Consider the following 53,777-nt stretch of genomic DNA (forward strand, 5'->3'; position numbering starts at 1 on the left):
GCCCATCGCCATCACGGTGTAGGCCAGGTTCTTGTCGATGACCTTCTCGGGCTTGTCGTTGCTGCCGGTGACCAGGCCATTGATGCCCGAGGCCATGGTGTCGGTGAAGAAGGTCTGGATGCTGGAGCCACCCAGGGCCATGGTGGAGGCGGCGATCAGGATGAGGGTGGTGCGGCTCGCACTGACCACCAGCCCCATCATCGGCTCGCGCGACTGGCCCGTAAGGATGCGAAAGCCCTGCACCATGATCCAGGCTGTGAACAGCACCAAGACGATCGCGGCGACCGCTGACATCGTGTTGTGCATGAAGTCGTCGCGAAAGGTGTTGATCTTGTCGTCGACCCAAACGTAGATCAGGGCGAAATAGGCCATTTCCATGATGAGGCGCCTTTACTTGATGGCCAGCGCTGCTGCCAGGGCGCCTGTCTGGATGAGCTGGCCTGTACTGGGAAGGCTGCCGCTAATGGCGGTCTGGGTGAGGGCGTTTTGCTGACCCTCGTGGAACCTGATGGCGGACTCGTAGGCCGCCAAACGAGTACGCCAGAAGCCCATTTCGGCTTGCAGCTTTCCGATGGTGCGCAACGCCTCGTTGGTGTTGGCCCACAGGTCGCCCTGGTTCGAGATGGATCTGYGGTTGTCGTCGATCTTCGTGAGATGTTCGCTGTATTGCTGGAAGCGGTTCGCCATCTCGATGCTGTCGTTGAAGGCCTGGACGCGCAACTGGATGAGCTGCTGGCAGATTTGCTGCTTGACCGAAGAAGAGTTGCCCGCGCTGACGGTCGCGATCGTGGTCACGTTCTGGCTGGCGCCGCCAGCTCCTGCGGCAGCGCCCAATGCGCCACCCTTGCTGGGACAGGCCTGCTGCACGTAGCCGGAGGTGTCCGAGATTTTCTGGAGCTGGTTGTTGGGGGTCAGTGTGGCCAAAAAACCCAGATTGGGGACACTGGTCTGGATCTCCTTGAGGAGCTTGGAGGTCGTCTTGTCGACGTTGGCGGCCGTCTCGTTCAGGTCGCCTTCGCCGAGACGGCTTTTGATGTCGTCGAGTTTGTCTTGGGCCTTTGAGTCGCTGACATCGACGTCCGCATGGGCGATCCCGACGAGGACGGTGGCCGCGACGACAAGGAAAGCTGCGCGAACTGCACGTGCTGCACCTCGCAAGGTCTTGCGCGACGGGATTTGAACAGGCTCGGCGCGAGCGGGGGTAGGGCGGCGGATCATGGCGGCTTCCTGGGTGGGTGCTGTTGTTGTGATGCTTACTCGACGCGGCCCCATTGGTTCATGATGGTGTCGGAAATATTGCTGTTGTTTGAGGTGTTGGTGGCGCCCGAGCAGCTGTTCATGTATTGCTTGCGGTACTCGTAGGACTGGTCCGGCCAGAACTTGATAACGGGGTAGTAGGTCCAGATGGCAAGGCCACCGGGGGCCGGTATGTGCCAGTAGGCAATGGCGGAGGAGCAGTTGCCGGGAGGTGTGCCTTGACCGGAGATGCTCGCCATGCAGAGGTACAGGGTGCAGGCGTCTGGAACCTGGGCTTGTGCGGATGTGCTGAGGCTGGCGACCCCGAGCGCGAGGGAAAAGCCGGCCAAATGGATGCGTAGCCTCATTGAAAACCTCCGAAATATTGAAGCGATCGTCGAAAGGGTGTGGGGCCGGCCGGTCATGCAATGAGACGCGGACGCGCCGCGCGCTGGCCGGGCTGTTCGATGGACGCGGAGACACGCTTGCCGCTGCCCTTGCGCTGGTCGTAGAAGTCCTGCAGCCATTGCTCGGGCCGCAGGTCATTCACGGAGATGCCTTCGGCTCTGGTGCTTGCGTCCAGCACGCCATGCAGGATTTCGATGTTGTCGGTGGAGGCGGAAATCACGGCCAGCGCATCGTCCATGCCGCGCAGGTCGAGCTGGCACACCGAAGACATGTGGCCCTGCTTGACGAGAAAGCGGCGCGAGCGCTCGTCGAGGCTGACCACCACCTGGTACTCGGACTCGGTGAGCTTCAGGCCCTCGATGTAGTCCTTGCGGCTGGCGTTGGGGTTGGGCAGCAGGATCATGGTGGCGGTCTGCTCGATGAGCGCGGCCGAAATGTCGCTGCCCAGCGCGTCTTCGGGGCTCTGGGTGGCGAAGATGCCCATGCCGTTCTGTTTGCGGATGGTCTTCTGCTTGTTCTTGGCAAAGTCCTTGAGGGCGCCGCCGCCATCGAGAATTTTCCAGAATTCGTCCATCACGTAGATGAGGCGGCGGCCATCGATCAGGGCATCGAGCCGGTGCAACAGGTAGTTGATGACCGGGACGCGTACCTCGGGGTTGTCGATGACATCGGTGTAATCGAAGCCGATGATGTTGGCTTTTTGCAGGTCGATGGTGTCTTTGGGGTTGTCGAACACCCAGCCCAGCGAGTTGCCCGCGGTCCACTTGCGCATGCGAATGAAGAGGCCGTCGTCGCCCATGTTGGGCAGGCTCTTCTGGAAGTTGGTCATGTTGCGCAGGTGCTCGGGGGTGTCGAGCATGGCTTCGACGGCGCGGAAGATGTCGTCTTCCTCGCGGGAGGTATAGACCGGCTTGGCGGCCAGCACCTTGACGAGGTCGCTCAGGAACTGGACGTTGGCCTCGGTGCGCTCGCAGTGGAAGGGATTGAAGCCGGTAGGCTGGCCGTTTTCCAGCGAGAGGTAGTTGCCGCCGCAGGCGCGCACGAAGATCTCGGCGCCGCGATCCTTGTCGAAGAAGAAGATGGTGGGCGACGGGTCGAGCTTCTGGATCTGGCTGAGCAGGAAGTTGATGAGCGCGGTCTTGCCGGTGCCAGACTTGCCGATGACCATGGTGTTGGCAATGGCCTTTTCGCCCAGGGAGTTCTCGCCCGGCAGCGTGGCGTGAAAGTTGAAGAAGTAAGGCTGGCCGTTGACGGTCTGCAGCGTGGTGACGCACGGGCCCCAGGGGTTGTTGTCGCGCTTGCCACTGGCAAAGTTGTGCAGTGGCGACATGCCCAAAAAGTTGAGCGAGCTGACGTTCGCCAACCGGGTGCGGTATTTCCAGTTGCCGGGAAATTGCGCGTAGAACGCCGCGGTGACGGCCAGGTCTTCCTTGATCGACACGAAGCCCGCGTTGGAGAGCTCGGCACGCGTAGTGGCGATGTGCTGGGAAAGCGTCGCCTGGTCGGGCGCGTAGACGGCGATGGTGAAGTGATACTGGCCCAGCACAAAGTTGCCGGACGAAATCTGGTCCATGGCCTGATCGAGCTCGACGATCTGGCTGACGGCTTTGTCGCCGGACGAAATCATCATGCCCTTGGTGCGCTCGAGCGCCTTGAGCGCGTCGTGCCGCCCCATGGGGCTGAAGGAATGGGTGACGACGTATTCGAAGTCGAGGTACTTGAGCCCGTTGAGGATGCCGGGATGGGTACCGTCGGGGTATTCCTTGACATTGAGGATGGCGCCAAAGTGGTTGACGCCGTTGGGTGTGGTCAGCACGAAGTCACCGGTCTTGGCCGAGAAGCGCTGACGGCTGACGGCCAGGTAGCGGTAGACGGGCGCCTTCAGCACCGGCACGGGCTCGTCGACGCGGTTGAGCAGGTAGCCGAAGAATTCGAGGGTTTCCGAAAAAACGATGCCGTTGGTGGCTTCGTACATGCGAAGGCGCGTGGGCGCGTAGTCCTTGAGCACGGCCTCCATGTTGCCGGCCAGTTCCAGTACCTTGTCGATGGCTTGCTGCTGTTCGGAGGCCAGCCTAGAGACATTGGCGGACTTTTCGACGAAGCGTTTGCCCGAGACCACGGGGCGGTACAGCATCGTCACGTAGAGCTCGTTCTGCATGAGCTTTTGCGCCGAGAGCCCTTTGAAGTAGGCGTCGGACAGCGCTTGGTTGAAGGCTTCCTTGAACCGGCTGCTGTCCTTGACGTGCCGGCGGCGGCGCAGGTCGTGCACCCAGAAGGCCACATTGGTGAAGTCCGGCGCGCGCAGCGTTTGCAGCATGCGATTGAAGGTGTTGTGCCGGTGCTCGAGTTCCCATTCTTCGCGGCCGACGAAGGGCAACCCTTCCAGTCGCCAGGTCAGGAAGTAGTCGCCACCCGTGGTCTTGAGCACGGTAGGAGACACGTGCGTGGACAGCGGGATGAATTCGCTGATGGGCGTGTCAGGGCTGAAGGGGGGCGTGGACATGGCTGTGAAATCCTGGCTTCTTCTAGACGTTGTCCTTGGACTGCCCGCGATATACGTTGGGCGTGAACACCCACATGCCCTCATGCTGTCCGATGTTGCGCGTGCGGACACGGAACTGCAGGCGCAACCCGAGCAACCGAAAAATCATCTCGTCGCGCTTGGCCATCATGCGCATGACGAAAATGACCGGCGGGATCAGCAGCAAATAGAACAGGTTGAAGTACATGGCCAGCAACATGCATCCGCCCGCGCCCACGAAAAAGGGCACGTAGGGCACGCCCATGAACATGGGCGGGCGGGTGCAGCCGCGGAACATCGCGTTTTTATGCATGGTGGGCCAGCGACTGCACAACGCTGGCGAGTTGGGTCAAGGGATCGACCGCGATGCTGGCCGAGCAGCTGGTGCCGCCGCCGACGGTGGAGCTGCCGCCAAGAAACAGTTTGGCGATCTGGGTGGCCGCGCCGATCAGCAGGGCACCAATGAAGACTGGAGCAACGTCGCTGATGCGCTTGTGGGCGAACGCAATCTGGTAGCCCGAGAAGATGATGGCGACGGTGACAACCACGATGGACACGGCGTTGAGCACGCCGACGATGGTTTTGACAAAACCGCAGGCGGTTTCCCCGAGCCCCCCGTCTGCCGACCCCTGAGCCATGGCTAGGCAAGGCAGGACGATCAGCGCGGCAATGGCGAGATTGCGAAGCGTGCGCGCGTGCGTGCTGCTAGCGAACGATGGAGCGGCGGTGTTGTTGTGTGGGCGGTGCATGGTGAGTTCCTCTCTGGTTGATAAAAGTGAAGGGCCGGGTCAGAAAACGAACGCGCCGTCGCCGGCAGGGCGGTCGGTCGGAGCGGCCTGTGCTGCTGCGGCTGGCACGTTGCCCGCGGCTGGATAGCGAACCTGGGGCACGAAGACATCAGGGGCGGCGCCCGCCGCCGCAGCAACTGGCGGGACAACGGGCGCGGCAGTGATTGCAGGCGCGGTAACTGGTTGCGTGGAAGCACCCAGCGGAACCACGCGCATCGAGATGCGCGATGCCGCGTTTGTGGATTGCACTGCCGCGGCGGATGGGGCCCCGGCCGGTGCTTGTGCGAGGGTGACGCCGCGACCGATCGAGTCGTAGATTTTCTGCACGTAGCCGCTGCGAAACCCGCTCACAAAGTTGCCGGAGTAGTAGCAGCTGAAGGCCTTGCCCCAGTCGCCGCCGCCGCGGGCATAACAGTTGGCCAGGATGCTGGCACCGGCGGCCAGATTGGCGCAAAGATCGAAGGCTTTTTCGTGGGTGTCAAACCCGTACTTGCGAAAGTTGACCTGATTGACTTGCGCTGCGCCAAGCGAATAGTTGTAGCCCTTGGACTTGAGCATTTGCGCCGTGGCCACCGCTTCTTCAAGCGTTTTGGGCTGCCGCACGAGCTGGCCTCCGACGACGCCGATGGCGAACGGATTGGCGCCGGACTCGACGTGCACGACGTGTCGCATGACCTGCGCCGGAACGGCGAGGTTGGGGCAAGCGATGGCTTCCATTCCCGGGAACACGGTGTTTGCTCCTTCGGCCTCAGGAGGCGCCTGACGGCGCCAGGCGACCGGGGTCGAAGTCGATGCCCGTGATGTACCGCCGCCCCGCATGGGCCTTGATGTGCACGATGATGTCGATGGTCATCGTGAGCAGGCGCTTGATGGTGGCAAATTCGAGCCCGGCGCCTTCGCTTGAGGCCTTGACCATGAGCGCCAGTTGGTCCCAGGTTTGCTCGGTGCTGCCCGAGTGGCAGCTCGTGATGGAGCCTGGGTGGCCCGAGGCGCAGTTGCGGATGAAATAGAACGCCTCGTCGCCGCGCAATTCGGCCAGGATGATCCGGTCGGGCTTCATGCGCAGGCATGCTTCCATGCAATTCTTGGCGCTGATGTTGGCGGTGCTCTGGCCTCCCTTGGAGTAGAGCAGGTGCACCACGTTGGGCTGCTCGATGAAGAGTTCGCGCGCGTCTTCGATGGTGACGAGGCGCTCATCGGGCGGGATGTGGTGGACGAGCGACTTCATGAAGGTGGTCTTGCCGCTGCCGGTAGCACCCGAGACCACGATGTTTTTCTTGTGGAGGACGGCTTGCTTGAAAAAGTCCGCGTAGCGCCCTGCGGCGCGCAATTCGAGCAGTTCCCTGTCGTGCGCGTTAAGGCCTGATGTTTCCTCGAGCAGCTTGTCGAAAAATCCGTCCTCGTGGTACTGGCCCAGGGTGCGGGTTTGCCTGGACGGGAGCCGGATGGTGATGGACACCTGGCTCGCTTCGACGGCCGGGGGAATAACGAACTGGGCGCGCTGGCCGGTGGGAAAAGTCAGCGAGACGACCGGGTTGACGTCGGTGATGCGCTGGCCCGTGTTGCTTTCGTTGACCACGGTGGTGCAGAACTGCAGCGCACGCGCGGCGGTGAGGCCTGGCACCTCGACGCGCTGCCAGCCGGAACGGTTTTCGAGGTAAATCTCGCCGGGCCGGTTGATGCAAATTTCGGTGACATCGGGCGCGTGCATGAAGTCCCGGATGCCCAGCACCTGGTACTGGTAATCCAGAAAATCGTTCGAGACGGCGGCAACGAGTTCTTCGGTCATGTCAAGCTATGCCGTGTCAGAAGTTCGCCACCACAGCGCTGAAGTCGACATCCTTTGCGACGTAGACGTTGACGACGGTGCCCTGGTTGATGGTGACCGTGTCGGGCCGGTTGGCGTTGCGGCGCACGGCCTGGCCGGCCAAGCTCTGCAACGTCTGCGCCGTGGTGCTCTCATAAGGCGACTGGACGGCGAGCCCGCCCGCTGCAACGGTGGTCGACTGCGGGCCGTGCTTTGCCAGTTCATATTTGAAGGCGTCGGCGAACATGCTGATCAGCAGGGCCGAGGTGATGCGCTGGGCCCAGTGCTGATCGAGGTAGCCCGGATGACCCGATCCACCGAGGTTGTCGACGCCGGGACTGGCCATGTTCACATCGATCCCGTTCGGGGTGACGATGCGATCCCAGATGACGGCGATGCGATCACCATTGGGTTCGGTGTCGTACTTTCCAAGTACCTTGGAGCCCTTCGGCAGCAACAGGCGCTTGCCGGTGACGGAGTAGACCGGCTCGGTCACGACGCAGGACGTGAAGCCCGGAATGTCGCTGACGATATGCGTCTCCAGCACGCAGCGGATGTAGGTGCCGCGCAGCATCAGCACATTCGGATGGATAAGGGCTTGTGCGCTCGACACGGCCGACAGTGGCTTCATGCGGTAGGCGCTGTTCGGCGCGATGCCCTGGTCGCCGCCCGCGCCGGGCAGGCCGGGGATGCCGCCCATGCCGCCCGTCATGCCGGGATATTGACTTTGCCCAGGCTGGCCACCATCAGCGGGACCCACTGCAATCGTCCCCGCGCTCGATGCCATGCGGCGCTCCATGAGCGTCGGACCCTTCGGACCTTGCGGGCCTTGCGGTGCGGGCGGAATCGGCGGCAGCGATGGCTGGGCCAGAGGGATGGGTGGGGTTGGCGGCGTGGCAACCCGTGGCGGGGGCGGCGGTGCCGGCAGTTGGGGGGCCGCGGGGACCGTAACCACTTCTTCCTTGGCCTTTTGTGGCTTGTCGGGGCGCAGTACGTTGCCGATCAGCCAGATGGCAGCCAACCCGAGCAGAAGCACGATACCCGCCAGGAAGCTCAGCGCGCGGCGATTCATGCGTTGCATCTCGCTGGATTTGAGCTCAGGCGCGTGCGCGTCGAGATTGGGTGCAGCAGGCGCTCCCATGCCCTCGAATTGCCTCGAATAGGGATTGGCTTGTGCAGGCTGGCTATTGCCGTCCGTGGGATCTCGCCGGTCATGATCGGGCACGGCGTCTCCTGTTTGGGAAGGAGGATGTTGGTTCACTGGACGGTGTTCCTGCGAAGACCCACGACGTTGTCGCCGTGGCGGATGACCAGGTAGGGATAGGTCCCGTGGACAATGAGGGTGCTGCCTTCGACGGTGGTGTTCACCACGGAGTCCTCGTCGCGCTCCTTCTGGCGCATGTAGACGGTCGGGAAGTTGCCCGTGGGGAACTGCTTGAGGTCGCTCATCTTGATGTAGGTGAAGCGGCTGTCGTCGTAGACATTGATCGGAACCAGCCAGGCTGCGGCGGCGCTGCTGGTGGCAAAGTCGTACTCGAAGTTGTAGCTCCGGTCCTTGAGCAGCGCCGTGTTGAGCGCGGGCGCCTCGGCGACGCTTTTGGCTTGCTTGCCGAAAGTCATGTCGGCGGGGTAGGTGAACTTGATCCGGTATTGGACGCCCGCATTGCGCGCCTGCTCCAGGGTTCGCCAGTCCGTGGCCACGACCTTGAGTTCGAAGATGTACGAATTGATCGCGGTGCGGATCATCATGTTCGTGTCCACATCGACGTTCTTCGGCTTCAGGTAGAAGACGTTGTCGCGACGACTGAGGTCCCAGCCACTGCTGAAGCCGGTGCTGTAGTCGAGGATCTTTTCTTCGGGACTCAACTCGATCTGGGTGCTGATGCCCAAGCCGACACGCACCGGGTAGATGCGATCGGGCTGGTACTCGTACATCTGGACAGTTTGCGCAAAGGCGCAAGGCATGGCGCTGACGACGACTGCGCACGCTGCGGCCATCAGCGCCCGTCGGCGGCGGTTGGACTGTTGTGTTTTCATCGGCGGCGCGTTCCCTGATTGGCACCTGTCGGCGCGACGGTGGCAGCTGGCGCGGGGGCGCCTGGTACCCCAAAACTGGGTGGAGGAGGAGTGGTTGGCATCACGGGTTGCGCAGGCGGAGCCACCGCTTGGGCACTGCCTACCGCGCCAGCACGGGCATCGGTGCCCGGCGGGAGCGCCGCGCCTTGCATCGCGGGCATGCTTTCGGCGGGCTTGAGATTGCTTGGGACTTCTTCGGGCGGTGATGAGGCGTAGTCGGTATCCACGCGATAGTCGGTAACCTGGAAGCCGAGTGGATTTTCGATCCGCTGCTGCTCGTCCATCGTGAGGTTCGACTTGTAGGTGAACGCCATCGTCACGATCTTGCTGTCCAGAGGCGCCGAGGAGCCGTTCTGCTTGTTGTAGATGCTGCGCTGGAAGCGCACTGTCGCGCCCTTGGGAATTTCGCCGCCTCCGCCACCGATCAGGGTGATGCTCAGGATGCGGACCCGGATGGCTTTGTCCTTGCCGTAAATGGTGTACGGGTTGATGGGATTTCCCGACGAATACAAGTTGGTGTAGCCGCCGGAGACGTTGCCCGACGACATGGTCAGTACCGTGGTCCAGTCGCGCAAATTGGTAATCGCCAGGTCGTAGGATTCGCGGGCCAGCACGAAGTGGGCAACGTTGCTGCGATTGATCGCTTCGCTCGTGGTGATGCGCTGCAAGGCCGCGTCGTCGGTCAGGCGTGCGGCGGTGCTGGTGCCCGTGTACGCATCTGCGATGACCAGATACGGCACTTTCTCCTTGAGCGGCAGCACGTAGAAGTAGCCACCCAGCAGCACCAGCGACATGACCACGGCAGAGCTCGCAACCCACCAGGCGCGCCGCTCGCTGCGTCGCGCGATGTCCGCAACAGTGAGCTCGAAGTTGATCGATTGAGCGATGGCTTCGTCGATCTTCGACGACGACGCGTTGTTCTTGAACATCAGCGCGGCCCGGGTGTGGCTGGCGCAGCGGCGCTTGTGGCCTGAACCAGGATTTGCTTGCCGTCCGCCGAAATGGACACACCCTGCGGCGAGTAGATGGCGCTCAGCTCACCCATGGCGGACTGGAGGTCGTTGGTGCGAACCTTCGCTACAGGTTGGTGGAGGGTGAAGTCGGAACCTATTTGATAGGACAACTGCAGTCCGTTGTCCGACGCCCAGCGCTTCAGCATGGTCCTGAGCGTCGCGTCCATGGGCGAAGCGTAGAACGTATAGGCGGGCGAGAGCGGGATCTCGGTAGGCGCACTCTGGAACCGGTTCACCGGCGCCCAGGAGCCACCATACTCTTTGGGTGCAGGCGCACCGCACCCGATGAGCGTGACGGCCAGAATGGACAAGGCCGTACCCGCCGAAAGGCGGCTTGTAGCGCGCACACGAGCGCCCCACGCAATAGCTTGCGTTTGGTGAAACACTGCGACTCCCTGAAGTCTTTTTTATGTCCGGCTATCTTAGGTAGATGAGGCGGCCGTGACAGCACAGCGCCGTGCAGGAGTGCACGGATCGGCGGGTTTTAGTGCCACATATCGTTGAGGCGGCGAAACGCTGGCTTGTCCGCGGAGAGGGGGGTCCTCGTCCTCGTGGATTCGGCCGGGTTGAGACCTTGGAGCAGGGGCGCAAATCGTCGACGTCTGGCGGGCAGTGATGGCCCACTGAGACCAGGGATGAGTCCGTTTCAATGATAATAGTTCTCATTGCTGAGATGAACGAGTTCCAACCCGCATGACCATCCCTCTTTCCGTGGCCGCTACCCCTGTCTCTATCCGTCTGGACGAATTACCCAACCATCAGTGGGCGACGGTATTGGACGTCGTGCGGTCGGCCGACGCCGAGGGGCAAGAGTTGGCACTGCGCCTGACCGAGATCGGCTTCGTGCCGGGCGAAGCCGTGCGCATCGTGGCCAGCGGCCTGCCGGGGCGCGAGCCCCTGGCGGTGCGGCTGGGCCACACCACTTTTGCATTGCGCCGCCACGAGGCCGCGCTGATTCACGTGGCACCGGGCGTGCCGGAAGGCGCACGCCATGGTTGAAACCGTCATCCAGGGGCCGGGGCGCCTCGCGGCGACCGCACAGCCGGGGCGCATTGCGCTGCTGGGCAATCCCAACTGCGGCAAGACGGCGCTCTTCAACCTGCTCACCGGCAGCCGCCAGAAGGTGGCCAACTACGCCGGCGTGACGGTCGAGCGCAAGGAAGGCCTGCTGCGCACCGCATCGGGCCGCCGCGTGTTCGTGCTCGACCTGCCGGGCGCTTACAGCCTCAACGCGCTCAGCGCGGACGAAGCCGTGACGCGCGACGTGGTCACGGGCAAGAGCAGCGAGCCGTTGCCCGACCTGCTGGTGTGCGTGACCGACGCCACCAATCTGCGGCTCAACCTGCGGCTCGTGCTCGAGGCCAAGCGCCTCGGCCTGCCGATGGTGGTGGCGCTCAACATGACCGACATGGCAAAGAAGCAGGGCATCGCGGTCGACACCGCCGTGCTCTCGCGCGAGCTGGGCGTGCCGGTGATCGAAACCGTCGGCGTCCACACCGGTGGCGCGAAGGGTTTGCTCGAGGCGCTCGACACGCCCGTGGCCTCGGCCGCGCCGCAGCCCTGGCAGGCGCCCGGCCTCGACGACGTGCTCGCCACGCAGCGTGAAGTGCGCCGCATCCTCGGCATCGCCGTGCGCGAGCCGGTCGGCAGCCTGGTCACCAGCGACCGCATCGACCGCGTGGTGATGCACCCGGTGTGGGGCATGCTGGTGCTCGCGGTCACGATGTTCCTGATGTTCCAGGCGGTGTTCAGCTGGGCCAACGTGCCGATGGACGCCATCAAGGCCGGCACCGAGGGCCTCGGCACCCTGCTCAAGGCCCACATGCCCGAAGGCATGCTGCAGAGCCTGCTGGTCGACGGCGTCATTGCCGGCGTGGGCGGTGTGATCGTGTTCCTGCCGCAGATCCTGATCCTGTTCCTGTTCATCCTCGCGCTCGAAGATTCGGGCTACCTGCCGCGCGCCGCATTCCTGCTCGACCGCGTGATGGGCACCGTGGGGCTTTCGGGCCGCTCCTTCATTCCGCTGCTGTCGAGCTTTGCCTGCGCCATTCCCGGCGTGATGGCCACGCGCACCATCAGCAACTGGCGCGACCGCATCACCACCATCATGATCGCGCCGCTGATGACCTGCTCGGCGCGCCTGCCGGTCTACGCGCTGCTGATTGCGGCCTTCATTCCGGCGCGCACCGTGGGCGGCGTGTTCAACCTGCAGGGGGTGGTGCTGTTCGCTCTGTACGTCTTCGGCATCGTCTCGGCGATGGCGGTGGCCTGGGTGATGAAGCGCTTCCGCGACAACCAGCAGCATTCGCCGCTGATGATGGAGCTGCCGGCGTACCGCTGGCCCAGTCTTCGCAACCTTGCTGTGGGTTTGTATGAACGAGCCTGGATCTTCCTCCAGCGCGTGGGCACGATCATCCTCACGCTCACCATCCTGTTGTGGTTCCTGTCGACCTTTCCGTCGCCGCCCGAAGGCGCCACGGGGCCGGCCATCCAGTACAGCCTGGCCGGCATGATCGGTCGCGGGCTCGAGCACATCTTCGCGCCCATCGGCTTCAACTGGCAGATTTCGATCGCGCTGGTGCCGGGCATGGCGGCGCGCGAGGTGGCGGTGGGTGCGCTGGGCACGGTCTACGCGCTTTCGGCCACCGGCGACGACGTGGCGGGCGCGCTCGAACCGCTGATCGCCGGCACCTGGTCGCTGGCCACGGCGCTGTCGCTGCTGGTCTGGTACGTGTTTGCGCCGCAATGCATCTCGACGCTCGCAGCCGTCAAGCGCGAAACCGGGTCGTGGAAGTATGTGTGGATCATGGCGGGCTACCTGTTCGCGCTCGCTTATGCGGCATGCTTCATCACCTACCGCGTTGCAGTAGCGCTCGGAGCAGGTTAAAACCTGCAATGAAAGGTTCGAAGAAGAAATGGCACAGCAACTGATCGTCGGATTGATCGTCGCGGCGGCCGCGTTCTACGCGGTCTGGCGCTGGATGCCCGCGGGCTGGCGGCGCAGCGCGGCGCACAAGCTCGCAGCCGGCACGCAGCGTGCCGGCCTGGTCGACCAGGAACGCGCCGACCAGCTGGCGGCCTCGCTCGCCAAGACTTCGGGCTGCGGCTCCTGCGACACCTGCGGCAGCTGCGCGCCCAAGACCCCCGCCACCACGGACGCCGGCAAGGCCTTCTCGAACAGCCACTGAGACCGATGCCCACGCACATCCTCGTCGCCGGGGGCGGCATCGGGGGGCTGGCCACGGCGCTGGCGCTTTCGCGAGGCCGGCACCGGGCCGATGTCTTCGAGCGGGCGGCCGTCTTCGGCGAGATCGGTGCCGGTGTGCAACTCGGCCCCAACGTCACGCGGCGCCTCCAGCAGCTGGACCTGGGCCGGGGCCTGGCAGCCATCGCGGCGCGCCCCGATGCGCTGGTGGTCCAGAGCGCCGGCAACGGTGCCGTGCTGGCCCGCCTGCCATTGGGCGACGCCATGCAGCAGCGCTACGGCGCGCCTTATTTCTGCGTGCATCGCGCCGACCTGCACACGTTGCTGCTCGACGCGGTGCGCGCCCGCGGCACCGGCGCGCTGGTCACCGCCGCCCACATCGAACAGGTCGAGACCAGCGACGACCTCGTGTGCGTGTCGAGCACCGACGCGCGCGCCTGGGAGGGCGATGCGCTCGTGGGGGCCGATGGTCTCTGGAGCATGGTGCGGCAGCAGCTGGATTGCGCGTCCGCCGACCAGCCGCCGCGCATCACCGGCCACACGGCCTGGCGTGCGTTGGTGCAGCAATCGGCACTGCCCGCGGCATTGCGGCGCAGGCAGGTCGATGTCTGGCTCGGCCCGCGCCTGCACGCGGTGGCCTACCCGGTGCGCGGCGGCGACTGGCTCAACGTGGTGGTGATCGCCGAGTCCGCTCCGGCCGGCGACGCGCGCGACTGGGACCAGGCCAGCAGCATTGCCGCGCTGAAGCAGGCCATGGGACGCAGCTGTGCCGGCCTGCAGGCGCTGCTCGACGCCATGCCCGGCTGGCGCGCCTGGACGCTCAGCGACCGCGCACCGCTGACCTCCGCGGCCGACATGGCCCATGAACGCGTTGCGCTCGTGGGCGACGCGGCGCACCCGATGGTGCCGTATCTCGCCCAAGGCGCGGGCATGGCCATCGAAGATGCGGTGGCGCTGGCCGACGCGCTGGGCGATGGCAGTGCCGTCGATGTGCCCGCTGCCTTTGCCCGCTACGCCGAGGCACGCTGGGCGCGCAACGCGCAGGTGCAGGCACGGGCGAGGCGCAACGGCGAGATCTTCCACGCAACCGGTGCCGTGCGCCTCGGCCGGGACATGGCGATGCGCATGCTGGGCACGCGGCTGCTCGATCAGCCCTGGCTGTACGGCGGTTGAGCGGGGGGCGGCGGCCCCTCAGAGCCGGAAGGCCTGCAGGTGCTCGATGCGCTCGGCCAGCCCTTCCTGCCCCAGATAGTGACCGTGCTTGCCGTCGCGCATCTTCGCGAGCGTGGTCTCGAGTTCGAGCAGCATGGCATCGCGATCCGCGACGAAGGCGGGCGGTACGTCGATGCCGGCCTGCGTGCATGCATCGGCGATCAGGTGCGCGCTCGCAGGGGCGCCGCAGGCCGCGCACTTGACGATGGCCGCCACGTTGGGCTCGGCGCCGTTGGCCAGCAGTGCGCTGGTGAGTTCGGGCGAGATCTGTCCGTCGATGTTGCGCAGGACATCAGTCGCCACCGGCGCGCCTGCGCGCACCAGCGCCGCAGCCGCCGCGAAAGCATCGTGGCCCACCGCGACGTCGGTTGCAAGGGCGCTGCCTTGCTGCGGCCCGTCGAAGCTCACGCCAGCAGCGGCGAGTTCGACGACGAGCGCCGCGTCGTCGGTCGCGATCGCATGGCGCAGCGCCGCGCGCGCGAGCGCCGGCTGGTGGCGCAGCGTGCCGTCGGCCAGCGGCGTGCGCCAGTCGACCACGGCGCGGCCATAGAAAGCGACCAGCTTGTCCATCAGGTCGAGGTCCAGCCCGTGGTCCTGGTGCCGGTTGTCGAGGTATTCGAGCAGCGTCTGCCCCGAGAAATAGTCGCTCGTCGGTGCCAGCGGGTCTTCTTCGAGGTGCAGCGCGGCAAAGGCGCCATACAGGTCGGGCGCGATGGTGCTCAGGCCGTCTTCGTGCAGGGCGTGGGTCCATGCAGGCGGCAGGCCCTGCTTCCATGCGACGATCTGGCCGTGCGCCGGACCGGGCTCGACCACGGCGTAGATGCGGTCGCGGTACTCGAAGCCGCCGAAGGGCAGGTGCGAAAGCTTGCCGCTCCAGGGCGCGCCGCCCTCGGCGGCGGCCTCCTCGGCCTGTTCCTGCTCGTGCTCGATCCAGCCTTTCAGGTCGCGGTAGCCGTCGCTGCCGTCCCAGAACAGTTCGGACCAGCTGATGCCTTCGATGTTGCCGTTCATCTCGAGCGTCAGGTCGTAGTCGAGGCGGCCGCCCGCCGTCTGCTGCCACAGCGCGACCAGCGCCTCGGGCAGGGGGCCCTCGCACAGCGCCTGCACGGCGGCGATCTGCTGCACGGGCATCGGCGGCTGCGCGTCGAAGATCACGCGGTTGGCGAACAGCACGACGCCATGTTCGCGCAGGGTGGAGAGGTCGTCGGCAGTGAACCGGATGTCATTCATGGCAGGGTCTCCGTTGTTCTCAAAAATGTAGCGCTTTGTGCAGGCAGGGCAATCCGTGCCACCCCAGCTTCATGAGGGCGTTTGCGCGGGGCCCGGCCACTCGATCCGATCGAAGAGGCGCAGGAGCCTCGCCTTGCGCGCCGGATTGAACTGACCCATCCAGGCGATGCGGCCCAGCAGGTGCCCGCGGAAGTCGGCAACCTTCTCGCGGTTTTGGCCTGCAGGGCCCAGTGTCGCGCAGCGATGCAGCACGGCCTTCAGCCGGTCGAAGTCCTCGCGCGGCGCGTTCGCCTTCTCATTGACCACCACGCCGGTCACGCGCTGCTGACGGTGCTGCGGCATGCAGCGCACCTTGCGCGGGTGCAGTTCGAAGCCCTCGTCGGCCGCGATGCCATCGACCCAGGCGCGCAGCGCGGTGAACCGGGTGCGCAGCGAGGCCGGTCCGGAGAACACCAGGTCGTCGGCGTAGCGCGTACAGGTGGCGCCGAAGACCCACGCCAGCCCCTCGAGCCGCAGGTCGAGCCGGAACGCGCAAAGGTTGGCCAGCGCGGGGGAGCAGGGCGAGCCCTGCGGCAGATGCGGCGCGGCCAGGCGCTTGGCGCCCATCCAGTCGAGCCCGCCGTCGTCGCGCAGGCGCTCGATCACGGCCGGGCTGGTGCGATGCGTGCACAACGCGGTGAGCGCGCGCGCCACGCCTTCGGGATAGCCCAGCGTGCGCCACAGCGCATGCACGCGGGATGCGCGAACGCTGGGAAAGAAGTCGCGCAGGTCGAAGCCGATCACCACCGCCTTGCCGGCATGCGCGGCCGCATGGCTCGCGACCGAGCGGTCTTGCACGAAGCCATGGGCAGCCTCGTGCACGGGCACGTGCTGCAGCAGGCCGTCGAGGATGCGGCGCTGCACGCGCTTCAGGTCGGCCTTGGGAATCTCGAGCAGGCGCAGGCCGCCGAGGCGCTTGGGCTGCAGCTGATAGCGGTAGTGCGATGCGGGGCGTGCGCCCGATGCATCGGGTTCGCGAAAGCCCTGCGATGCGGCGGTAAGCCAGGCCAGGCGGTCCGGCTCGAGTTCCAGCCATTGCGCGAGGTCGGCCTGCGTGGGCAGGTCCGGCAACGCGCAGTCGTCGAGGCCCATCGGGCGCGGCAGCATGTCGGCCGGCCGCAGGATGAGCCGTCGCACACGGGGCGGCTCGTCCTGCTCGAAGGCGAGGTCCAGCGCGGGCATGTCGTGAATCGCCTTCGCCAGCGCGGGCAGGTCGGTGCGCTGCCATGTGGCGAGCGACCGCTTGCCGAGCGCTTCCGAAAGAAGCGTCAGCCACGGCGGATTGGCACCCAGCGCCGCTTCGGCCCGTGCACGCAGGGCGCGCGGCGCAGTGCCGCGGGGCTGCCTCGCATCGGCCAGCAGGGCGCGCGCGAGGCTGCGTGCAATCCATTCCCTGTAGCTCGGTTCGCGCATCCTGAAGGTGATGAAGTGGAACGCAGGTGGCAACCGGCCCTTCAACCAGCCGGTGATGCGCCAGCAGTGCTGCGCGACAGCGCAGTCCCGCTCACGCGCCGGAACGGGTAGCCATCCATCCGCCGCGGGGTTACCCCGCAGCACAAGGCGGAACGACGAATCGCCTGCCTTGTCGAGTCTTGAAGAGCCGGTGCCGCGGCGATTGTTGCACGCGGCGTGCCGGTCAGAGGTCGGTGCGCAGCTTCCAGATCTCGGGGAACAGCACCACGTCGAGCATCTTGCGCAGGTAGCTCACGCCGCCCGTGCCGCCGGTGCCGCGCTTGAAGCCGATCACGCGCTCGACCGTGGTCACATGGCGGAAGCGCCAGAGACGGAAGGCGTCTTCGAGGTCGGTGAGCTTCTCGCCGAGCTGGTACAGGTCCCAGTGATCGTGCGGGTTGCGGTAGACGGTGAGCCACGCCGCCTCGACGCCGTCGCTGGATTCGTAGGGCTGCGTCCAGTCGCGCTCCAGCCGGTCGGCGGGCACCGGCAGGCCGTGGCGCGCCAGCAGGCGCAGCGATTCGTCGTACAGCGAGGGCGCGCGGTACGCCGCCTCGACCTGCGCGAGCAGGTCGGCCCGGTGCGCATGGGGCTTGAGCATCGCGGCGTTCTTGTTGCCGAGCGCGAACTCGATGCAGCGGTACTGCGCGCTCTGGAAGCCGCTGGAGTTGGCGAGGTAGGGGCGCATCGCCGTGTACTCGGGCGGCGTCATGGTCGAGAGCACGGTCCATGCGCTCACCAGCTGCTCCATGATGCGGCTCACGCGCGCCAGCATCTTGAAGGCGTCGGCCAGCTTCTCGCCGGCGATGCAGGTGGTGGCGGCACGCAGTTCGTGCAGCATGAGCTTCATCCAGAGTTCGCTGGTCTGGTGCTGCACGATGAACAGCATCTCGTCGTGCGCGGGCGACAGCGGATGCTGGGCATTGAGGATCTCGTCGAGATGCAGGTAGTCGCCGTAGCTCATCGACGCGCTGAAATCCAGCTGCGCCTTTTCTTCGTGGACGATTTTTTCGGTGGTCATGTGACTGCGTTCTTGCGGTTGAACTCGGCGCGTCGCCACTCGCCCGTTTCGAGCACCTGCACGAGGTGTTCGACGGAATTCCACACGTCCTCGAAACCGAGGTACAGCGGCGTGAAGCCGAAGCGCAGGATGTCGGGCATCTGCGAGTCGCCGGCACGGTAGTCGCCGATCACGCCGCGCGCGATCAGCGCCTGCACGATGGCGTAGGCGCCTTCGTCCCGACTCAGGCACACCTGCGAGCCGCGCTGCGCGTGCTCGCGCGGTGTGACCAGCGACAGGCCCTGGCCTGCGCAGCGCTCTTCAACGAGCTTGACGAAGAGGTCGGTGAGCGCGAGCGATTTGGTGCGCAGCGCGGCCATGGCGCCCTGTTCGCGGTTGAAGGACTCGGCTGCGAGCACGGTGTCGAGGCCGCATTCCAGCCCCGCCAGCGCGATGATCGGTTGCGTGCCGCAGAGATAGCGGCCCACGCCCGGCGCGGGCCGGTAGTGCGGCGTGAACTCGAAGGGCGCCGCGTGGCCCCACCAGCCCGACAGCGGCTGCTCGAACTGGCCCGCATGCCTGGTGTTCACCCATGCGAAGGCGGGCGCGCCCGGGCCGCCGTTCAGGTACTTGTAGCCGCAGCCGATCGCGTAGTCGGCATTGCTGTCGTTGAGCGCGACCGGAACGGCGCCCGCGCTGTGCGCGAGGTCCCACACCGCAAGTGCGCCGGCGGCATGCGCGGCGGCGGTGATGGCCTTCATGTCGTGCATGGCACCGGTGCGGTAGTTGACGTGGGTGAGCATCAGCACGGCCACTTCGTCGGTCAGCACCGAATCCGGACCTTGCAGCTCGCTCGCATCGATCAGCTTGAGCGTGAAGCCGCGCTCGCGGCACAGCGATTCGGCGATGTAGAGGTCGGTCGGGAAGTTGCTGCGCTCGCTGACCACCAGCTTGCGCCCGCTGTCCTTTTGCTGCGAGAGCGCCGCGAACAGCACCTTGTAGAGGTTGACCGAGGTGCTGTCGGTGCACACCACTTCGCCGGGCGCCGCGCCGATCAGCCGGGCCACCTTGTCGCCCAGGCGCTGCGGCAGGTCGAACCAGCTCGCGGTGTTCCACGAGCGGATCAGGCCTTCGCCCCATTCCTTCGCCACCACTTCGGCGATGCGCGCGGGGGCCGTCTTGGGCAGCACGCCGAGCGAGTTGCCGTCGAGGTAGATCACGCCCTCGGGCAGGGTGAATTGGTCGCGCAAGGGGCGCAGCGGGTCCAGCACGTCGAGCGCGCGGCAATCGGCAAGGGTCGTCATGGTTTCAGGTCTTCAGCGGGGGAAGTTCGCGCAGCACGGCGCGAACGGGGGAGGCATCGGCGCTGACCAGCTTGAGCGGCAGGGCGATGAGTTCGTAGTCGCCCTCGGGCACGTCGTCGAGCACGAGGTTCTCGAGCACGCGCAGGTCGAGGCGGCGGATGCGTTGGTGGCTTTCCAGCGTCTTGCTGTCGGCCGGGTCGATGCTGGCGGTGTCGATGCCGATCAACTTCACGCCCATGGCCGCGAGCCGCTCGACGGTGGCGGGCGCGTAGGCCGCGAGCTGCGGGTCCCAGTGGCCGACGGGCATGGTGGTGTAGGTGCGCACCAGCACGCGCGGCGGCAGCTGGCTGTCGACGGCGTGGGCGATGTGCTCCCACTCGATCAGCGGCCCCTTGGCGATGGCGTGGATCACCCGGCAGGGGCCGAGGAAGGGCGTGAGGTCCACGAGGCCGATGGTCTGGCCTTCGGGGTCGTAGTGCAGGGGCGCATCGGCATGCGCGCCGACGTGCGGCGAGAGCTTGATCTCGCTGACGTTGACCGGGCACTCCGGCGAAATGGTCGCGGCCCAGCGCTGCTGGTAGGGCGTGTCGCCGGGGAACACCGGCGCGCCTTCATGCACCGGGGGCGAGATGTCCCAGATGCGGAGTTGAGATTGCAGAGAATGCATGGCGCGAAGTTAGCGCCGGGCGAGGGGTCGTGGTGTCGGTTATTTCCAACACGCAGCGTGACGAGATGATGCGGTTCAGGAAGAAGACAGCGCGGGCAGCCCGTGCCGGGCGCGTGCCCGCTCGCAGGCGTCGCTGCCCGATTGCAGGTCGTGGCAGGGGTTCGGCCGCCATTCGTAGATGCCGCAGGCCACCGACTGGCCGATCTTGCCGGTGAGCGCTGCGCAGCGCATGGGCGTGTGGTCGGTGCCGCGCATGCGGCAGAGGGCGTCGTTCACGTCCACCGCGAGGCCGGACGGCACCCTGCCGCCGTTGTCGTCGAGCTCGTGCACGCTGAAGTCGACGCGGTAGCTGGCGCAGCAGGCGCCGCATTGCTGGCAATGGGACACGTGGCCGCGCCTTCTTCAGCTGCTCAGAGCTTGCCGAGCAGCAGGAACTCCATCAGGGCCTTCTGGGCATGGAGCCGGTTCTCGGCTTCATCCCACACCACCGACTGCGGGCCGTCGATGACTTCGGCCTGCACTTCCTCGCCGCGGTGCGCGGGCAGGCAGTGCATGAAGAGGGCGTCGGGCTGGGCGATGCGCATCATGTCTTCGTCGACGCACCAGTCGGCAAAGGCCTTGCGGCGGGCCTCGTTCTCGGCTTCGTAGCCCATGCTGGTCCAGACGTCGGTGGTGACGAGGTCGGCGCCGCGGCAGGCTTCCATCGGGTCCTGGAAGACCTGGTAGCTGTCGGCCGAGCGCAGGCCCGCCACCGACTGGTCCACCTCGTAGCCGCTGGGCGTGCTCACATGCACCTTGAAGCCGAGGATCTCGCTGGCCTGCAGCCAGGTGTTGGCCATGTTGTTGCCGTCGCCCACCCAGGCCACGGTCTTGCCCTTGAGGCAGGAAAGTGCGTCGCCTCCGGCGTCGCGTGAGCCGCGGTGCTCGATGTAGGTGAAGATGTCCGCGAGGATCTGGCAGGGGTGGAATTCGTTGGTCAGGCCGTTGATCACGGGCACGCGCGAGTGCGCGGCGAAGGCGTCGATCTTGGTCTGCTCGTAGGTGCGGATCATCACGATGTCGACCATGCGGCTGATGACCTTCGCGCTGTCCTCGATGGGCTCGGCGCGGCCGAGCTGGCTGTCGCCGGTGGTCAGGTGCACCACGCTGCCGCCGAGCTGGTACATGCCCGCCTCGAAGCTCACGCGGGTGCGCGTGCTGGCCTTCTCGAAGATCATGGCCAGCGTGCGGTCGACCAGCGGTTGGTGCTTCTCGTAGGTCTTGAACTTCTTCTTGATGATCGCCATGCGATCGAAGAGATAGGCGTACTCGTCGGCCGAAAAATCGGCGAACTGCAGGTAGTGGCGGATGGCGTTCGGCGTGGCGGCGGTCGTCATTTCGCAGCAGGCTCCGAGAGGAAGGTCTTCACGATGGGCGCGAGGATGGCGACGATTTCGTCGGCCTCGGCAATGCTCAGGATGAGCGGCGGCACGAGGCGGATCACGCGGTCGGCCGTCACGCTCAGCAGCAGGCCGGCATCGCAGGCGCGGTTCAGGATCACGCCGCAGGGCCGGTCGAGCTCGATGCCGAGCATCAGGCCCTGGCCACGGATTTCCTTCACGCCGGGCAGGCCGCCGAACTCGCGCTCCAGCGCGGCCTTGAGGTGCGCGCCCACGGTGGCGGCGTTCTCGAGCAGCTTGTGCTCTTCCATGATGCGGATGGTCTCGATGCCGGCGCGCATCGCGAGCGGGTTGCCGCCGAAGGTGGTGCCATGGTTGCCGGGACCGAAGATGTGGGCGGCCTTGGGGCCGGCCACCACGGCGCCGATCGGCACGCCCGAGCCGAGGCCCTTGGCCAGCGGCATCACGTCCGGCTTGATGCCTGCCCACTGGTGGGCGAACCACTTGCCGGTGCGGCCCATGCCGCACTGCACTTCGTCGATCATCATGAGCCAGTCGCGCTCGTCGCAGAGGGCGCGCACCTGTTTCAGGTATTCCCAGCGCATCGGGTTGATGCCGCCTTCGCCCTGGATGGTCTCGAAGAACACGGCGACCACGTTGGGGTTGCCCTCGGTGGCCTCTTTGAGCGCTGCGATGTCGTTCAGCGGCACGCGGATGAATCCCTCGACCAGCGGGCCGAAGCCGGCCTGCACCTTGGGGTTGCCGGTGGCCGACAGGGTGGCGATGCTGCGGCCGTGGAAAGCGGCTTCATAGACCACGATCTCGGGGCGCTCGATGCCCTTGTCGTGGCCATACTTGCGGGCGAGCTTGAGGGCGGCTTCGTTGGCTTCCAGGCCGGTGCAGCAGAAAAATGCGTTGGTGAGGCCCGAAAGCTCGGTCAGCTTGGTGGCGAGCTGTTCCTGGCCGGTCACGTGGTAGTAGTTGGAGCTGTGGATCAGCTTGGTCAGCTGGTCCTGCAGCGCGGGCACCAGTTCGGGGTGGTTGTGGCCCAGCGTGTTGACGGCGATGCCGCCCAGGCCGTCGATGTAGGCCTTGCCCGTGGTGTCCCAGACTCGGCAACCTTGACCGTGCGACAGTGCGATCGGCAGGCGACCGTAGGTGTTCATGACGTGGGGCGAGGTGGGCTGGGCGGTAGCGCTCATTCGGTTCTCCAGATAGGGAACGCGGATTCTAGGCGTGCCTCTTGACGGCTTCGTTGAGGATTCCGCATTACAGCAATGCCCCCGTTCAGGATGCAAAAAGTGCCCCGGATAGAATCGGTTGTTGCACCGCAGCACCCGCTCCGGGCGCCTCATTCAACGATGATTTCCCCCACTGCCAAAGAAATCTTCATCCAGGGCATCACCCGCGATGGCCGGACCTTCCGCCCCAGCGACTGGGCCGAGCGGCTGGCCGGCGTGATGTGCTCTTTCCGGCCCGGCGGCGCCTATCCGGGCAGCCACCTGAGCTATTCGCCCTGGTGTGTGCCGACGACCCTCAACGGGGTCAAGTGCGTGGTGGTGAATCGCGCGCTGCGCGATGCCGAACCCATGGCCTGGGACTTCTGCGTCAATTTCGCGCGGGACAACGACCTTCAGGTGGTCGAGGCCTGCCTGGTGCCCGACGCACCGCCGCCCAAGGCCTGAAAAGCCTGGAACGGGCCTTCTTCAGAAGCGACCGGACATGAAAAAACCGCCCGAAGGCGGTTTTTTACACTTTGCTGCAGCGCACCCCGATCAAACGGCGGACCGGAGAATTCCGATCCGGGCTTGCCTGACAGGTGTCAGGCGGCGGCCTTTTCAGGCGCGAGGGCCAGGGCCTTGACCTTGGCCGACAGGCGGCTCTTGTCGCGAGCGGCCTTGTTCTTGTGGAAGATGCCCTTGTCGGCGACCGTGTCGACGATGCTCTGGGCCTTCGCGAACAGTTCGCTTGCCTTGGTCTTGTCGCCAGCCAGAACAGCCTTTTCGACGTTCTTGACCGCGGTACGGTATTTGGAGCGCAGCGAGGTGTTCGCAGCGTTGAGCTTGACGTCCTGGCGGACGCGCTTGCGGCCCGACGCGAGGCGCGGGTTCTTCTTCTTGGGCTTGGCGGATGCCATGATTTAGTTCCTTAGGTGTCTGAGGATGATGCAGCAAAGCCCTCCATTATAGGCCGGGTTGGCTTTTCCTCCGAATCGGTCCATTTCGGGCGCTTTCCGGGCCCTACACTCGCCCCCGTGTCCCTGCTCAAATCCGCCTCCACCGTCTCCCTGCTGACCCTCGCCTCGCGGATCACGGGCCTCGTTCGCGACGTGCTCTTCGCCTCGGTTTTCGGCGTCAGCGCCCTGACCGACGCTTTCAACGTCGCTTTTCGCATTCCGAATCTGTTCCGGCGGGTTTTCGGCGAAGGCGCCTTCAGCCAGGCCTTCGTGCCGGTGCTGGCCGCACGCAGGACGGAAGACGGCGAGGAGGGCGCCAAGGCGCTGATCGATCATGTCGCCACGCTGCTGACCTGGACCCTGCTGGTGGTGTGCGTGGCCGGCGTGGTCGGCGCGCCGCTCCTGGTCTGGGCCATGGCCAGCGGCCTGAAGGGCTTCGACGCGGCGATCGTCATGACGCGCTGGATGTTTCCGTACATCGGCTTCATGTCGCTGGTGGCGCTGGCGGGCGGCATTCTCAACACCTGGCGCAAGTTCGCGGTGCCCGCGGCGTCGCCGGTGCTGCTGAACATTGCGCTGATCCTTTCCATCGTGGTCGGCGCGCCGCTGTTCCGGCGCTATGGCATCGAGCCGATTTACGCGCAATGCGTGGGTGTTCTGGTCGGTGGGGTGCTGCAGCTGGGCYTGCAGATCCCCGCACTGCGCGCACTCGGCCTGATGCCGCGTGTCGGTGCGAGCCTCGGGGCGCTGCGTGGCGCCTGGACCGATCCGGCCACCCGCACGGTGCTGAAGCTGATGCTGCCCGCCTTGCTGGGCGTGAGCGTGGCGCAGATCTCGCTGCTCATCAACACGCAGATCGCGTCCCACCTTGCCACGGGCAGCGTGACCTGGGTGGTCAACGCCGACCGCCTGATGGAATTTCCCACCGCGATGCTGGGCGTCGCGCTCGGCGTGGTGCTGATGCCGCAGCTGGCCGGCGCGCGCGCCGCCAAGGACGACGCCCGCTATTCGGCCCTGCTCGACTGGGGCCTGCGGCTCGTGGTGCTGCTGTCGGCACCGTGCGCCATCGCACTCCTGCTGTTTGCGCAACCGCTGGTCGCGGTGCTGTTCCACAACGGCGCCTACAGCGGCGACGACGTGCGGCGCACCACCCTGGCGCTGATGGGCTATGGCGTGGGGCTGGTCGGCATCGTGGCCGTCAAGGTGCTCGCGCCGGGCTATTACGCCAAGCACGACACGCGCACGCCGATGCTGATTGCGGTGAGCGTGCTTGTCTTCACCCAGGTGCTCAATTTCTTCCTGGTGCCGGTGCTGCAGCATGCCGCGCTGACCTTGACCATCGCCATCGGCGCACTGGTCAATGCGATCTGGCTGCTGGTGGGGTTGATCCGGCGCGGCAGCTACACCCCCGAGCCGGGCTGGGGCAAGTTCACCTTGCAGGTGCTGGCCGGCACGCTGGTGCTTGCCGCCCTGCTGGTGTGGGGCTCGCACCATTTCGACTGGATCGGCCTGCGCGAGCAGCGCTTTCGCCGCATCGGGCTGCTCGCTGCGCTCGTCGGGGGGGCCGCGGTGCTCTATTTCGCCGTCCTGGCGGCTGTCGGTGTGCGACTGCGCAGTTTCATGCGCCGTTGAGCCGCTGGCAATACGCATGTGTCCTGCCTTGACGGTCCCTGGATGCTCCTCTACAAAGACACATGACGTTCACATTTCAGGTCCCCACCGCACTGGAATATTTCGAGTCGCTCGTCCGCAGCGATGACCATTTTCCGCTGCTCGAGGCGGCCGCCAGCCTGGCGCAGGACGAGTACCCCGAGCTCGACGTGCAGCAGGTGCTGGGCGATGTCGACCAGTTGCTGGCCCGCCTGAAGCGCCGCCTCCCGGCCGACGCCGCACCGCTCGCCAGGCTGCGTGCCCTGAACCAGTTCTTCTTCAACGACCTGAACTTCGGCGGCAACGTCAACGACTACTACGACCCCGACAACAGCTACCTGAACGCCGTGCTGCGCACCCGCCGCGGCATTCCGATCTCGCTGGCGGTGCTCTGGATGGAGCTGGCGCAGGGCCTCGGCCTGCAGGCGCGCGGCATTGGATTCCCGGGGCATTTCATGCTCAAGGTGACGCTGCCGAAGGGACAGGTGGTGATCGATCCGTTCACCGGCAAGTCGCTGTCGCGCGAGGAACTCGGCGAGCGGCTCGAGCCCTACAAGCGCAGCAACGGGCTGGTCGGCGATTTCGACGTGCCGCTGGGCCTCTACCTGCAGCCGGCCAGTCCGCGCGAAATCATCGGGCGCATGCTGCGCAATCTCAAGGAAGTGCACCGCGCCCAGGAAGACTGGCAGCGCGGCATCGCGGTACAAGACCGGCTCATCGCGCTGCTGCCCAACGCCTGGGGCGAATACCGCGACCGCGGCATCGCGCATGCGGAGCAGGGCAACACCGCGCTCGCCGTGCGCGACCTGGAGGTCTACCTGGCCAACGCCGAGGACGCACTCGACATCGACGTGGTCGCCGAACGCGTGGCCGCCCTGCGCCGAGCGGCCAACTGATGAACACCAAGGCCGGTGTGAGCGCGGCGCCCGACCTGGGCACCCTGCATGAATTCCATGGCGTGCAGCCGGTCCTGCCGGTGTCGGATGTCTCGCGCGCCGCGCGCTGGTTTCGCGACGTGCTGGGCTTCGAGCTCGACTTCATCGCCGGCGAGCCGCCCAGCTATGCGCGGGTGAAGAAGGGCGACCGCACTTATGGCGACCCGGTCTACCTGCGCCTGTGGCAATGCAGCACGCGCGAGGCGCCGGCCTGGCGCGGCGAAATCGTGATCCACGTGGGCAAGGACGTCGACGGCCTGCACGCCGCCTATGTGAAGCGCGGGGTGACGGTCATCGAGCCGCCCGCCTCCCAGCCCTGGGGCCTGCGCGAATTCGCGATCCGCGAACCCGACGGACACGTGCTGCGCTTCTGCGGGTATCTGTGACTCACCCCCAGGCTTCGCGCACTTCGTGTCGCTTCGCCAACCCCCTTGCAGGGGGCAGCACCAGCGGCCCGGCAAAGCCGGTTCCGCGGTGCTTCTGGGCTTGGCCGCGCCAGACTCAGGATTGATACAAGAATTTACAAATAGATCGATGCGAACGTGTCGATCCGGCTTCCGCTCGTCCGACGTGTGAACAGGAGCACGCAGTTTTCAGCGTCTCCCGACTTCATCAACCTTCAGGAGAAACGACATGCGATTCATGATTCTGGTCAAGGCCAACAAGGATTCCGAAGCGGGCGTGATGCCCAGCACCGAGGTGCTCACCGCCATGGGCAAGTTCAACGAGGAACTGGTCAAGGCCGGCGTGCTGCTGGCGGGCGAAGGGCTGCACCCGTCTTCCAAGGGCGCACGCGTGCGCTGCGAAGGCCTGAAGCGCACCGTCATCGACGGTCCCTTCGCCGAAACCAAGGAACTGCTCGCCGGCTTCTGGCTGCTGCAGGTCAAGTCGAAGGAAGAGGCGATCGAATGGATCAAGCGCAGCCCCTTCCAGGAAGGCGAGATCGAGATCCGCCAGGTGTTCGAGGCCACCGACTTCGGCGATGCGATGACGCCCGAGCTGCTGGCGCAGGAAGACCGCCTGCGCGCCGAGGCTGGAAAGCTCGGCAAGGCCGGCAGCTGAACCCCGTCGTACCCGAGGAGAAACCACCATGCGATTCATGATGCTGATGATCCCCCACGGCTACGAGACGGCCGCGCCCGGCACGATGCCCGAAGACGGCGAACGGATGGGCTCGATGATGGCCTACAACGAATCCCTGCAGAAAGCCGGTGTCCTGATCAGTTGCGACGGCCTGCATCCGCCCTCGATGGGCGCGCGCGTGAGCTTTCCGGGCCGCAAGCCCAAGGTGGTCGACGGTCCCTTCGCCGAGGCCAAGGAAGTGCTCGGCGGCTACTGGATGATCGAGGTCGCCTCGCGCGCCGAGGCCATCGAGTGGGCCACGCGCTGCCCGGGCAGCGAGAACGAAGTCATCGAGGTCCGGCAGGTGCAGGAACTCGAGGACTTCTCGCCCGACCTGCAGGCCGTGGCCGAGAGCTTTCCTTCGATGCAGACCGTCAAGAAATAGGTCGCCCGAGCCTGGCTAGTCTTCCCGAACCAGCCGGATGCCCACCAGCGTGTAGCGCGTGTCCGGCGCGTTCCAGTTGCGGTAGGAGGCCCGCGCATAGAAGGCCCAGGTGTGCCAGGAGCCGCCGCGGCGCACCCGCACCTCGCCTTCGGCCGGGCCCTGCGGGTCGTCGACCGGCGACCGGGCGTAGTATTCCTCGCCATGCCAGTCGGCCACCCACTCCCAGGCATTGCCGTGCATGTCGTAGAGCCCCCAGGCGTTCGGCGCGAAGCTGCCGACCGGGGCGGTGAATGCGTAGCCGTCATTGCCTTCCAGCGCCATCGGCTGCCAGCGCGGCCAGTACCGTGCGCTGTTCGCGTCGAACACGTTGGCCGCACGCAGCAGCGACTGCGGTTCGTCGCCCGAGCTGTAGCGGCTGCGGCTGCCGGCGCGGCAGGCGTACTCCCATTCGGCTTCGGTCGGCAGCCGGTAGCGGCGGCCCTCGGTCTTGCTGAGCCAGGCGGCCAGCGCCTGGGCGTCGTTCCAGGTCACGTTGACGACCGGATGATCGTCGCCCTGCGCAAAGCCCGGATCGCGCCACGAGTAGCGCGGGTCGCGGCCTTCGAAGGCGTCGCCGCGCTTCGTCCTGGCCGGGTCGTAGTCGGCGCGCCAGCCGTAGCCGCCGGTGCCGTCGGCCACCGATTCGGGCACGTAGCCCGAGGCTTCGACGAAGCGCCGGAACTGGCCGACCGTCACCTCGTGCCGGCCCATCCAGAAGGACCGGGTGATGCGCACCCGGTGAACCGGCCTCTCGTCGCCGAGTTTCGCGAAGCGCGTCGCGGGCAGCTGCGGATAGGCGCGCGCCAGCGACTCGGGCGCCTCGTCGCTGCCCATCAGGAACTCGCCGGCCGGCAGTTTGACGAAGGCCATGCCGAGGCTGTTGCGTTCTTCCTCGGCGGCCTGGGCGCCGCCCAGGACGAGGGTCAGGATCAGGGTCAGGAGGCACCGTTTCATGGGCGAATGCTATCCCGTCCTTTGGGCGGGGAGGACGCGGACACATGAGCGGCGGCAAGGACCAGGCGGCGATTCACCGGGCCATCGAGGCGGTCTGGCGGATCGAATCCGCGAAGATCATCGCCACCGTCGCGCGCATGGTGCGCGACGTGGGCGTGGCCGAGGAACTGGCCCAGGACGCGCTCGTTTCGGCCCTCGAGCAATGGCCCGGCGCCGGCGTGCCCGACAACCCCGCCGCGTGGCTCACGCAAGTGGCCAAGCACCGCGCCCTCGACCGCCTGCGCCACGGCCAGCTGGCCGAGCGCAAGGCGCCCGAGATCGGCCGCGAACTCGATGCGCAGCACGAGATGGCGCAGGCCGACTTCGCCGAAGCGGTCGATGCCGCCATCGACGACGACATCGGCGACGACCTGCTGCGGCTGGTCTTCACCGCCTGCCACCCGGTGCTCTCGACCGAGGCGCGCGTCGCCCTCACGCTGCGCCTGATGGGCGGCCTCACGACCGACGAGATCGCCCGTGCCTTCCTCGTGCCCGAAGCCACCGTGGCGCAGCGCATCGTGCGTGCCAAGCGCACCCTGCTCGAAGCGCGCGTGCCCTTCGAGGTGCCGCGCCGGCACGAGCTCGAAGCGCGGCTCGCCTCGGTGCTCGAGGTGCTCTACCTGATCTTCAACGAAGGCTATTCGGCCACCGCGGGCGACGACTGGATGCGCCCCGCGCTCTGCGACGAGGCCATGCGCCTCGGCCGCATCGTGGCCGAACTGGTGCCCGACGCGTCGGAGGTGCACGGCCTCGTGGCGCTGATGGAAATCCAGGCCTCCCGCACCGCCGCGCGCGTGGGCGCCTTGGGCGAACCGGTGCTGCTGCTCGAACAGAACCGCGCGCGCTGGGACCAGATGCTGATCCGGCGCGGCCTGGCCGGGCTGGCGCGCGCGGAAGCGCTCGGCGGTGCGCTGGGGCCCTATGCCTTGCAGGCGGCCATCGCCGCCTGCCACGGCCGCGCGCGCACCGCCGGGGAAACCGACTGGCCGCGCATTGCCGCGCTCTACGACGCGCTGGCCGAACTGTCGCCGTCGCCCATCGTCGAACTCAATCGCGCCGTGGCGCTTTCGATGGCTTTCGGGCCGGCCGCCGGACTCGAGGTGGTCGACGCGCTCGTGGGCGAGCCGGCGCTGCAGGGCTACCACCTGCTGCCGACAGTGCGCGGCGACCTGCTTTTCAAGCTCGGCCGCCGTGACGAGGCGCGCAAGGAATTCCAGCGTGCCGCCGCGCTCACGCGCAACATGCGCGAGCAGACGCTGCTGCTGGCACGCGCGGAAGCCTGCACTGTCTGAGCTGAACGACACCCGAGGCCGCCCGAGGCTGGGCGAGCGGAAAATGCGCGCCATGCTTCGCAACGCCTCCACCCGTTTCCTGTGCGCCTTTGGCTTGGCCCTGCTTGCTGCAGCGCCGGCACAGGCCCAGTTCGATCCCGCCAAGGTGTGGGTCGAGCCACCCGCCGTCGCGGCGCGCTTTCCCGATCCGGCCGCGAGCTACGCCACGCCGGGCTTTCGCGCCGGCCGCACCGACTTCCCCTCGCACGCCGAGGTGCTCGCCTTCCTCGACGAACTGGCGCGCCAGTCGCCCAACGTGCGCGTCGAGCGCCTGGGCCCATCGCAGCAGGGGCGCGAGATGCCGCTGGTGCTGCTCGCCGACCAGGGGCGCTTCGATCCGTCGCGTCCCACCGTGATGGTGATCGGCCAGCAGCACGGCAACGAGCCCGCAGGTGGCGAGGCGGTGCTGGCGCTGGCACAGCAGTTCGCGAGCGGGCCGAACGCCGCGCTGCTGCAGAAGGTGAACCTGGTGCTGGTGCCGCGCGGCAATCCCGATGGCGCCGAACACTTCATCCGCGTCACCGCCAACGGCATCGACGTGAACCGCGACCATTTGCTGCTGCGCACGCCCGAGGCGCGGCTGCTTGCAGCCGCCACCTTGCGCTTCCGGCCGCAGGTGGTGCTCGATCTGCACGAGTTCACCGTCGGCGGCCGCTGGATCGACAAGTTCGACGCGGTCATGAAATACGACGGCCTGCTGCAACCCGCCACCGTGGGCAACCTCGATGCCGCCATTGCCGCGAGCGCGCAGCGCGACTACGTCGATGCGGTGCAGGCCGCGTTCGCGCGCGAAGGGCTGCAAGGCTTCAAGTACCACACCACGGCCGCCGGCAAGGCCAGCGACCGCGCGGTGTCGATGGGCGGCGTGCAGCCCGACACCGGCCGCAACGTGAGCGCGCTGCGCCAGTCCGTGAGCCTGCTGCTCGAAGTGCGCGGCGTGGGGCTCGGGCGCGCACACTTCGCGCGACGCGTGCACACGCAGGTGCTGGCCGCCACCACCGTCATCGAGACGGCGGCGCGGCAAGGGCCGGCGCTGATGCAGCTCGTCGCCCAGGCCGGCCAGCGCGCGAAAGACGAGGCCTGCCACGGCGATCTCGTGGTCGAGGCCTGGCAGACGCCGGCACGGCAGCGCCTCGACTTCCTGGACGCGAAGAGCGGCGAGGAGCGCAGCATCGATGTCGACTGGCGCTCGGCCGATCCGTTGAAGATCGTCAATGCGCGCTCGCGTCCGTGCGGCTACCTGCTGGCCGCCAGCGAGGCGCAGGCCGTGCAGCGTTTGCAGATGCTCGGCGTGCGTGTGGAGCGCATCGGCAACGCGGCCCCCTGGCCGGTGGAGCGTTACGAAATCCTTTCGCAGAGCGATGGCCAGCGCCAGGATGCGCGGGGCGCCATCGAGGACGGCGAGGCGATCCGCGCCTTCAAGGTGCGGCCGCGCACGGGGCGTGCGGTGGTGCCGCCAGGCAGCTTCTACGTGTCGCTCGCACAACCCTTGTCGCCGCTCGTCAGCGCCGCGCTGGAGCCCGATTCGCAGAACAGCTATGCGGCCAATCGCTTGCTCGACATCGGTGACGACCGCGTGCTGCGCGTGCCCGGCCCGGTGCCTTCAGGCGTCTGGCATTGATGGCGACGATCCGCTACGGCCATGCCTTGGACAGCGGCGTGGCATCCGAAGGCGAGCCGGGCAATCCGAACTGATGCCACGCCCGGCGCAGTTGCGTGTCGGAGCCGAAGCCCGACAGCTCCGCCGCCCGCGTGACGCTCGCACCCGAGGCCAGCGCCAGCTGTGCGGCCGCGAGCCGCAATCGCCGCAGATAGGCCAGCGGCGCAACGCCCGCGTGCTCGACGAAGAGCCGCGTGAGATGCCGTGCCGAGGTATGGGCCACGTCTGCCATCCGCGGCACGCTCCAGTCGGCTTGCGGCTGTTCGCTGACGGCGTCCTGCACGCGATGCAGCGCGGCGTGCAGGTGGTTGCGGTGGGCGAGAAAGGGCGAGAGCTCCGGATCGTGCGGGCCGCGCCGCAGTGCCACCACCATCGTCTGCGCCACCTGGGCAGCGAGCGCTTCGCCGCAGGTTTCGGCAATGCGGTGCAGCACGAGGTCGATGCCGGTCGTGACGCCCGCACTGCTGTAGAGCGGCGGATCGATCACGAACACGCGGTTGCTCACCACGTCGCAGCGCGGTTCCACCGCGCGCAGTTCGTCGAGGTGATGGTGGTGCGTGGTGGCGCGTCGCCCTGCGAGCGCACCGGCATGCGCCGCGAGCACCGCGCCGGCGCAGATGGTGACCAGCTCGACGCGGCCGCGCTCGAAGCGCTGGCCGCGCAGCCAGTGCAGCAGGTCCTGTGCTTCGGGGTTGTCGATGGCAATGGTGTTGCCGGGCAGGCCGACGAGCACCACCCAGGCCGGGCCGTTCCACTGCGTGGGCAAGGGCGCGAGCCCGGCGAGCGCGACGCCGACCGAGGCCATGGAGGTCGGCCGCGGGCTCGCGAACTCGATCGCGAAGCGCTCGGGCTGGCCCGCTGCCTGCAGCCGCTGGTTTGCGATGCGCAGCGCTTCGGCCGGCCCGGCCCAGTCGAGCACCAGGCTGCCGGGCAGCAGCACGAAGACTACGCGGATGGGTTGCTGCTGCTGTCGTGGGTCCATGCGTAGTCCATCTGGCGCGCGGTGCGCTCGGCCAGTGCGCGGCCCGCGAGTCGCTCGACCAGATGCAGGCTCATGTCGATGCCCGCGCTGATGCCTGCGGAGCTGACGATGCGGCCGGTGTCGACCCAGCGCACGCCTTCGCGCACGTCGAGCTGCGGGAACTGCTCGCGCAGGTCGGCGATGTCTTCCCAGTGCGTCGTGACGGCTTCCTGCGTCACGACACCGCTCTTCGCGAGCAGGAAGACACCGGTGCAGACCGATGCGATCACCTGCGCGCCGGCCGCGCAATCGGCGATCCAGCGCAGGGTTTCGGAACTCGCCATCGGCACATCGACCACGCCGCCGGGGACGATCAGCACGTCGGCCATCGGGTTGCCCGTGACCGCGTGATCGGCCAGCRATTGCAGGCCCGCGCGCGCCTGCACGGGCTGGCCATCCGGCGCATGCGCCACCGATGCGACTTCGAACGGCGCCGTCGTGCCCGGCTGCATGCGCTGGCTGACCCGGCTCGCGGTGGTGAACACCTCGAACGGGCCGGCGAAGTCCAGCGCCTCGACACCGTCGTAGGCCAGGATCAGCACGCGCAATGCGCTCATGCTGCCGCGCCCGCGCGTTCGAGCGCCTGCGCCACGCTGCAGACCGTGGCGAAGCGGCCGGCCAGCACGGTCGCCGTGCGCGCCTTGATGTCGGCGGCGGAAAGGGGGCGGCCGTCGGGCTGCACCATGTCGAAGGTCAGCGTGGCGTCGGTCACGTAGTCGACCTCCCAGCCCAGGTCCGAGGCATGGCGCGTGGTGGTTTCGCAGCACTGCTCGGTGCGGATGCCGCTCACGATCAGCCGGCCGATGCCGTTTTCGGTGAGCCAGATGTCGAGCCCGCTGTTGACCAGCGCGCTGTGGCGGTGCTTGGTGAAGGTGGCCGTGGCCTCGAACGGCGCGAGCCCGTCGATGGGGTGGACGTGGCCCGACTCGACCGCAAAGGGGTTGCTCGCGTCGCTCGGCGCGTCGACGTGGAAGATGCGCACGATCGGCACGCCGGCCGCGGCGGCGCCTTCGATCAGCGCGTTCTGGGCGGCGAGGTAGGGCGTCGCGAGGCTTTCGTTCCAGTACGCGCGCTGGCGGAACGATTCCTGGGCGTCGATCACTATCAGACAGGTTTTCATGGTGGCGGCGGGCTCGCAGGGCGGAGTGGATGATGCCGCCTATTCTTCTGCGCCGCCAGCCTCCGGTCCGTGCCGAAGCGGACCAGAACCGATCAGATCAGGACATCATCGTCCTGCAGTCTGTCAGACCAGCGCCGCAGCCTGAAGCTCTTTTTTCAGGTACGCGTAGTACAGCGGCGCCGCCACCAGCCCTGCCGGCCCGAACACCGCCTCGGCCACGAACATCACCGCGAGCAGCTCCCACACGCTCATCTGCGTGCGGGCGCCGACCACCTTGGCGTTGATCACGTACTCGGCCTTGTGGATCACGATCAGGAAGACCAGGCAGGCCAGTGCCGTGACCGGCGACACCGACAGGCCGACGAGCGTGATCACCGAATTGCAGACCAGGTTGCCCACGATCGGCACCAGCCCGGCCAGGAAGGTGAGGGTGATGAGCGCCGGCGTGTACGGCAGGTGCGCCCCCCACAGCGGCATCAGGAACAGCAGGAAGATGGCGGTGAGCAGCGTGTTGAAGGCCGCGATCCAGAACTGGGCCGCCACGATCTGGCCGAAGGCCTCGCCGAAGGTCTGCACCCGCTGGTGCAACTGCTCGGCCAGCGGCTTGCGCCGCAGCGGCACGGCCGCCACGGCGGCCAGGCTGCCGACGATCAGCCCCACATAGGAAAAGAGCAGACCGTGCAGCCAGGCGCGCCCCGCCATGGCGAGCGAACCGGCCTGCGCGCGCAGGTAGTTGGCGATCACGCGCTGGATCTCGGCCGCGCCTTCGGGCAGATAGGTCGCAATGTCGGCCGGCAGCTTGGAGCGCAGTTCGAGCACGGTGCGGGCCGTGTAGTCGAGCAGTTCGCGGTACTGGTCGGGCGCGTCGACGATGTACTCGCGCGCCTGCGACAGCAGCAGCGTCAGCAGGCCGATCGGGCCCAGCAGCACCACGACCACCGCCAGCACGCCCGCCCAGCCGCCGGCGCGCGTGCGCATCGGCGGAATGCGCCACAGACCCTTTTCGAGCACGCGCGCGAACCGGCGCGTGACCAGGAAGCCGATGCACACGCAGATCAGTCCCGGCAGCAGGTGCTCCCACATCACAAGCATCAGGGCGCCCAGCATCAGCAGGTAGCTGGCGACCATCACGCCGCGCGAGGCCGTGGTCCGGACGATGGAAGCCGCGGGTGCGGCGGCGGTGACGATGGGTTGCGGCTTCTTGGCCATCCGGGGGGCGGGTGCGCTGCTCGGGTGCTTGAGGTGGAGGGCAGAACCGTCGGCGATCAGCCGACGACCACCGCGGCGCCTTCTCCGCGCTTGGCGATGACGCCGATCTCGTGCACCTTTTCACCCGCGGCGCGCAGCGTGGCGGCGCAGGCGGCGGCTTCGGCCGCGTCGATCACCACCACCATGCCGATGCCGTTGTTGAAGGTGCGGTTCATCTCGATGTCGTCGATGCCGGCCACCTTCTGCAGCCAGGCAAAGAGCTCGGTCTGCGGCCAACTGCCCTTTTTGAGGTGGGCGGCGGTGCCTTCGGGCAGCACGCGGGGAATGTTCTCGAGCAGGCCGCCGCCGGTGATGTGGGCCAGCGCCTTGATCGGGTGCTTGGCCAGCGCCTCGAGCACCGGCTTCACGTAGAGGTGGGTGGGCTCCATCACGGCTTCGCGGAAAGCCTTGCCGTCAAGGGTGGCTGGCAGGTCGGCACCCGCCCGTTCGATCACCTTGCGCACCAGGCTGAAGCCGTTGGAATGCACGCCGGCCGAGGCCAGGCCGAGCACCACGTCGCCGGGCTTCACGTTCTGGCCGGTGAGGATCTTCGACTTTTCGACCGCGCCGACCGCGAAACCGGCCAGGTCGTACTCGCCGGCCGGGTACATGCCGGGCATCTCGGCGGTTTCGCCGCCGATCAGCGCGCAACCCGAGAGCTCGCAGCCGCGGGCGATGCCGCCGACCACGGCCGCGGCCGTGTCCACGTCCAGCTTGCCGCAGGCGAAGTAGTCGAGGAAGAACAGGGGTTCGGCGCCCTGCACCAGCACGTCGTTGACGCTCATGGCCACGAGGTCGATGCCGACCGTGTCGTGCATGTTCCACTCGAAAGCCAGCTTGAGCTTGGTGCCCACGCCGTCGGTGCCGCTCACCAGAACGGGCTCCTTGTAGCGCTTGGGCACCTCGAACAGTGCGCCGAAGCCGCCGATGCCGGCCAGCACGCCTTCGCGCATGGTCTTCTTGGCGAGGGGCTTGATGCGGTCGACCAGCGCGTCGCCGGCATCGATATCGACACCGGCATCCTTGTAGCTGAGCGGGGTGGGCGTAGGGGAGGTCATGGGTGTGCGAAAGCGAAGAAGAGGCGACGGAAGGGGCCGGGAAGAGGCGAGGTGGTTGGGGCGCCGGCAACCGAAGCGGCCGGGCCGATAGAATTCCCGTTGATTTTAAGGGCCCCAGCGGCCCCCTCCATGAACCTTCCCGGGATGAAACAGCTCGCGCTCGATATCGGCATTGCGACGGGCCCCAGCTTCGACGCCTTTTTTGCCGGCCCCAACGAGGCGGCGCTGCGCCACCTGCAAGTGTGGGTGGGCGGCGCCGGCAGCCCTGCGCTGCACTCGCCGGTGCCGACCTACCTGTGGGGCGAAGGCGGCAGTGGCAAGACCCATCTGCTCGAATCGGTGCGTGTCGCACTGCGCGAGCAGGGCGCGAGCGTGGGCTGGCTGCATGCCGGCCTGCTGGAGCCGCCCGAGTTCGACGAGCGCTGGGGCGCCGTTCTGCTCGACGACGTGCACCTCTACACCGCCGTGCAGCAGCACGCGGCCTTCAACTGGTTCGTCAACGCCCAGACCCTGCAGCGCGGCGTGGTGGCCGCCGGCGCCTTGCCGCCGGCCGACCTGCCGCTGCGCGAAGACCTGCGCACCCGCCTCGGCTGGGGCCATGTGTTCCACCTGCAGGTGCTGAGCGAGAGCGAACGCCGCGCGGTGCTGCGCCAGGCGGCAGACGCGCGCGGCGTGATGCTGTCGGACGACGTGCTCGACTACATGCTGCACCGCTTCAGCCGCGACCTCGGCAGCCTGATGGAGCTGCTGACGCAGCTCGACGGCTATGCCTTGCAGACCCAACGCGCGATCACGATCCCGTTGATCCGATCCATGCTCGAAAACGAATAAGAAGAGCTTTCACAACCAATGATCAAGAAATTCATCGACAAGCTGCTGGGCAAATCCGCCGGCGGCGCACAGGGCAAGAGCCGCTTCGGCAAGCGCCAGGAGGTGCCGGCAGAGGTTCACAAGATCGATCCGGCCCTGGTCGACGAACGCGCGAAGAACGTGGTCACCACGCTCCAGCAGGCGGGGTACGAGGCGTACGTGGTGGGCGGCGCGGTGCGCGACCTGCTGCTGGGCCTGCGGCCCAAGGACTTCGACGTGGCCACCAACGCCACGCCCGAGCAGGTCAAGTCGCTGTTCCGCCGAGCCTTCATCATCGGGCGGCGTTTTCGCATCGTGCACGTGGTGTACGGCCGCGGCCGCGAGCACGAGGTGATCGAGGTCTCGACCTTCCGCGCCTACATGGACAACGCCGCCGCCGAACAGGTGGCCGGCAACGAACGCACCAGCAAGGGCGAGCTCGCGAGCATGAAGCACGCGGTGGACGCCAGCGGCCGCGTGCTGCGCGACAACGTCTGGGGTCCGCAGGAGGAAGACGCGGCGCGCCGCGATTTCACCGTCAACGCCATGTACTACGACCCGGCCAACCAGGTCGTGGTCGACTATCACAACGGCATCAAGGACGCGCAGAAGCTCACGCTGCGCATGATCGGCGACCCGGTCACGCGCTACCGCGAAGACCCGGTGCGCATCATTCGCGCGATCCGTTTCTCGGCCAAGCTCGCGGCCCTCGGCTTCAAGATGGAAGCCAAGACCGCCGCGCCGCTGATCGAATCGAGCAAGCTGCTGGCCGACGTGCCGCAAAGCCGCATGTTCGATGAAATGCTCAAGTTGTTGCAGACCGGCCATGCCATTGCAACGGTCGAGCAGTTGCGCAAGCTGGGGCTTGCCACCGGCATCTATCCGCTGCTCGACGTGGTGGTCGAGCGCGCTGACCAGCCATTCGTGAAGGCGGCCCTGCAGGACACCGACCGCCGCGTCGGCGAAGGCAAGCCCGTGGCGCCCAGCTTCCTGCTGGCCTGCGTGCTCTGGGCCGACGTGCGCGACGGCTGGGCCCAGCGTCAGGAAGGCCGCCACGGCCAGCGTCCGCAGCCGCCGTTCCCGGCGCTGCAGGATGCGATCGACGACGTGTTCAATTCACGCATCGGCGATGTGTCGGGCCGCGGCAAGCTGGCCGCCGACATGCGCGAGATCTGGATGATGCAGCCGCGCTTCGACAAGCGCACCGGCTCCACGCCCTACAGCCTGGTCGACCAGGCGCGCTTCCGCGCCGCCTTCGACTTCATGCGCCTGCGCGCCGACGTGGGCGAGGTCGGCGAGGCAATCGCCGAGTGGTGGCAGGAGTTCAGCACCGCCGACGACGTGCGCCGGCAAGACCTGCTGGAGCAGGTGCGCGACGAGCAGAAGACCCGGCAGCGCGTGCGCACGCGCGATCCGGTGCCGCCGAAGCCTCGCAGCGAGCCGGCGGTCGCGCGCCAGCGCCAGGGCGAGCCCGATTCGCAGCAGGACGAGGAAGAGGCCGAAGTCGAGGCCGGCGCCGTGCCGCCCGATGGCGAGGTCGCGGCGCCGCGCAAGCGCCGCCGTCGCCGGAAACCGCGCACCGGCGGTGGTGGTGAGGGCGGCGGGAGCGCCGCAGGCGAATGAGCGCCCCCAACCGGCCGAAGGACGGCAAGAGCAGCAAGGGCCAGCCCCCGTCGCGTGGCGGCCCCGCCAAACCCAAGAGCGGCCCGCCTGCACGGCGCGCTCCCGGCAGCCGGCCTTCGGGCAAGGTGGACTCCGGCAGTCCGGCGGCGCGCCGCACGCGGGAGGACTACCCGACCGTGCAGGCCTTCGTCGCCATCGGCGCCAACCTCGGCGACGCCCAGGCGGCCGTGAAAGCGGCCATGGATGCCATCGGCACCATCGAGCGGACCACGGTCACGGCGCGCTCGTCGCTCTACCAGAGTGCCCCGATCGAATCCTCCGGGCCGGACTACATCAATGCCGTCGTGGCCGTCAGAACCGGCCTGACCGCCGAGGCCTTTCTCACCGAACTGCAGCTGCTCGAGGAACAGGCCGGCCGCGAGCGGCCGTTCCCCAATGCGCCGCGCACGCTCGACCTCGACCTGCTGATGCACGGCAATTCGATCAAGGACACGCCCGCGCTGACGCTGCCGCACCCCCGCATGCGCGATCGCGCCTTCGTGATCAAGCCGCTGGCCGAGATCGCCCCCGACAAGGTGCCCCGCGCGGCGCTCGCCCGCGTTTCCGGCCAGACCATCCAAAGACTGCGCTGACCGGGCGGCCATGCTGCTGTACGTGCTCGATCTCGCCGGCGTTGCCGTGTTCGCGGTCAGCGGCGTGCTGGCGGCGGGCCACGCGGGGCTCGACTGGCTGGGTGTGGTGGTGATCGCCTCCGTCACGGCCGTGGGCGGCGGCACCTTGCGCGACCTGCTGCTCAGCCGGCATCCGGTGTTCTGGATCCGCGACGGGCGCTATGTGTACGTGATCCTGGCGGCGACCGCGGCCGGCATCGCCTGGGTGCATTTCGTGCCGTTGCCTGAGCACGCCCTGGCCTTGGCCGATGCGCTGGGACTGGGGCTTTTTGCCATCACCGGCGCGCAGATCGCCGAAGAGCGGCGCCTGCCGGTCGTCATCGTGACGTTGATCGGAACCATGACCGGTGCAGCCGGCGGCCTGCTGCGCGACGTGTTCACCGCCCGCGTTCCGCTGCTGCTGAGCAGCGGCATCTACGGTTCCGCCGCCATCGCGGGCATCGCCGCCTACCTGCTGCTGCAGGCCGCCGGAACGCCGCGGCGCTGGGCTTTTCATGCGGGCGTGCTGCTGATCGTGGCGCTCCGGATGGGCGGCATCTACGGCGGCTGGCACCTGCCGGTGCTGCGTTTGCCGGGTTGAATTGCGGGCGTCCCGGTGGCCTCGAAAAGCTGGTCCGGCCGGGTCGGACCCGCGCGCCCGTTAAACTTCGCCGGTTTTTCATGAAGGCGTCATGAAATTGTGATTGACGCACCCCAGGAGTTTCCATGTTCGGCAAGCTGCTGCCCCGCGAGGGCAATTTCTTCGAGATGTTCAACCAGCACGCCGAGCGCATCGTGGAGGCGGCGAGGGCTTTCGAGCAACTCGTCGCCAACTACAACGACGTGCACCTGCGCGAGCAGTACAACCGCGACGTCGACAACGCCGAGCGGGCCGCCGATCGCGTGACGCACGATGTCAACCGGCTGATCCACAAGACCTTCATCACGCCCATCGACCGCGAGCAGATCCACAAGCTCATCAACACGATGGACGACGTGGCCGACCTGATCCAGGACTCGGCCGAGACCATGGCGCTGTACGACGTGCGCCACATGACCGACGAGATCGTGCGCCTCACGGCCCTCAGCGTGAAGTGCTGCGACCGCCTGAAGGACGCCGTCAAGTTCCTCGGCAAGATCGCCGACCCTGCCGTGGCCGAGGCCACGCTCAAGACCTGCGAGGAAATCGACCGCCTCGAATCGGATGCCGACCGCGTGATGCGCAGCGCCATGAGCAAGCTGTTCCGCGAGGAGCCCGATGTGCGCGAGGTGATCAAGCTGAAGGCGATCTACGAGCTGCTCGAGACGATCACCGACAAGTGCGAGGACGTGGCCAACGTGATCGAGGGCATCGTCCTCGAGAATTCCTGAGCGGGTAGCGATCGATGGCAACGGTTCAGGTCGCCCTCTGGGTGGTGATGGTGCTGGTCGCGCTGGCGATCCTGTTCGACTTCATGAATGGCTTTCACGACGCGGCGAACTCGATCGCGACCGTGGTGTCGACTGGCGTGCTCAAGCCAGGCCACGCCGTGCTGTTCGCGGCCTTCTTCAACCTGGTCGCGATCTTCATCTTCCACCTGAGCGTGGCGGCGACGGTCGGCAAGGGCATTGCCCAACCCGGCGTGGTCGATGTGCATGTGGTCTTCGGCGCGCTCGTGGGCGCCATCAGCTGGAACCTGGTGACCTGGTACTACGGCATTCCGAGCAGCTCGTCGCACGCGCTGATCGGCGGCATCGTGGGCGCCGTGATCGCCAAGACTGGCACCGGCGGCCTGGTGGCTGCCGGCATCTGGAAGACCGTGGCGTTCATCTTCGTCTCGCCGTTTCTCGGATTCCTGCTGGGCTCGATGATGATGGTGCTGGTGGCCTGGGGCTTCCGGCGCGCCACGCCCTCGCGCGTGGACCGCTGGTTCCGGCGGCTGCAGCTGGTTTCGGCCGGTGCCTACAGTCTGGGCCATGGCGGCAACGACGCGCAGAAGACCATCGGCATCATCTGGATGCTGCTGATCGCCACCGGCTATGCCTCCGCCAGCGACGCGAGCCCGCCCACCTGGACCATCGTGAGCTGCTATGCCGCGATTGCGCTGGGCACCATGTTCGGCGGCTGGCGCATCGTGAAGACCATGGGCCAGAAGATCACCAAGCTCAAACCCGTGGGCGGCTTCTGCGCCGAAACCGGCGGTGCGCTCACGCTGTTCCTCGCCACTGCGCTGGGCATCCCCGTGTCGACCACCCACACCATCACCGGCGCGATCGTCGGCGTGGGCTCCGCACAGCGTGCCAGCGCCGTGCGCTGGGGCGTGGCGGGCAACATCGTCTGGGCCTGGATCTTCACGATTCCCGCTTCGGCCTTCGTGGCCGCGATCGCCTATTGGCTCAGCCTGCAGATTTTCTGACGGCTACTGCGAAATCTTCCGCCCCTCTTCGATCTGGTGTTCGAAGTAGCGCTGGAAGCTGAACACGATGCTGGCCATCAGGATCGTGCTGCCGAAGAAGAGCGACAGCACCACGGCGCCGATCGTGAACCAGTTCGTCTGCCCCGGTGCGGCATCCGCCGGCGCGCCGGCGTTGAAGCGGGCATTCCACTTCTCGGGCGTCGTCAGGCCATAGACGATGGCCGTCAGCGCGCAGCCTGCGATGGTGAAGCCCAGCAGCGGAATCAGCGCCCAGCTCAGCCCGTCGTCCACGCCGTACATGCGCACGCGCTCGATGCCGTAGAGGCCGAGCGCCGTCGGAATGGGCAGCAGCCAGCCCAGCCAGTCGCCCATGCCGCGCAGATAGAAGCGGTGCAGCCCGAGCGGGCCACCGAGGAAGGAGAGCCACGCTGCGGTAGTTTTGTTTTTCATTCGGGTTTGGTTGTGCTGCCTTCGCCGAGCACCTTTTCCATCAGGACCACGTCGCGCCATTCGCCGAACTTCCAGCCGCAGTCCTTGAGCACGCCCACGTGCGTGAAGCCCTGGCTGCGATGCACGCCGACGGAGCCTGCGTTGGCCGAATCGCCGATCACCGCGATCAGCTTGCGAACGCCGGCCGCTTCGGCGGCCTGCGTGAGGGCCGCCAGCAGGCGGGCGCCGAGGCCCCTGCCGCGCGCCGCTTCCGACATGTAGATCGAGTCTTCCGCCGAAAAACGGTAGGCCGGGCGTGGCTTGAACCAGTTGCAGTAGGCAAAACCCAGAACTTCGCCGTTTTCTTCGGCGACCAGGTACGGCAGGTTCTTGCCGAGCACGTCGGCACGGCGCGCGGCCATGTCTGCAGGGGAGGGCGCCTCGGTCTCGAAGGTGCCCGTGCCATGCAGCACATGGTGGGCGTAGATGGCCGTGATGGCCGCGACGTCTTCGTCGCGGCTGGGGCGAATGGTGAGGGTCATGCAGTGGAAAAGAGACGGTGCGGGGCCGAAAATTCGGAGAAAACGCGGAGCGGGCTATAATCGCAGGCTTTTCAGCGTGTCGCTGGCCGGGTGGCCATGTCGCGTGTCTCGACGCTGGAAGAACATTGTGACCGGGCCTTCTCATCGAGAGAGTCGGCTTGTTGCACCACCCAAGGATAAATCATGGTCGTCATTCGACTCTCCCGCGGCGGCTCCAAAGGCCGTCCGTTCTTCAACATCGTCGTGTCGGACAAGCGCGTTCGCCGCGATGGCCGCTTCATCGAGCGTCTGGGTTTCTACAACCCGACCGCCAAGGAAAACGAAGAAAGCATCCGCATTGCCCAGGATCGCCTGACCTACTGGAAGAGCGTTGGCGCGCAAGCCTCGCCCACGGTCCTTCGCCTGATCAAGCAAGCCGCTGCTGCGGCCCCCAAGGCGGCGGCCTAAGCCGTCCAGCACGGCGATGTTGCCCGCACTCGAAGCCGCCGAATTGCCGGCGGATGCGATCGAGGTAGGACGCATCGCCGATGCATGGGGCATCAAGGGCTGGTTCAAGGTCCTGCCCCACAGCGCCCGGCCCGAGGCGCTTTTTTCTTCCAAGCGCTGGTTCCTGCAGGCTCCCGGAGCCTCTGCGAACGCCGCTTTCAGGCTCGCGATCCGCGAAGCCAAAGAACATTCCGACTGCATCGTCGCCTCGTCCGAGGATGTGCCCGACCGCAATGCGGCCGAGGCCCTGCGTGGCGCGCGCGTGTTCGTGCCGCGCTCGAGCTTCCCGACCGCCGGCGATGACGAGTACTACTGGGTCGACCTGATCGGCCTGTCGGTCGTCAACCGCGAAGGCGTGACGCTCGGCACGGTGCGCGAACTGCTCGCGACCGGTCCGCAGACCACGCTGGTGCTCACCGCCGAAGAAGACGGCAAGACCGTCGAGCGGATGGTGCCTTTCGTCTCGGTCTTCGTCGACAAGGTCGACCTGCCCGCCCGTCTCATCACGGTCGACTGGCAACCCGATTTCTGATCCGGGGCTCGCGCGCATGCGCTTCGACGTCCTCACGCTCTTTCCCGAACTGTTCGCACCCTTCATGGCCAGCGGCGTGACGCGCCGCGCCTACGAGTCGAAGCAGGTCGAGGTCGTGCTCTGGAATCCCCGCGATTTCGCGCAGGGCAACTACAAGCGCGTGGACGACCGGCCCTTCGGCGGTGGCCCCGGCATGGTCATGATGGCCGAGCCGTTGGCGGCCTGCCTCGATGCGGCGCTGGCCGCGCGCGGGGCGCAGGCGCCGGTCGTGTTGTTTTCGCCCATTGGCGAGGCGCTGCGCCACGAAGCGGTCGAGAAGTGGTCGGCCAGCGAAGGCGCGGTGCTGGTCTGCGGCCGCTACGAAGGCATCGACCAACGATTTATCGACACGCGCGTCACCCACCAGATCAGTCTCGGCGACTTCGTCCTTTCCGGTGGCGAGATCGCCGCCATGGCGCTGCTCGATGCCGTGGCCCGGCTGCAGCCGGGCGTGCTCGGCGACGAGGCCAGCCATGTGCAGGACAGCTTCAACCCTGCGCTCGACGGCCTGCTCGATTGCCCGCACTACACCCGGCCCGAGCAGTGGAACGGGCAGGGTGTTCCGGCGCCGTTGCTTTCGGGACACCATGCGCAGATCGAGCGCTGGCGCCGCGACCAGCGGCTGGCCATGACGGCCGCCCGGCGCCCCGACCTGATCGACGCCGCCCGTGCGGCCGGCCGACTGGATGCGGCCGACGAGAAGACGCTGAAAAAAAAGCTATAATCCTCGGTTCCCCGATCCTCTGTCCGGCCGCGCCTGGCCTTTTGCCTCCCTCGGGAGCAGAAACCAACGGCGCCTTTTGTGCAGCCCGGCACGATCGACTATCAGGAAATCATGAACCTCATTGAAACCCTCGAGCAGGAAGAAATCGCCCGCCTCGGCAAGAAGATCCCCGATTTCATGCCCGGTGACACGGTCATCGTCAGCGTGAGCGTCGTCGAAGGCACCCGCAAGCGCGTGCAGGCCTACGAAGGCGTCGTGATCGCCAAGCGCAATCGCGGCCTCAACAGCGGCTTCACCGTGCGCAAGATCTCCAGCGGCGAAGGCGTGGAGCGTACGTTCCAGACCTACAGCCCGCTGATCGCCGGCATCGAAGTCAAGCGCCGTGGCGATGTGCGCCGCGCCAAGCTGTACTACCTGCGCGACCGCAGCGGCCGTTCGGCACGTATCAAGGAAAAGCTGCCGGGCAAGTCGCAGGCAGCATCGGCCGCCAAGTAAGCCGTCTTCCTGCAGTGCAAAAAGCCGCCGTTCTGGCGGCTTTTTGCGTTGGTCCCGTGCATTGCCGTGCGCCAAAAGACAGCACCGCATTTTTACGCTCTACTCCCTCACTGGCTTTCCTCATCTCTTGACCACCTCCGCCCTCCCCATGCAGCCCGCTCCCGTCGACCCCGTCAATGCCGTGGTGCCCCCCACGCTGCTGCCGATCGACCCGCGAAAAGCACCGGCGGTCGGCGGTGGCGACGGTCTGCCTGCGGTGGCCGCCGCGCAATTGACGGCGCAGGCCTTGCGCAAGCGCTTTGCCACGCCGCCCGCCTGGACGCCCGAACTGCGACGCGAGCCGCGGATGACCGACCGGGCACCGGCACAGGCGGCCGTGCTCGTGCCCATCGTCCAGCGCCCGCAGGGGGCGACCGTGCTGCTGACCGAGCGCACGACGCACCTGTCGACCCATTCGGGGCAGGTCGCGTTTCCGGGCGGCCGTGTCGACCCCGAGGATGCCAACATCGCGGCCGCTGCCTTGCGCGAGGCCTGGGAAGAAGTCGGTCTCTCGGCGCGGTACATCGAAGTGCTCGGCAGCCTGCCGACCTACACCACGGTCACTTCATTCATCGTGACGCCGGTGGTTGCACTGGTGCGGCCCGATTTCGAACTCACCATCAACCCCTACGAAGTGGCGCTTGCCTTCGAGGTGCCGCTGGCCTGGCTGATGGACCCGGCCAACCACCGCCGCCACACCGTGCCCGCCCCCGATGGCACCCAGCGCGAGTGGTATTCGATGCCCTACCAGGACGGCACCGACGAGCGCTTCGTCTGGGGCGCCACGGCCGGCATGCTGCGCAATCTCTACCGTTTCCTGAGCGCCTGAATCCCGCCTGAACCTTCAGGCTCTGTCGCTATCATCGAAGGATGAGCTTCTTTGCCATCCTGTGCGCGTTGCTGATCGAGCAGGTGAGGCCGCTGGGCCCTCGCAACCCTGTGTATGCCAGCGTTTTTTCGTGGACGCGCTGGACCAGCCGCAACTTCGATGCGGGCAAGCCTCATCACGGATGGATCGCCTGGGGCCTCGCGGTGTTCGTGCCCACGCTCGTGGCGCTCGGCGTGCACTGGCTGCTGGTGCTCACGCTCGGCCTGCCGTTCGCGGTGCTCTGGAGCGTTGCGGTGCTCTACGTCACCCTCGGCTTCCGGCAGTTCAGCCATCACTTCACCGACATCCGCGATGCGCTCGACGAGGGCGACGAGCCGCTCGCGCGCTCGCTGCTCGCACACTGGCAGGGCGTCGATGCAGCCGAACTGCCGCGCAGCGAGATCGTGCGCCATGTGATCGAGCATTCGGTCATCGCCGCGCATCGCCATGTGTTCGGCGTGCTGGCGTGGTTCTCCGTGATTGCTGCCATCGGCCTGGGGCCAGCCGGCGCGGTGTTCTATCGCATGAGCGAGTTCGTTGCGCGCTACTGGGCTCACAAGAACGGCGCCGCGGTGCAGCCTTCGAGCGTCTCGGTGCAGCATGCCGCCGAGCGCGCCTGGCACGGCATCGACTGGCTGCCCGCACGCATCACGGCCCTGGGCTTCGCGGTGGTCGGCAGCTTCGAGGAGGCCATCGACTGCTGGCGCAATGACGCACGGCGCTTCCCGAACGAGAACGACGGCGTGATCCTGGCGGCCACCTCCGGCGCGGTCAACGTGCGCCTGGGTGGCGGTTCGCTGAGCCCGATTCCGATCGCCGATCCCCTGCCGCGCGCCCAGGCCGGCGAATCGTTCGCCGACGGACGCAGGCCCGACAGCGGCAGCACGCCGGGACGCGAGCCCGAGCCCGGCCACCTGCGCAGCGTGGTCGGCCTGGTCTGGCGCTCGGTCGTGATGTGGATGGTGCTGCTGGCATTGCTCACCCTCGCTCGCCTGCTGGGCTGACGAGCGGCCGCGGAACACCATGACCATCCCAGTACCGGCTTTCTGGAGCCCGCGCATCGGCGCGCTCGAACCCTACGTGCCCGGCGAACAGCCGCGCATCGCCAACCTCGTCAAGCTCAACACCAACGAGAACCCGTACCCGCCGTCGCCGCACGCCGTCGATGCGATCCAGCAGGCGGCTGCGAATGGCCTGGAGCGATACCCGGACCCTACCTCGCTCGCGCTGCGTGAAGCGGTCGCACGGCGGCACGGCCTGAAGGCCGATCAGGTTTTCGCGGGCAACGGATCGGACGAGGTGCTGGCGCATGCCTTCTTTGCCTTCTTCCAGCAGGCCGAGCCCTTGCTGATGCCCGACGTGAGCTACAGCTTCTACAAGGTCTATGCCCAGCTCTACGGCATTGCCTGCGAGCTGCTGCCGGTCGATGAAGCCTTGCGCATCGATGTCGAGGCCATCGCGGCCCGCGCGCGCAGCGGCTGCGCAGGCATCGTGATCGCCAATCCGAATGCGCCTACCGGCATCGGACTGCCGCTGCAACGCATCGAACAGCTGCTCGCCTCCTGCCCCGGCCGCGTGGTGCTGGTGGACGAGGCGTACGTCGATTTCGGCGGCGAAAGCGCGCTGCCGCTGATCGACAGGTACCCGAACCTGCTCGTGGTGCAGACCCTCTCCAAATCGCGCTCGCTGGCCGGCCTGCGGGTCGGCTTTGCCTGCGGCCAGCAGCACCTGATCGAGGCGCTCGTGCGCGTCAAGGACAGCTTCAATTCCTACCCGCTCGACCGCCTCGCCGCGGCGGGCGCAGTGGCAGCGCTCGAGGACGAGGCCTGGTTCGAGACCACCCGCGACAAGGTCGTCGACACGCGCGAGGGGCTCAATCTCCAGCTCGAAGACCTGGGCTTCGAAGTGCTGCCCTCGCAGGCCAACTTCGTGTTCGCGCGCCATCCGGAGCGCGACGCAGCCGAACTGGCGGCCCTGCTGCGCGAGCGCGCGGTGCTGGTGCGCCATTTCAGGCAGCCGCGCATTGCGCAGTACCTGCGCATCAGCATCGGCTCCCGTGAGCAGTGCAGCACGCTGGTGCTGCGCCTGCAGGAAATCCTGACGCCGACATCATGAAGGAGGCCTCGTCGATGACGACCCGCAACGCCGATCCGCGCGCCGCCGCCTGTGCTGCCTTCTGGCAGGCCGTGAGCACCCAGCTCGAGAGCCTGCGCGTCTTGCCGGCCCGCGAGCTGGTGGAAGCGCTGAACGAGCTGCTGGAGCCCTTCTTTCCGCGGCTGGCCGCCGAGGTGCTGGGCGATCCACCGGCCTTCAGGCTCGTGCTGACGGCGCACGGTTCCGCGGAAGATTTCGAGGATCTCATGGCGCTGGTGCAGAGCGCCCCCTCGCTGCCCCAGGTCGAGGTGGAAGCCTTCCGGCAGCGCATGCGCGACGGCTTCAGCATGCGCATGAACGACTTCGAGCTGGCGAGCTCCGACGTTCTCGTGAAGCATGAGCCCTGCGATGGATTGGTGGCGCTGGAGATCGGCTTTGCCAAGCCCATTCCGATGGACATGCAGGATCACGCGCGCCACATGAGCCTGATCATGCTCGACCACATCCTGGGCGAGTACGACTTCGCGGTGAAGGTCGGTCCGGTCGATCATGTCGAGGCTGGCGAAGGCGCTTCTTCTTTCGACGGCCTGCCGCTCGACGACTTCGTGCCGGTGTTCGACGCCTGCTGGCGCGACGAACTCGGCCACACCGGCGTGTTTCCCGCGGGCGAGCATTCCTGGTCCGGCATGACCGCCACGCGCGAGGCCGAAGACGGCAGCGAGATCGAGATGGTCGTGATGCGCAACGATGCGGCCAATGCGCTGCTGGCGCGCGCCGACCTGTCCCATCGCCTCTCGGCGGCCGTTCCGGTCGAATCGGGCGAGGCGCTGGAGCAGGCGCGCAGCTACGAAGACCGGCTGACGGCGCTGCTGCAAAAACACGAGGAAGGCTGCTGCACGCACGTCGTGCTGGAGCAGGGCATTCGCACCGTCAGCTATCAGGTGGCCGACCCGGCCATTGCACTGGCGCATGCGCGCTCGCTCGAAGCGGACGCGGGCTTGCCGGTCACGCTCGACGTGGCCTTCGAGCCCGACTGGAAGGCGTACAGGGTCTGGCTCGACTGAGCAGCCTCAGTAGCGCGTCTGGCTCAGCTCGGCGAACAGCTCGCCGTAGATCTTGTAGCGCGACGCACTGATCGGGCCTGCGTGGGTCGGCGATTCGACGTTCGAGATCACCCCGCAGCCGGGTTCGTGCAGGTGCGTGCAGTTGTAGAACTTGCAGTCCCCGGTGTGCTCGGCAATGTCGGGCATCAACCCGGCGAGCTGCATCGGCTCGATGTGGTTCAGGCCGAATTCCTGGAAGCCCGGCGAGTCGATCAGGCCGGTGGTGCGCGCTTCGTCGATCCAGTACCAGGTGGTGCTCGTGGTCGTGTGCTTGCCTGAATTCAGCGCCTGCGAAATCTCCTGGGTCAGCACGGTCGCGCCCGGCACCAGCAGGTTGGTCAGGGTGCTCTTGCCCGAGCCGGAGGGGCCGAGCACGAGGGTCGACTTGCCGGAGAGCAGCTTCATCAACGACGCGTAGTCCGCCTCGCCGGATGCCTTGAGCGAGAGCGGCAGCACGCCGTGGTGCATGCGGCGGTAGGGCGCCAGCTTGTTCCAGGCGCGTTCGAAGGGCTCGACCAGGTCGCTCTTGTTGAGGGCGATGATCGGCGTGATGCGTTCGGCCTCCGCCGCGATCAGTGCGCGCGCCAGCTGATGCTCGGAGAACTCCGGCTCGGCCGCGATCAGGATCAGCACATGGTCGAGGTTGGCCGCGAACGACTTGGTGCGGATCTCGTCCTGCCGGTAGAAGAGGTTGCGCCGCGGCAGCACCTCTTCGATGGTGCCTTCGTCCTCGGTGGCCTGCCAGCGCACGCGGTCGCCGACCACGGCCTGGCTCTTCTTGCCGCGCGGGTGGCAGATCAGCCGCTCGCCGGTGGGCGTCTCGACGAGGCAGTGACGCCCGTGGCTGGCAACGACGAGGCCGTCGTGAAGTGTCCGCGCGGCAGCCGCTGCGGGAGCGGCGCGGCCCGGCTTAGCCAAGGGCGTGTTCCCTCACGGTGCGGGGCTCGCAACCAGCGCGTCGGCCTGCCGCGCGCAATCGAAGTCGGTGACCGAGAGGCCGGCCACGTCGTGCGTGTTGAAGCGCACCACGCAGCGGTTGTAGTGCACCGAGAGGTCGGGATGATGGTCCTGCGTGTGCGCCACGAAAGCCAATGCGTTCACGAAGGCGATGGTCTCGAAGTAGTTGGCGAAGGTGAAGGTCTTCTCGATGGCGACGTCGGCGCCGTCGCCGGTGAGCTTCCAGCCGTCGAGCTTGGCGAGGCCGGACACGATCTCGGTGGCACTCAGTGCGTGACGGGGGGGGGTGTTTTTCCAGTCCTTGGGTTTGAACATGCTGCTCATGATGGGCTTCGCAGAAAAGGTGGGTCGATGATGGTCACGCCGCGGTCATGCGCGCAAGGCGCTCGGAGGCGGGCGGGTGGGAGTAATAGAACTTGACGAACACCGGGTCGGGCGTGAGCGTCGACGCGTTGTCCTGGTAGAGCTTGAGCAGGGCGGCGGAAAGATCGGCGCCGCTGGTCTGCGCCACGGCATAGGCATCGGCCTCGAACTCGTGCTTGCGCGACAGGCGTGCCGGCAACGGTGCGACGAAGAAGCCGAACACCGGCACGGCGAGCATGAACAGCAGCAATGCGAGCGCGCTGTTGGGCGCCGTCATGTTGGGCTGCACGCCGAGGCCCGTGTAGAACCAGACCTGGGTCGAGACCCAGCCCAGCAGGGCGAAGCCGGCGAGGCTCAGCGCGAACATCGCGATCAGCCGCTTCACGATGTGGCGGTGCTTGAAGTGGCCGAGTTCGTGCGCGAGCACGGCCTCCACTTCGCCGGCATTGAGCTGGCGCAGCAGCGTGTCGTAGAACACCACGCGCTTGCTCGCGCCGAAGCCGGTGAAGTACGCGTTTGCATGGGCGCTGCGGGTGCTGCCGTCCATCACGAACAGGCCCTTGGCTGCGAAGCCGCAGCGCTTCATCAGCGCCGTCACGCGCGCCTTGAGCGTCGGGTCGTCGAGCGGCTTGAACTTGTTGAACAGCGGCGCGATGAAGGTCGGGTAGATCAGCATCAACAGCAGGTTGAACCCCATCCACGCGGCCCAGGCCCAGAGCCACCAGAGCGTGCCGGCCGCGCCCATGAGCCACAGGATCAGCGCCGCAATCGGCAAGCCGATCAGCGCGCCGAGCAAGGTCGACTTGACGGTATCGGCCAGCCAGAGCTTCCAGGTCATCTTGTTGAAGCCGAAGCGCTCTTCGAGCCGGAAGGTCTGCCACAGCGTGAACGGCAGTTCGAGCAGTCCGCCGATCACCGCGAAGGCGGCCAGCAGCGCCAGCTGCTGCACCATGCCGCCGCCCATCCACAGCAGCAGCAGCCTGTTCAGCACGTCGAGCCCGCCAAGCAGCGTCCAGCCCAGCAGCAACGCCGTGCTCCAGGCCATCTCGACCAGGCCGAAGCGTGCCTTGGCGATGGTGTAGTCGGCTGCCTTCTGGTGGGCTGCGAGCGTGATGGTCTGCGCGAAAGCTTCCGGCACGGCGCCGCGGTGCTGCGCCACATGGCGCACCTGCCGGGAAGCCAGCCAGAACTTCACGAGCAGGCCCGCAACGAGCGCAGCCGCGAAAGCAATGGTGAAGATGAGCGAATAGGACATGGAGCGGCGAGTTTAGTCCCCGGTAAATCGGGGCGCAGGCCTTCGACGACAATCCTGCGATGCCCGAATCCCTTGACCCGACGCCCCCCGCCGCCGCGCCCACCCTGAAGAAAAGCGACCAGAACCTGGTCTGGCTGGACTGCGAGATGAGCGGCCTCGATCCCGAAAAAGAGCGCCTGCTCGAAATCGCCGTGGTCGTCACCGGCCCCGACCTCACGCCCCGCATCGACGGCCCCGTCCTGGTCATTCACCAGAGCGACGCCGTGCTCGACGCCATGGACGCCTGGAACAAGGGCACCCATGGCCGCAGCGGCCTGATCGACAAGGTGAAGGCTTCCATGCTCGACGAAGCCGCGGCCGAGCAGCAATTGCTGGAATTCATCGCCAAATACATCCCCCGCAGCGGCTCGCCCATGTGCGGCAACACCATCGGCCAGGACCGGCGTTTCCTGGTCAAGTTCATGCCCAAGCTCGAGGCGTACTTCCACTACCGCAATCTCGACGTCAGCACCCTCAAGGAACTGGCCAAGCGGTGGAAGCCCTCGGCCTACAGCGCCTTCAAGAAAAAGCAAGCGCACACCGCGCTGGCCGACGTGCACGAGTCCATCGAGGAACTCGCCCACTACCGGGAAAGCTTTCTGCGGCTGACCGATTGACAAGAGATTAGGTGAAAACCCGAAGTCGTGCCATAATCGCAGGCTTCGCTGATTTGAACGAGTCTTTGGACACAAATCAGCGTCTCTTGCATCTCCCTATCTTGCACACCGCGCCCGATCGCATTCGCTGATCAAAAAGGGCCACAGCCTCAGGCGTTGAGCCAGAAGCTGAATGTCGTTGGATGGTTGATGTTTTTAACCACCAACGGGGCGCCGCCTACGGCAGCGCTCGCGTTTGAGATTGATATTCATGACCGACGCTTTTGAAGCGCAGGGCGAGTTCGCGCCTGTGCAATCCGCTAACAACAACGAATTCACCGCCGCTGTGGACACCATGTCCGAAGCGCCCATCCTCGAGGCGCTCGACGCAGCCGCCCCCGAAGTGGCCGCGGTGGAAGAGCCCGCCCAGCCCAACGGCTTCATCAAGCTCGGCCTCGCGCCCGAACTGATCGCCGCCGTGGCAGACCTGGGCTTCACCCAGCCCACCACCGTGCAAGACAAGGTGATCCCGCTCGCCATGGGCGGTGAAGCCGGCCAGGACGGCAAGGCCCGTTTCGTCGACCTGATGGTCTCGAGCCAGACCGGCTCCGGCAAGACCGCCGCTTTCCTGCTGCCTGTGCTGCACACGCTCCTGAAGCGCCAGGCCGAAGCCGAAGAGGCCGCCAAGGCCGAATTCCAGCGCCTCGCCGCCGAAGCCGCTGCCCGCGGCGAAGCCGTGCCGAAGAAGCCGAAGCGCAAGGACCCGACCAACGCCCGCCATTTCAAGGCCGCCACCCCCGGCGCCCTGATCCTGTGCCCGACGCGCGAACTCGCGCAGCAAGTCGCGCACGACGCCATCGAACTGGTTCGCCATTGCCGCGGCCTGCGCATCGCCAACGTGGTGGGCGGCATGCCTTACCAGCTGCAGATCGCCAAGCTGCAGAACGCCGACCTCGTGGTTGCCACGCCCGGCCGCCTGCTCGACCTGCAACGCTCGCAGCAACTCAAGCTCGACCAGGTCAAGTTCCTGGTGGTCGACGAAGCCGACCGCATGCTCGACCTCGGCTTCTCCGACGATCTGGCCGAAGTCAACCAGCTCACCATCGAGCGCCAGCAGACGATGATGTTCAGCGCCACCTTCGCGCCGCGCATCCAGCAGCTGGCCCAGCGCGTCATGCGCGAGCCGCAGCGCATCACCATCGACAGCCCGCAAGAGAAGCACGTCAACATCAAGCAGTCGCTGTACTGGGCCGACAACAGCCAGCACAAGCGCAAGCTGCTCGACCACTGGCTGCGCGACACCAGCATCAACCAGGCCATCGTGTTCGCCAGCACGCAAGTCGAGTGCGACGGCCTCGCCAACGACCTGCAGCAGGAAGGCTTCAGCGCCGTGGCACTGCACGGCGCCCTGAGCCAGGGCCTGCGCAACCGCCGCCTGATGGCGCTGCGCCAGGGTCAGGTCCAGATCCTGGTGGCCACCGACGTTGCCGCCCGCGGCATCGACGTGCCGACCATCACCCACGTCTTCAACTTCGGCCTGCCGATGAAGGCCGAGGACTACACCCACCGCATCGGCCGCACCGGCCGTGCAGGCCGCGACGGCCTGGCCATCACCTTTGCCGA

The 53,777-nt window shown here is 66.9% G+C and carries 60 protein-coding genes (1 of these 60 running past the window's edge); 28 read left to right on the top strand and 32 right to left on the bottom strand.

Features of this window, described 5'->3' with window-relative positions; translation table 11 throughout:
• From AC1DXX_RS04650 to AC1DXX_RS04705, 12 genes are all read right to left on the bottom strand, one after another.
• Window positions 1-378, bottom strand: a 378-nt coding sequence (locus tag AC1DXX_RS04650; RefSeq protein ID WP_478132997.1) for a type IV secretion system protein, incomplete at its 3' end; no start/stop codon positions are given.
• 12 nt (window positions 379-390) lie between these two features.
• Window positions 391-1,218 (bottom strand): hypothetical protein, encoded by an 828-nt coding sequence (locus AC1DXX_RS04655; protein WP_478132998.1) that lies wholly within the window; start codon window positions 1,216-1,218, stop codon window positions 391-393.
• A gap of 35 nt (window positions 1,219-1,253) precedes the next feature.
• Window positions 1,254-1,604 carry a hypothetical protein gene (locus AC1DXX_RS04660; RefSeq protein WP_478132999.1) on the bottom strand — a complete coding sequence of 117 codons (351 nt, stop codon included), beginning with the start codon at window positions 1,602-1,604 and terminating at the stop codon, window positions 1,254-1,256.
• A gap of 53 nt (window positions 1,605-1,657) precedes the next feature.
• Window positions 1,658-4,147 carry a VirB4 family type IV secretion/conjugal transfer ATPase gene (locus AC1DXX_RS04665; RefSeq protein ID WP_478133000.1) on the bottom strand — a complete coding sequence of 830 codons (2,490 nt, stop codon included), beginning with the start codon at window positions 4,145-4,147 and terminating at the stop codon, window positions 1,658-1,660.
• Window positions 4,148-4,169: 22 nt separating this feature from the next.
• Window positions 4,170-4,463, bottom strand: coding sequence for a VirB3 family type IV secretion system protein (locus tag AC1DXX_RS04670; RefSeq protein ID WP_478133001.1), 294 nt, complete (start codon window positions 4,461-4,463; stop codon window positions 4,170-4,172).
• Window positions 4,464-4,470: 7 nt separating this feature from the next.
• Window positions 4,471-4,914 carry a TrbC/VirB2 family protein gene (locus AC1DXX_RS04675; RefSeq protein WP_478133002.1) on the bottom strand — a complete coding sequence of 148 codons (444 nt, stop codon included), beginning with the start codon at window positions 4,912-4,914 and terminating at the stop codon, window positions 4,471-4,473.
• Window positions 4,915-4,953: 39 nt separating this feature from the next.
• A complete protein-coding gene (locus AC1DXX_RS04680; protein ID WP_478133003.1) occupies window positions 4,954-5,682 on the bottom strand; it encodes a lytic transglycosylase domain-containing protein in 729 nt (242 codons plus the stop codon).
• A gap of 19 nt (window positions 5,683-5,701) precedes the next feature.
• Window positions 5,702-6,742: a P-type DNA transfer ATPase VirB11 gene (gene virB11, locus AC1DXX_RS04685; protein WP_478133004.1), complete on the bottom strand. Its 1,041-nt coding sequence runs from the start codon at window positions 6,740-6,742 to the stop codon at window positions 5,702-5,704.
• 16 nt (window positions 6,743-6,758) lie between these two features.
• Entirely contained in the window at window positions 6,759-7,985 is a 1,227-nt protein-coding gene (locus tag AC1DXX_RS04690) for a TrbI/VirB10 family protein (protein ID WP_478133005.1), read from the bottom strand.
• Window positions 7,986-8,017: 32 nt separating this feature from the next.
• Window positions 8,018-8,797: a TrbG/VirB9 family P-type conjugative transfer protein gene (locus AC1DXX_RS04695; protein WP_478133006.1), complete on the bottom strand. Its 780-nt coding sequence runs from the start codon at window positions 8,795-8,797 to the stop codon at window positions 8,018-8,020.
• Entirely contained in the window at window positions 8,794-9,765 is a 972-nt protein-coding gene (locus tag AC1DXX_RS04700) for a VirB8 family type IV secretion system protein (protein WP_478133007.1), read from the bottom strand. Before AC1DXX_RS04700 ends, AC1DXX_RS04695 begins: the two co-directional genes overlap by 4 nt.
• Window positions 9,765-10,016 carry a TcpQ domain-containing protein gene (locus tag AC1DXX_RS04705; protein ID WP_200934286.1) on the bottom strand — a complete coding sequence of 84 codons (252 nt, stop codon included), beginning with the start codon at window positions 10,014-10,016 and terminating at the stop codon, window positions 9,765-9,767. Before AC1DXX_RS04705 ends, AC1DXX_RS04700 begins: the two co-directional genes overlap by 1 nt.
• 526 nt (window positions 10,017-10,542) lie before the next feature.
• On the opposite strand from AC1DXX_RS04705, the gene AC1DXX_RS04710 reads away from it, so the two are divergent.
• From AC1DXX_RS04710 to AC1DXX_RS04725, 4 genes are read left to right on the top strand one after another with little or no spacing between them, the layout of a single operon-like run.
• Window positions 10,543-10,848, top strand: coding sequence for a FeoA family protein (locus AC1DXX_RS04710; RefSeq protein WP_478133008.1), 306 nt, complete (start codon window positions 10,543-10,545; stop codon window positions 10,846-10,848).
• Window positions 10,841-12,736 (top strand): ferrous iron transporter B, encoded by a 1,896-nt coding sequence (gene feoB / locus AC1DXX_RS04715; RefSeq protein WP_478133009.1) that lies wholly within the window; start codon window positions 10,841-10,843, stop codon window positions 12,734-12,736. The genes AC1DXX_RS04710 and feoB overlap by 8 nt, the downstream gene beginning before the upstream one ends.
• 28 nt (window positions 12,737-12,764) lie before the next feature.
• Window positions 12,765-13,037 (top strand): DUF6587 family protein, encoded by a 273-nt coding sequence (locus AC1DXX_RS04720; protein ID WP_478133010.1) that lies wholly within the window; start codon window positions 12,765-12,767, stop codon window positions 13,035-13,037.
• Window positions 13,038-13,042: 5 nt separating this feature from the next.
• Window positions 13,043-14,227 carry an FAD-dependent monooxygenase gene (locus AC1DXX_RS04725; protein ID WP_478133011.1) on the top strand — a complete coding sequence of 395 codons (1,185 nt, stop codon included), beginning with the start codon at window positions 13,043-13,045 and terminating at the stop codon, window positions 14,225-14,227.
• Between the two features lie 18 nt (window positions 14,228-14,245).
• Here AC1DXX_RS04725 and AC1DXX_RS04730 read toward each other — a convergent pair whose 3' ends face one another.
• The 8 genes from AC1DXX_RS04730 to AC1DXX_RS04765 all read right to left on the bottom strand — a co-directional run bounded on the left by AC1DXX_RS04730 (window position 14,246) and on the right by AC1DXX_RS04765 (window position 22,539).
• Entirely contained in the window at window positions 14,246-15,496 is a 1,251-nt protein-coding gene (locus AC1DXX_RS04730) for an SMI1/KNR4 family protein (protein ID WP_478133012.1), read from the bottom strand.
• Window positions 15,497-15,565: 69 nt separating this feature from the next.
• A complete protein-coding gene (locus AC1DXX_RS04735; protein ID WP_478133013.1) occupies window positions 15,566-16,981 on the bottom strand; it encodes a reverse transcriptase family protein in 1,416 nt (471 codons plus the stop codon).
• Between the two features lie 190 nt (window positions 16,982-17,171).
• The gene (gene kynA, locus AC1DXX_RS04740) at window positions 17,172-18,008 is read right to left on the bottom strand and encodes a tryptophan 2,3-dioxygenase (protein WP_478133014.1); all 837 of its coding nucleotides are present in this window, start codon (window positions 18,006-18,008) and stop codon (window positions 17,172-17,174) included.
• Window positions 18,005-19,291 carry a kynureninase gene (gene kynU, locus AC1DXX_RS04745; RefSeq protein ID WP_478133015.1) on the bottom strand — a complete coding sequence of 429 codons (1,287 nt, stop codon included), beginning with the start codon at window positions 19,289-19,291 and terminating at the stop codon, window positions 18,005-18,007. The genes kynA and kynU overlap by 4 nt, the downstream gene beginning before the upstream one ends.
• Window positions 19,292-19,295: 4 nt before the next feature.
• On the bottom strand, window positions 19,296-19,958 hold the full coding sequence (gene kynB / locus AC1DXX_RS04750; protein WP_478133016.1) for an arylformamidase: 663 nt from the start codon (window positions 19,956-19,958) through the stop codon (window positions 19,296-19,298).
• Between the two features lie 75 nt (window positions 19,959-20,033).
• Window positions 20,034-20,345, bottom strand: a complete 312-nt coding sequence (locus AC1DXX_RS04755) for a YkgJ family cysteine cluster protein (protein ID WP_478133017.1) — start codon at window positions 20,343-20,345, stop codon at window positions 20,034-20,036.
• A gap of 23 nt (window positions 20,346-20,368) precedes the next feature.
• The gene (gene argF / locus AC1DXX_RS04760) at window positions 20,369-21,334 is read right to left on the bottom strand and encodes an ornithine carbamoyltransferase (protein WP_478133018.1); all 966 of its coding nucleotides are present in this window, start codon (window positions 21,332-21,334) and stop codon (window positions 20,369-20,371) included.
• Entirely contained in the window at window positions 21,331-22,539 is a 1,209-nt protein-coding gene (locus AC1DXX_RS04765; protein ID WP_478133019.1) for an acetylornithine/succinylornithine family transaminase, read from the bottom strand. The genes argF and AC1DXX_RS04765 overlap by 4 nt, the downstream gene beginning before the upstream one ends.
• A gap of 159 nt (window positions 22,540-22,698) precedes the next feature.
• On the opposite strand from AC1DXX_RS04765, the gene AC1DXX_RS04770 reads away from it, so the two are divergent.
• Window positions 22,699-23,022 carry a DUF3579 domain-containing protein gene (locus AC1DXX_RS04770; RefSeq protein ID WP_478133020.1) on the top strand — a complete coding sequence of 108 codons (324 nt, stop codon included), beginning with the start codon at window positions 22,699-22,701 and terminating at the stop codon, window positions 23,020-23,022.
• Window positions 23,023-23,159: 137 nt separating this feature from the next.
• On the opposite strand, the gene rpsT is transcribed toward AC1DXX_RS04770, so the two are convergent.
• Window positions 23,160-23,474, bottom strand: coding sequence for a 30S ribosomal protein S20 (gene rpsT, locus AC1DXX_RS04775; RefSeq protein ID WP_056571937.1), 315 nt, complete (start codon window positions 23,472-23,474; stop codon window positions 23,160-23,162).
• A gap of 117 nt (window positions 23,475-23,591) precedes the next feature.
• Between rpsT and murJ the strand changes: the two genes are divergently transcribed.
• The 5 genes from murJ to AC1DXX_RS04800 all read left to right on the top strand — a co-directional run bounded on the left by murJ (window position 23,592) and on the right by AC1DXX_RS04800 (window position 27,605).
• Window positions 23,592-25,145: a murein biosynthesis integral membrane protein MurJ gene (murJ, locus tag AC1DXX_RS04780; RefSeq protein WP_478133021.1), complete on the top strand. Its 1,554-nt coding sequence runs from the start codon at window positions 23,592-23,594 to the stop codon at window positions 25,143-25,145.
• A 62-nt stretch (window positions 25,146-25,207) separates the two neighbouring features.
• A complete protein-coding gene (locus AC1DXX_RS04785; RefSeq protein WP_478133022.1) occupies window positions 25,208-26,059 on the top strand; it encodes a SirB1 family protein in 852 nt (283 codons plus the stop codon).
• On the top strand, window positions 26,059-26,484 hold the full coding sequence (locus AC1DXX_RS04790) for a bleomycin resistance protein (RefSeq protein WP_478133023.1): 426 nt from the start codon (window positions 26,059-26,061) through the stop codon (window positions 26,482-26,484). Before AC1DXX_RS04785 ends, AC1DXX_RS04790 begins: the two co-directional genes overlap by 1 nt.
• 247 nt (window positions 26,485-26,731) lie before the next feature.
• Window positions 26,732-27,160, top strand: coding sequence for a YciI family protein (locus AC1DXX_RS04795; protein WP_478133024.1), 429 nt, complete (start codon window positions 26,732-26,734; stop codon window positions 27,158-27,160).
• A gap of 28 nt (window positions 27,161-27,188) precedes the next feature.
• The gene (locus tag AC1DXX_RS04800) at window positions 27,189-27,605 is read left to right on the top strand and encodes a YciI family protein (protein ID WP_478133025.1); all 417 of its coding nucleotides are present in this window, start codon (window positions 27,189-27,191) and stop codon (window positions 27,603-27,605) included.
• Window positions 27,606-27,620: 15 nt separating this feature from the next.
• On the opposite strand, the gene AC1DXX_RS04805 is transcribed toward AC1DXX_RS04800, so the two are convergent.
• The gene (locus AC1DXX_RS04805) at window positions 27,621-28,598 is read right to left on the bottom strand and encodes a formylglycine-generating enzyme family protein (RefSeq protein ID WP_478133026.1); all 978 of its coding nucleotides are present in this window, start codon (window positions 28,596-28,598) and stop codon (window positions 27,621-27,623) included.
• A 44-nt stretch (window positions 28,599-28,642) separates the two neighbouring features.
• Between AC1DXX_RS04805 and AC1DXX_RS04810 the strand changes: the two genes are divergently transcribed.
• Entirely contained in the window at window positions 28,643-29,929 is a 1,287-nt protein-coding gene (locus AC1DXX_RS04810) for an RNA polymerase sigma factor (protein ID WP_478133027.1), read from the top strand.
• A 52-nt stretch (window positions 29,930-29,981) separates the two neighbouring features.
• Window positions 29,982-31,589 carry a M14 family metallopeptidase gene (locus AC1DXX_RS04815; RefSeq protein ID WP_478133028.1) on the top strand — a complete coding sequence of 536 codons (1,608 nt, stop codon included), beginning with the start codon at window positions 29,982-29,984 and terminating at the stop codon, window positions 31,587-31,589.
• A gap of 13 nt (window positions 31,590-31,602) precedes the next feature.
• Here the strand turns inward: AC1DXX_RS04815 and AC1DXX_RS04820 are convergent, their stop codons facing one another.
• The 5 genes from AC1DXX_RS04820 to purM form a co-directional block, all read right to left on the bottom strand.
• On the bottom strand, window positions 31,603-32,610 hold the full coding sequence (locus tag AC1DXX_RS04820) for a GlxA family transcriptional regulator (protein ID WP_478133029.1): 1,008 nt from the start codon (window positions 32,608-32,610) through the stop codon (window positions 31,603-31,605).
• Entirely contained in the window at window positions 32,574-33,206 is a 633-nt protein-coding gene (locus tag AC1DXX_RS04825) for a DJ-1/PfpI family protein (protein WP_478133030.1), read from the bottom strand. The genes AC1DXX_RS04820 and AC1DXX_RS04825 overlap by 37 nt, the downstream gene beginning before the upstream one ends.
• Complete coding sequence (locus AC1DXX_RS04830) at window positions 33,203-33,769, bottom strand: cysteine hydrolase family protein (protein WP_478133031.1); 567 nt, start codon at window positions 33,767-33,769, stop codon at window positions 33,203-33,205. Before AC1DXX_RS04830 ends, AC1DXX_RS04825 begins: the two co-directional genes overlap by 4 nt.
• 123 nt (window positions 33,770-33,892) lie before the next feature.
• Window positions 33,893-34,978 carry an AI-2E family transporter gene (locus AC1DXX_RS04835; protein WP_478133032.1) on the bottom strand — a complete coding sequence of 362 codons (1,086 nt, stop codon included), beginning with the start codon at window positions 34,976-34,978 and terminating at the stop codon, window positions 33,893-33,895.
• 56 nt (window positions 34,979-35,034) lie between these two features.
• Window positions 35,035-36,075, bottom strand: a complete 1,041-nt coding sequence (gene purM, locus AC1DXX_RS04840) for a phosphoribosylformylglycinamidine cyclo-ligase (RefSeq protein ID WP_478133033.1) — start codon at window positions 36,073-36,075, stop codon at window positions 35,035-35,037.
• 144 nt (window positions 36,076-36,219) lie between these two features.
• Between purM and hda the strand changes: the two genes are divergently transcribed.
• From hda to AC1DXX_RS04870, 6 genes are all read left to right on the top strand, one after another.
• On the top strand, window positions 36,220-36,906 hold the full coding sequence (gene hda / locus AC1DXX_RS04845; protein WP_478133128.1) for a DnaA regulatory inactivator Hda: 687 nt from the start codon (window positions 36,220-36,222) through the stop codon (window positions 36,904-36,906).
• Between the two features lie 18 nt (window positions 36,907-36,924).
• On the top strand, window positions 36,925-38,547 hold the full coding sequence (gene pcnB, locus AC1DXX_RS04850; RefSeq protein ID WP_478133034.1) for a polynucleotide adenylyltransferase PcnB: 1,623 nt from the start codon (window positions 36,925-36,927) through the stop codon (window positions 38,545-38,547).
• The gene (gene folK, locus AC1DXX_RS04855) at window positions 38,544-39,179 is read left to right on the top strand and encodes a 2-amino-4-hydroxy-6-hydroxymethyldihydropteridine diphosphokinase (RefSeq protein WP_478133035.1); all 636 of its coding nucleotides are present in this window, start codon (window positions 38,544-38,546) and stop codon (window positions 39,177-39,179) included. Before pcnB ends, folK begins: the two co-directional genes overlap by 4 nt.
• Window positions 39,180-39,189: 10 nt before the next feature.
• Window positions 39,190-39,798, top strand: a complete 609-nt coding sequence (locus AC1DXX_RS04860; protein ID WP_478133036.1) for a trimeric intracellular cation channel family protein — start codon at window positions 39,190-39,192, stop codon at window positions 39,796-39,798.
• Between the two features lie 125 nt (window positions 39,799-39,923).
• Window positions 39,924-40,568 (top strand): DUF47 domain-containing protein, encoded by a 645-nt coding sequence (locus tag AC1DXX_RS04865; protein ID WP_021006205.1) that lies wholly within the window; start codon window positions 39,924-39,926, stop codon window positions 40,566-40,568.
• A gap of 14 nt (window positions 40,569-40,582) precedes the next feature.
• Window positions 40,583-41,593 carry an inorganic phosphate transporter gene (locus AC1DXX_RS04870; RefSeq protein WP_478133037.1) on the top strand — a complete coding sequence of 337 codons (1,011 nt, stop codon included), beginning with the start codon at window positions 40,583-40,585 and terminating at the stop codon, window positions 41,591-41,593.
• 3 nt (window positions 41,594-41,596) lie between these two features.
• On the opposite strand, the gene AC1DXX_RS04875 is transcribed toward AC1DXX_RS04870, so the two are convergent.
• A complete protein-coding gene (locus AC1DXX_RS04875) occupies window positions 41,597-42,043 on the bottom strand; it encodes a hypothetical protein (RefSeq protein ID WP_478133038.1) in 447 nt (148 codons plus the stop codon).
• Window positions 42,040-42,564: an N-acetyltransferase family protein gene (locus AC1DXX_RS04880; RefSeq protein WP_478133039.1), complete on the bottom strand. Its 525-nt coding sequence runs from the start codon at window positions 42,562-42,564 to the stop codon at window positions 42,040-42,042. Before AC1DXX_RS04880 ends, AC1DXX_RS04875 begins: the two co-directional genes overlap by 4 nt.
• Window positions 42,565-42,747: 183 nt before the next feature.
• Here AC1DXX_RS04880 and rpsP point away from each other — a divergent pair, with 183 nt between their 5' ends.
• From rpsP to AC1DXX_RS04920, 8 genes are all read left to right on the top strand, one after another.
• Complete coding sequence (gene rpsP / locus AC1DXX_RS04885; protein WP_013540078.1) at window positions 42,748-43,011, top strand: 30S ribosomal protein S16; 264 nt, start codon at window positions 42,748-42,750, stop codon at window positions 43,009-43,011.
• A gap of 16 nt (window positions 43,012-43,027) precedes the next feature.
• On the top strand, window positions 43,028-43,582 hold the full coding sequence (rimM, locus tag AC1DXX_RS04890; protein WP_478133040.1) for a ribosome maturation factor RimM: 555 nt from the start codon (window positions 43,028-43,030) through the stop codon (window positions 43,580-43,582).
• Between the two features lie 16 nt (window positions 43,583-43,598).
• On the top strand, window positions 43,599-44,345 hold the full coding sequence (gene trmD / locus AC1DXX_RS04895) for a tRNA (guanosine(37)-N1)-methyltransferase TrmD (RefSeq protein WP_478133041.1): 747 nt from the start codon (window positions 43,599-43,601) through the stop codon (window positions 44,343-44,345).
• A gap of 111 nt (window positions 44,346-44,456) precedes the next feature.
• Window positions 44,457-44,840, top strand: coding sequence for a 50S ribosomal protein L19 (rplS, locus tag AC1DXX_RS04900; protein ID WP_176658900.1), 384 nt, complete (start codon window positions 44,457-44,459; stop codon window positions 44,838-44,840).
• A gap of 148 nt (window positions 44,841-44,988) precedes the next feature.
• Window positions 44,989-45,708: a CoA pyrophosphatase gene (locus AC1DXX_RS04905; protein WP_478133042.1), complete on the top strand. Its 720-nt coding sequence runs from the start codon at window positions 44,989-44,991 to the stop codon at window positions 45,706-45,708.
• A 41-nt stretch (window positions 45,709-45,749) separates the two neighbouring features.
• Window positions 45,750-46,751, top strand: coding sequence for a CobD/CbiB family protein (locus AC1DXX_RS04910; RefSeq protein WP_478133043.1), 1,002 nt, complete (start codon window positions 45,750-45,752; stop codon window positions 46,749-46,751).
• A 19-nt stretch (window positions 46,752-46,770) separates the two neighbouring features.
• Window positions 46,771-47,862 (top strand): histidinol-phosphate transaminase, encoded by a 1,092-nt coding sequence (hisC, locus tag AC1DXX_RS04915; protein WP_478133044.1) that lies wholly within the window; start codon window positions 46,771-46,773, stop codon window positions 47,860-47,862.
• A 14-nt stretch (window positions 47,863-47,876) separates the two neighbouring features.
• A complete protein-coding gene (locus tag AC1DXX_RS04920; RefSeq protein WP_478133045.1) occupies window positions 47,877-48,905 on the top strand; it encodes a hypothetical protein in 1,029 nt (342 codons plus the stop codon).
• Window positions 48,906-48,911: 6 nt separating this feature from the next.
• Here AC1DXX_RS04920 and rsgA read toward each other — a convergent pair whose 3' ends face one another.
• Genes rsgA through AC1DXX_RS04935 form a run of 3 tightly spaced genes read right to left on the bottom strand, consistent with a single transcriptional unit; the run spans window position 48,912 to window position 51,519 of the window.
• Window positions 48,912-49,862, bottom strand: coding sequence for a ribosome small subunit-dependent GTPase A (gene rsgA / locus AC1DXX_RS04925; RefSeq protein WP_478133046.1), 951 nt, complete (start codon window positions 49,860-49,862; stop codon window positions 48,912-48,914).
• Between the two features lie 12 nt (window positions 49,863-49,874).
• Window positions 49,875-50,225, bottom strand: a complete 351-nt coding sequence (locus AC1DXX_RS04930) for a 4a-hydroxytetrahydrobiopterin dehydratase (RefSeq protein WP_478133047.1) — start codon at window positions 50,223-50,225, stop codon at window positions 49,875-49,877.
• A 34-nt stretch (window positions 50,226-50,259) separates the two neighbouring features.
• Complete coding sequence (locus AC1DXX_RS04935; RefSeq protein ID WP_478133048.1) at window positions 50,260-51,519, bottom strand: M48 family metallopeptidase; 1,260 nt, start codon at window positions 51,517-51,519, stop codon at window positions 50,260-50,262.
• Between the two features lie 59 nt (window positions 51,520-51,578).
• On the opposite strand from AC1DXX_RS04935, the gene orn reads away from it, so the two are divergent.
• Together orn and AC1DXX_RS04945 are read left to right on the top strand one after the other, a co-directional pair.
• Complete coding sequence (gene orn, locus AC1DXX_RS04940) at window positions 51,579-52,175, top strand: oligoribonuclease (RefSeq protein ID WP_478133049.1); 597 nt, start codon at window positions 51,579-51,581, stop codon at window positions 52,173-52,175.
• 250 nt (window positions 52,176-52,425) lie between these two features.
• Window positions 52,426-53,777 carry the 5' portion of a DEAD/DEAH box helicase gene (locus AC1DXX_RS04945; RefSeq protein ID WP_478133050.1) on the top strand. Its footprint extends 583 nt past the window's final position, so only the first 1,352 of its 1,935 coding nucleotides appear in the window; the start codon lies at window positions 52,426-52,428; the stop codon falls past the right edge of the window.

It is taken from the genome of Variovorax sp. P4_B10, assembly GCF_056402375.1.

Excerpts from the sequence above, each read along its gene's own strand:
- AC1DXX_RS04660 (WP_478132999.1), bottom strand. The coding sequence starts at position 1,604 with ATGAGGCTACGCATCCATTTGGCCGGCTTTTCCCTCGCGCTCGGGGTC.
- AC1DXX_RS04665 (WP_478133000.1), bottom strand. The coding sequence starts at position 4,147 with ATGTCCACGCCCCCCTTCAGCCCTGACACGCCCATCAGCGAATTCATC.
- AC1DXX_RS04670 (WP_478133001.1), bottom strand. The coding sequence starts at position 4,463 with ATGTTCCGCGGCTGCACCCGCCCGCCCATGTTCATGGGCGTGCCCTAC.
- AC1DXX_RS04675 (WP_478133002.1), bottom strand. The coding sequence starts at position 4,914 with ATGCACCGCCCACACAACAACACCGCCGCTCCATCGTTCGCTAGCAGC.
- virB11 (WP_478133004.1), bottom strand. The coding sequence starts at position 6,742 with ATGACCGAAGAACTCGTTGCCGCCGTCTCGAACGATTTTCTGGATTAC.
- AC1DXX_RS04695 (WP_478133006.1), bottom strand. The coding sequence starts at position 8,797 with ATGAAAACACAACAGTCCAACCGCCGCCGACGGGCGCTGATGGCCGCA.
- AC1DXX_RS04700 (WP_478133007.1), bottom strand. The coding sequence starts at position 9,765 with ATGTTCAAGAACAACGCGTCGTCGTCGAAGATCGACGAAGCCATCGCT.
- AC1DXX_RS04705 (WP_200934286.1), bottom strand. The coding sequence starts at position 10,016 with ATGGACGCGACGCTCAGGACCATGCTGAAGCGCTGGGCGTCGGACAAC.
- AC1DXX_RS04710 (WP_478133008.1), top strand. The coding sequence starts at position 10,543 with ATGACCATCCCTCTTTCCGTGGCCGCTACCCCTGTCTCTATCCGTCTG.
- feoB (WP_478133009.1), top strand. The coding sequence starts at position 10,841 with ATGGTTGAAACCGTCATCCAGGGGCCGGGGCGCCTCGCGGCGACCGCA.
- AC1DXX_RS04720 (WP_478133010.1), top strand. The coding sequence starts at position 12,765 with ATGGCACAGCAACTGATCGTCGGATTGATCGTCGCGGCGGCCGCGTTC.
- AC1DXX_RS04725 (WP_478133011.1), top strand. The coding sequence starts at position 13,043 with ATGCCCACGCACATCCTCGTCGCCGGGGGCGGCATCGGGGGGCTGGCC.
- AC1DXX_RS04730 (WP_478133012.1), bottom strand. The coding sequence starts at position 15,496 with ATGAATGACATCCGGTTCACTGCCGACGACCTCTCCACCCTGCGCGAA.
- kynA (WP_478133014.1), bottom strand. The coding sequence starts at position 18,008 with ATGACCACCGAAAAAATCGTCCACGAAGAAAAGGCGCAGCTGGATTTC.
- kynU (WP_478133015.1), bottom strand. The coding sequence starts at position 19,291 with ATGACGACCCTTGCCGATTGCCGCGCGCTCGACGTGCTGGACCCGCTG.
- kynB (WP_478133016.1), bottom strand. The coding sequence starts at position 19,958 with ATGCATTCTCTGCAATCTCAACTCCGCATCTGGGACATCTCGCCCCCG.
- argF (WP_478133018.1), bottom strand. The coding sequence starts at position 21,334 with ATGACGACCGCCGCCACGCCGAACGCCATCCGCCACTACCTGCAGTTC.
- AC1DXX_RS04765 (WP_478133019.1), bottom strand. The coding sequence starts at position 22,539 with ATGAGCGCTACCGCCCAGCCCACCTCGCCCCACGTCATGAACACCTAC.
- AC1DXX_RS04770 (WP_478133020.1), top strand. The coding sequence starts at position 22,699 with ATGATTTCCCCCACTGCCAAAGAAATCTTCATCCAGGGCATCACCCGC.
- rpsT (WP_056571937.1), bottom strand. The coding sequence starts at position 23,474 with ATGGCATCCGCCAAGCCCAAGAAGAAGAACCCGCGCCTCGCGTCGGGC.
- AC1DXX_RS04785 (WP_478133022.1), top strand. The coding sequence starts at position 25,208 with ATGACGTTCACATTTCAGGTCCCCACCGCACTGGAATATTTCGAGTCG.
- AC1DXX_RS04790 (WP_478133023.1), top strand. The coding sequence starts at position 26,059 with ATGAACACCAAGGCCGGTGTGAGCGCGGCGCCCGACCTGGGCACCCTG.
- AC1DXX_RS04795 (WP_478133024.1), top strand. The coding sequence starts at position 26,732 with ATGCGATTCATGATTCTGGTCAAGGCCAACAAGGATTCCGAAGCGGGC.
- AC1DXX_RS04800 (WP_478133025.1), top strand. The coding sequence starts at position 27,189 with ATGCGATTCATGATGCTGATGATCCCCCACGGCTACGAGACGGCCGCG.
- AC1DXX_RS04805 (WP_478133026.1), bottom strand. The coding sequence starts at position 28,598 with ATGAAACGGTGCCTCCTGACCCTGATCCTGACCCTCGTCCTGGGCGGC.
- AC1DXX_RS04810 (WP_478133027.1), top strand. The coding sequence starts at position 28,643 with ATGAGCGGCGGCAAGGACCAGGCGGCGATTCACCGGGCCATCGAGGCG.
- AC1DXX_RS04815 (WP_478133028.1), top strand. The coding sequence starts at position 29,982 with ATGCTTCGCAACGCCTCCACCCGTTTCCTGTGCGCCTTTGGCTTGGCC.
- AC1DXX_RS04820 (WP_478133029.1), bottom strand. The coding sequence starts at position 32,610 with ATGGACCCACGACAGCAGCAGCAACCCATCCGCGTAGTCTTCGTGCTG.
- AC1DXX_RS04830 (WP_478133031.1), bottom strand. The coding sequence starts at position 33,769 with ATGAAAACCTGTCTGATAGTGATCGACGCCCAGGAATCGTTCCGCCAG.
- AC1DXX_RS04835 (WP_478133032.1), bottom strand. The coding sequence starts at position 34,978 with ATGGCCAAGAAGCCGCAACCCATCGTCACCGCCGCCGCACCCGCGGCT.
- purM (WP_478133033.1), bottom strand. The coding sequence starts at position 36,075 with ATGACCTCCCCTACGCCCACCCCGCTCAGCTACAAGGATGCCGGTGTC.
- hda (WP_478133128.1), top strand. The coding sequence starts at position 36,220 with ATGAAACAGCTCGCGCTCGATATCGGCATTGCGACGGGCCCCAGCTTC.
- pcnB (WP_478133034.1), top strand. The coding sequence starts at position 36,925 with ATGATCAAGAAATTCATCGACAAGCTGCTGGGCAAATCCGCCGGCGGC.
- folK (WP_478133035.1), top strand. The coding sequence starts at position 38,544 with ATGAGCGCCCCCAACCGGCCGAAGGACGGCAAGAGCAGCAAGGGCCAG.
- AC1DXX_RS04860 (WP_478133036.1), top strand. The coding sequence starts at position 39,190 with ATGCTGCTGTACGTGCTCGATCTCGCCGGCGTTGCCGTGTTCGCGGTC.
- AC1DXX_RS04865 (WP_021006205.1), top strand. The coding sequence starts at position 39,924 with ATGTTCGGCAAGCTGCTGCCCCGCGAGGGCAATTTCTTCGAGATGTTC.
- AC1DXX_RS04870 (WP_478133037.1), top strand. The coding sequence starts at position 40,583 with ATGGCAACGGTTCAGGTCGCCCTCTGGGTGGTGATGGTGCTGGTCGCG.
- AC1DXX_RS04875 (WP_478133038.1), bottom strand. The coding sequence starts at position 42,043 with ATGAAAAACAAAACTACCGCAGCGTGGCTCTCCTTCCTCGGTGGCCCG.
- AC1DXX_RS04880 (WP_478133039.1), bottom strand. The coding sequence starts at position 42,564 with ATGACCCTCACCATTCGCCCCAGCCGCGACGAAGACGTCGCGGCCATC.
- rpsP (WP_013540078.1), top strand. The coding sequence starts at position 42,748 with ATGGTCGTCATTCGACTCTCCCGCGGCGGCTCCAAAGGCCGTCCGTTC.
- rimM (WP_478133040.1), top strand. The coding sequence starts at position 43,028 with ATGTTGCCCGCACTCGAAGCCGCCGAATTGCCGGCGGATGCGATCGAG.
- trmD (WP_478133041.1), top strand. The coding sequence starts at position 43,599 with ATGCGCTTCGACGTCCTCACGCTCTTTCCCGAACTGTTCGCACCCTTC.
- rplS (WP_176658900.1), top strand. The coding sequence starts at position 44,457 with ATGAACCTCATTGAAACCCTCGAGCAGGAAGAAATCGCCCGCCTCGGC.
- AC1DXX_RS04905 (WP_478133042.1), top strand. The coding sequence starts at position 44,989 with ATGCAGCCCGCTCCCGTCGACCCCGTCAATGCCGTGGTGCCCCCCACG.
- AC1DXX_RS04910 (WP_478133043.1), top strand. The coding sequence starts at position 45,750 with ATGAGCTTCTTTGCCATCCTGTGCGCGTTGCTGATCGAGCAGGTGAGG.
- hisC (WP_478133044.1), top strand. The coding sequence starts at position 46,771 with ATGACCATCCCAGTACCGGCTTTCTGGAGCCCGCGCATCGGCGCGCTC.
- AC1DXX_RS04920 (WP_478133045.1), top strand. The coding sequence starts at position 47,877 with ATGACGACCCGCAACGCCGATCCGCGCGCCGCCGCCTGTGCTGCCTTC.
- AC1DXX_RS04930 (WP_478133047.1), bottom strand. The coding sequence starts at position 50,225 with ATGAGCAGCATGTTCAAACCCAAGGACTGGAAAAACACCCCCCCCCGT.
- AC1DXX_RS04935 (WP_478133048.1), bottom strand. The coding sequence starts at position 51,519 with ATGTCCTATTCGCTCATCTTCACCATTGCTTTCGCGGCTGCGCTCGTT.
- orn (WP_478133049.1), top strand. The coding sequence starts at position 51,579 with ATGCCCGAATCCCTTGACCCGACGCCCCCCGCCGCCGCGCCCACCCTG.